At 38.9% G+C, this 56,212-nt stretch carries 44 protein-coding genes and 19 pseudogenes (1 of these 63 running past the window's edge); 33 read left to right on the top strand and 30 right to left on the bottom strand.

From position 1 onward, the window contains the following. The 6 genes from fabF to BTN49_RS07880 all read left to right on the top strand — a co-directional run. Positions 1-449, top strand: the 3' portion of a protein-coding gene (gene fabF, locus BTN49_RS07855; RefSeq protein ID WP_097356716.1) for a beta-ketoacyl-ACP synthase II. It extends 802 nt beyond the left edge of the window; 449 of the gene's 1,251 nt are visible here — the last part of the coding sequence; its start codon lies beyond the left edge, outside the window; the stop codon is at positions 447-449. Between the two features lie 63 nt (positions 450-512). After that, positions 513-1,322: an aminodeoxychorismate lyase gene (gene pabC, locus BTN49_RS07860; RefSeq protein ID WP_097356717.1), complete on the top strand. Its 810-nt coding sequence runs from the start codon at positions 513-515 to the stop codon at positions 1,320-1,322. Continuing rightward, positions 1,319-2,332: an endolytic transglycosylase MltG gene (gene mltG / locus BTN49_RS07865; protein ID WP_097356767.1), complete on the top strand. Its 1,014-nt coding sequence runs from the start codon at positions 1,319-1,321 to the stop codon at positions 2,330-2,332. The genes pabC and mltG overlap by 4 nt, the downstream gene beginning before the upstream one ends. Further along, positions 2,329-2,961: a dTMP kinase gene (gene tmk, locus BTN49_RS07870; protein ID WP_097356718.1), complete on the top strand. Its 633-nt coding sequence runs from the start codon at positions 2,329-2,331 to the stop codon at positions 2,959-2,961. The genes mltG and tmk overlap by 4 nt, the downstream gene beginning before the upstream one ends. After that, positions 2,915-3,913 carry a DNA polymerase III subunit delta' C-terminal domain-containing protein gene (locus BTN49_RS07875; protein ID WP_223824018.1) on the top strand — a complete coding sequence of 333 codons (999 nt, stop codon included), beginning with the start codon at positions 2,915-2,917 and terminating at the stop codon, positions 3,911-3,913. Before tmk ends, BTN49_RS07875 begins: the two co-directional genes overlap by 47 nt. A gap of 44 nt (positions 3,914-3,957) precedes the next feature. Further along, positions 3,958-4,734, top strand: a complete 777-nt coding sequence (locus BTN49_RS07880; RefSeq protein WP_097356720.1) for a TatD family hydrolase — start codon at positions 3,958-3,960, stop codon at positions 4,732-4,734. Between the two features lie 278 nt (positions 4,735-5,012). Here BTN49_RS07880 and BTN49_RS14085 read toward each other — a convergent pair whose 3' ends face one another. Both BTN49_RS14085 and BTN49_RS07885 read right to left on the bottom strand, forming a co-directional pair. Beyond that, positions 5,013-5,168, bottom strand: a complete 156-nt coding sequence (locus tag BTN49_RS14085) for a hypothetical protein (protein ID WP_158523693.1) — start codon at positions 5,166-5,168, stop codon at positions 5,013-5,015. A 355-nt stretch (positions 5,169-5,523) separates the two neighbouring features. Continuing rightward, complete coding sequence (locus BTN49_RS07885; protein WP_097356721.1) at positions 5,524-6,564, bottom strand: GMP reductase; 1,041 nt, start codon at positions 6,562-6,564, stop codon at positions 5,524-5,526. An 848-nt stretch (positions 6,565-7,412) separates the two neighbouring features. Between BTN49_RS07885 and BTN49_RS18000 the strand changes: the two are divergent. After that, a pseudogene (locus tag BTN49_RS18000) lies at positions 7,413-8,141 on the top strand (IS5 family transposase); the annotation flags it as partial. A gap of 275 nt (positions 8,142-8,416) precedes the next feature. Here BTN49_RS18000 and BTN49_RS20900 read toward each other — a convergent pair. Both BTN49_RS20900 and BTN49_RS13195 read right to left on the bottom strand, forming a co-directional pair. Then, on the bottom strand, positions 8,417-8,524 hold the full coding sequence (locus tag BTN49_RS20900; RefSeq protein ID WP_097356768.1) for a transposase: 108 nt from the start codon (positions 8,522-8,524) through the stop codon (positions 8,417-8,419). 66 nt (positions 8,525-8,590) lie between these two features. After that, positions 8,591-8,797 carry a hypothetical protein gene (locus tag BTN49_RS13195; RefSeq protein WP_146679290.1) on the bottom strand — a complete coding sequence of 69 codons (207 nt, stop codon included), beginning with the start codon at positions 8,795-8,797 and terminating at the stop codon, positions 8,591-8,593. A gap of 491 nt (positions 8,798-9,288) precedes the next feature. Between BTN49_RS13195 and gap the strand changes: the two genes are divergently transcribed. From gap to BTN49_RS07925, 5 genes and pseudogenes are all read left to right on the top strand, one after another. Further along, positions 9,289-10,284, top strand: a complete 996-nt coding sequence (gene gap / locus BTN49_RS07905; protein WP_097356724.1) for a type I glyceraldehyde-3-phosphate dehydrogenase — start codon at positions 9,289-9,291, stop codon at positions 10,282-10,284. Between the two features lie 182 nt (positions 10,285-10,466). Further along, a pseudogene (locus BTN49_RS22315) lies at positions 10,467-11,194 on the top strand (transposase). A 574-nt stretch (positions 11,195-11,768) separates the two neighbouring features. Continuing rightward, a complete protein-coding gene (locus BTN49_RS07915; protein WP_097356725.1) occupies positions 11,769-13,703 on the top strand; it encodes a PrkA family serine protein kinase in 1,935 nt (644 codons plus the stop codon). 39 nt (positions 13,704-13,742) lie between these two features. Continuing rightward, positions 13,743-15,005, top strand: a complete 1,263-nt coding sequence (locus BTN49_RS07920; protein ID WP_097356726.1) for a YeaH/YhbH family protein — start codon at positions 13,743-13,745, stop codon at positions 15,003-15,005. 66 nt (positions 15,006-15,071) lie between these two features. Continuing rightward, positions 15,072-16,586 (top strand): SpoVR family protein, encoded by a 1,515-nt coding sequence (locus tag BTN49_RS07925; protein WP_097356727.1) that lies wholly within the window; start codon positions 15,072-15,074, stop codon positions 16,584-16,586. A 74-nt stretch (positions 16,587-16,660) separates the two neighbouring features. Here BTN49_RS07925 and fadR read toward each other — a convergent pair whose 3' ends face one another. Next, positions 16,661-17,512, bottom strand: a complete 852-nt coding sequence (gene fadR, locus BTN49_RS07930; protein WP_097356728.1) for a fatty acid metabolism transcriptional regulator FadR — start codon at positions 17,510-17,512, stop codon at positions 16,661-16,663. 484 nt (positions 17,513-17,996) lie between these two features. On the opposite strand from fadR, the pseudogene BTN49_RS20910 reads away from it, so the two are divergent. After that, a pseudogene (locus BTN49_RS20910) lies at positions 17,997-18,158 on the top strand (IS1 family transposase); the annotation flags it as partial. Between the two features lie 86 nt (positions 18,159-18,244). Here the strand turns inward: BTN49_RS20910 and BTN49_RS22320 are convergent. Further along, positions 18,245-18,926, bottom strand: a pseudogene (locus BTN49_RS22320) (IS982 family transposase); the annotation flags it as partial. Positions 18,927-19,024: 98 nt separating this feature from the next. On the opposite strand from BTN49_RS22320, the pseudogene BTN49_RS07950 reads away from it, so the two are divergent. The 6 genes and pseudogenes from BTN49_RS07950 (at position 19,025) to BTN49_RS07970 (ending at position 25,604) form a co-directional block, all read left to right on the top strand. Next, positions 19,025-20,235 (top strand): annotated as a pseudogene (locus BTN49_RS07950) (IS256 family transposase). A 648-nt stretch (positions 20,236-20,883) separates the two neighbouring features. After that, positions 20,884-21,633, top strand: a complete 750-nt coding sequence (locus tag BTN49_RS07955; RefSeq protein ID WP_097356732.1) for a flagellar brake protein — start codon at positions 20,884-20,886, stop codon at positions 21,631-21,633. An 890-nt stretch (positions 21,634-22,523) separates the two neighbouring features. After that, positions 22,524-22,952 (top strand): transposase zinc-binding domain-containing protein, encoded by a 429-nt coding sequence (locus tag BTN49_RS07960; protein ID WP_223824021.1) that lies wholly within the window; start codon positions 22,524-22,526, stop codon positions 22,950-22,952. A gap of 389 nt (positions 22,953-23,341) precedes the next feature. Next, positions 23,342-23,572, top strand: coding sequence for a hypothetical protein (locus tag BTN49_RS13200; protein ID WP_146679291.1), 231 nt, complete (start codon positions 23,342-23,344; stop codon positions 23,570-23,572). Positions 23,573-23,943: 371 nt separating this feature from the next. Then, complete coding sequence (locus BTN49_RS07965) at positions 23,944-24,282, top strand: transposase (RefSeq protein ID WP_158523696.1); 339 nt, start codon at positions 23,944-23,946, stop codon at positions 24,280-24,282. Between the two features lie 776 nt (positions 24,283-25,058). Continuing rightward, the gene (locus BTN49_RS07970; protein WP_190319238.1) at positions 25,059-25,604 is read left to right on the top strand and encodes an outer membrane beta-barrel protein; all 546 of its coding nucleotides are present in this window, start codon (positions 25,059-25,061) and stop codon (positions 25,602-25,604) included. Between the two features lie 229 nt (positions 25,605-25,833). Here BTN49_RS07970 and ptsG read toward each other — a convergent pair whose 3' ends face one another. Then, positions 25,834-27,264 carry a PTS glucose transporter subunit IIBC gene (gene ptsG / locus BTN49_RS07975; protein WP_097356736.1) on the bottom strand — a complete coding sequence of 477 codons (1,431 nt, stop codon included), beginning with the start codon at positions 27,262-27,264 and terminating at the stop codon, positions 25,834-25,836. Between the two features lie 1,894 nt (positions 27,265-29,158). After that, positions 29,159-29,861, bottom strand: a pseudogene (locus BTN49_RS22325) (transposase); the annotation flags it as partial. Positions 29,862-30,360: 499 nt separating this feature from the next. On the opposite strand from BTN49_RS22325, the gene BTN49_RS20915 reads away from it, so the two are divergent. Then, complete coding sequence (locus tag BTN49_RS20915; RefSeq protein ID WP_097356738.1) at positions 30,361-30,570, top strand: IS1 family transposase; 210 nt, start codon at positions 30,361-30,363, stop codon at positions 30,568-30,570. Here BTN49_RS20915 and BTN49_RS07995 read toward each other — a convergent pair. The 4 genes from BTN49_RS07995 to cmoA form a co-directional block, all read right to left on the bottom strand. Next, entirely contained in the window at positions 30,480-31,778 is a 1,299-nt protein-coding gene (locus BTN49_RS07995) for an ISL3 family transposase (protein WP_097356739.1), read from the bottom strand. The two genes, BTN49_RS20915 and BTN49_RS07995, sit on opposite strands and share 91 nt — an antisense overlap. Before the next feature lie 33 nt (positions 31,779-31,811). After that, positions 31,812-32,234, bottom strand: a complete 423-nt coding sequence (locus BTN49_RS15885; protein ID WP_199399482.1) for a hypothetical protein — start codon at positions 32,232-32,234, stop codon at positions 31,812-31,814. Between the two features lie 594 nt (positions 32,235-32,828). Next, on the bottom strand, positions 32,829-33,800 hold the full coding sequence (gene cmoB / locus BTN49_RS08005) for a tRNA 5-methoxyuridine(34)/uridine 5-oxyacetic acid(34) synthase CmoB (RefSeq protein ID WP_097356740.1): 972 nt from the start codon (positions 33,798-33,800) through the stop codon (positions 32,829-32,831). A gap of 90 nt (positions 33,801-33,890) precedes the next feature. Further along, entirely contained in the window at positions 33,891-34,619 is a 729-nt protein-coding gene (gene cmoA, locus BTN49_RS08010; RefSeq protein WP_097356741.1) for a carboxy-S-adenosyl-L-methionine synthase CmoA, read from the bottom strand. Positions 34,620-35,426: 807 nt separating this feature from the next. Between cmoA and BTN49_RS22330 the strand changes: the two are divergent. Together BTN49_RS22330 and BTN49_RS08020 are read left to right on the top strand one after the other, a co-directional pair. Continuing rightward, positions 35,427-35,855: pseudogene (locus tag BTN49_RS22330) on the top strand (transposase); the annotation flags it as partial. Between the two features lie 640 nt (positions 35,856-36,495). Continuing rightward, positions 36,496-36,684, top strand: coding sequence for a transposase (locus tag BTN49_RS08020; RefSeq protein ID WP_097356743.1), 189 nt, complete (start codon positions 36,496-36,498; stop codon positions 36,682-36,684). A gap of 264 nt (positions 36,685-36,948) precedes the next feature. On the opposite strand, the gene BTN49_RS08025 is transcribed toward BTN49_RS08020, so the two are convergent. Together BTN49_RS08025 and BTN49_RS18035 are read right to left on the bottom strand one after the other, a co-directional pair. Next, complete coding sequence (locus BTN49_RS08025) at positions 36,949-37,365, bottom strand: CBS domain-containing protein (RefSeq protein ID WP_097356744.1); 417 nt, start codon at positions 37,363-37,365, stop codon at positions 36,949-36,951. Positions 37,366-37,534: 169 nt separating this feature from the next. Continuing rightward, a pseudogene (locus BTN49_RS18035) lies at positions 37,535-37,820 on the bottom strand (transposase); the annotation flags it as partial. A 15-nt stretch (positions 37,821-37,835) separates the two neighbouring features. Here BTN49_RS18035 and BTN49_RS22335 point away from each other — a divergent pair. From BTN49_RS22335 to BTN49_RS08050, 4 genes and pseudogenes are all read left to right on the top strand, one after another. Next, positions 37,836-38,107, top strand: a pseudogene (locus BTN49_RS22335) (transposase); the annotation flags it as partial. Between the two features lie 87 nt (positions 38,108-38,194). Further along, a complete protein-coding gene (locus BTN49_RS08045; RefSeq protein WP_097356747.1) occupies positions 38,195-38,662 on the top strand; it encodes a GNAT family N-acetyltransferase in 468 nt (155 codons plus the stop codon). A 256-nt stretch (positions 38,663-38,918) separates the two neighbouring features. Next, positions 38,919-39,545 (top strand): annotated as a pseudogene (locus BTN49_RS18045) (IS5 family transposase); the annotation flags it as partial. 441 nt (positions 39,546-39,986) lie between these two features. Further along, a complete protein-coding gene (locus tag BTN49_RS08050) occupies positions 39,987-41,186 on the top strand; it encodes a Bcr/CflA family multidrug efflux MFS transporter (protein WP_097356748.1) in 1,200 nt (399 codons plus the stop codon). A 234-nt stretch (positions 41,187-41,420) separates the two neighbouring features. Here BTN49_RS08050 and BTN49_RS08055 read toward each other — a convergent pair. Next, positions 41,421-42,283, bottom strand: a pseudogene (locus BTN49_RS08055) (IS5 family transposase). Between the two features lie 93 nt (positions 42,284-42,376). Between BTN49_RS08055 and BTN49_RS22340 the strand changes: the two are divergent. Together BTN49_RS22340 and BTN49_RS20930 are read left to right on the top strand one after the other, a co-directional pair. Then, positions 42,377-42,598 (top strand): annotated as a pseudogene (locus tag BTN49_RS22340) (IS982 family transposase); the annotation flags it as partial. A gap of 268 nt (positions 42,599-42,866) precedes the next feature. After that, positions 42,867-43,001, top strand: a pseudogene (locus BTN49_RS20930) (transposase); the annotation flags it as partial. Positions 43,002-43,027: 26 nt separating this feature from the next. Here BTN49_RS20930 and BTN49_RS08065 read toward each other — a convergent pair. The 3 genes and pseudogenes from BTN49_RS08065 to BTN49_RS18055 all read right to left on the bottom strand — a co-directional run bounded on the left by BTN49_RS08065 (position 43,028) and on the right by BTN49_RS18055 (position 44,579). Then, positions 43,028-43,702, bottom strand: coding sequence for a SanA/YdcF family protein (locus BTN49_RS08065; RefSeq protein ID WP_097356750.1), 675 nt, complete (start codon positions 43,700-43,702; stop codon positions 43,028-43,030). Between the two features lie 203 nt (positions 43,703-43,905). After that, positions 43,906-44,319 (bottom strand): annotated as a pseudogene (locus BTN49_RS22345) (transposase); the annotation flags it as partial. A 98-nt stretch (positions 44,320-44,417) separates the two neighbouring features. Continuing rightward, a complete protein-coding gene (locus BTN49_RS18055; RefSeq protein ID WP_223824390.1) occupies positions 44,418-44,579 on the bottom strand; it encodes a hypothetical protein in 162 nt (53 codons plus the stop codon). Here BTN49_RS18055 and BTN49_RS20945 point away from each other — a divergent pair. Continuing rightward, positions 44,544-44,771 carry an IS1-like element transposase gene (locus BTN49_RS20945; RefSeq protein WP_223823835.1) on the top strand — a complete coding sequence of 76 codons (228 nt, stop codon included), beginning with the start codon at positions 44,544-44,546 and terminating at the stop codon, positions 44,769-44,771. The genes BTN49_RS18055 and BTN49_RS20945 overlap by 36 nt on opposite strands. A gap of 169 nt (positions 44,772-44,940) precedes the next feature. Then, positions 44,941-45,060 (top strand): annotated as a pseudogene (locus BTN49_RS18060) (IS5/IS1182 family transposase); the annotation flags it as partial. 41 nt (positions 45,061-45,101) lie between these two features. Here the strand turns inward: BTN49_RS18060 and BTN49_RS08085 are convergent. The 3 genes and pseudogenes from BTN49_RS08085 to BTN49_RS19690 all read right to left on the bottom strand — a co-directional run. Then, on the bottom strand, positions 45,102-45,224 hold the full coding sequence (locus BTN49_RS08085) for a hypothetical protein (RefSeq protein WP_097356754.1): 123 nt from the start codon (positions 45,222-45,224) through the stop codon (positions 45,102-45,104). A gap of 153 nt (positions 45,225-45,377) precedes the next feature. Next, positions 45,378-46,028, bottom strand: a complete 651-nt coding sequence (locus BTN49_RS08090) for an MBL fold metallo-hydrolase (protein ID WP_097356755.1) — start codon at positions 46,026-46,028, stop codon at positions 45,378-45,380. A 429-nt stretch (positions 46,029-46,457) separates the two neighbouring features. Next, positions 46,458-47,028: pseudogene (locus BTN49_RS19690) on the bottom strand (transposase); the annotation flags it as partial. A gap of 327 nt (positions 47,029-47,355) precedes the next feature. On the opposite strand from BTN49_RS19690, the gene BTN49_RS08100 reads away from it, so the two are divergent. After that, positions 47,356-47,841, top strand: coding sequence for a MarR family winged helix-turn-helix transcriptional regulator (locus BTN49_RS08100; RefSeq protein ID WP_097356757.1), 486 nt, complete (start codon positions 47,356-47,358; stop codon positions 47,839-47,841). A gap of 136 nt (positions 47,842-47,977) precedes the next feature. Here the strand turns inward: BTN49_RS08100 and BTN49_RS22350 are convergent. Next, a pseudogene (locus tag BTN49_RS22350) lies at positions 47,978-48,799 on the bottom strand (IS982 family transposase). Positions 48,800-49,833: 1,034 nt separating this feature from the next. Here BTN49_RS22350 and BTN49_RS08110 point away from each other — a divergent pair. Continuing rightward, positions 49,834-50,589, top strand: coding sequence for a DNA repair protein (locus BTN49_RS08110; RefSeq protein WP_097356758.1), 756 nt, complete (start codon positions 49,834-49,836; stop codon positions 50,587-50,589). Between the two features lie 32 nt (positions 50,590-50,621). Here BTN49_RS08110 and BTN49_RS14105 read toward each other — a convergent pair whose 3' ends face one another. The 8 genes and pseudogenes from BTN49_RS14105 to tnpA form a co-directional block, all read right to left on the bottom strand. Next, the gene (locus tag BTN49_RS14105; protein ID WP_158523701.1) at positions 50,622-50,774 is read right to left on the bottom strand and encodes a hypothetical protein; all 153 of its coding nucleotides are present in this window, start codon (positions 50,772-50,774) and stop codon (positions 50,622-50,624) included. 65 nt (positions 50,775-50,839) lie between these two features. Next, positions 50,840-51,073, bottom strand: coding sequence for a hypothetical protein (locus BTN49_RS08115; protein ID WP_097356759.1), 234 nt, complete (start codon positions 51,071-51,073; stop codon positions 50,840-50,842). 69 nt (positions 51,074-51,142) lie between these two features. Then, positions 51,143-51,274: a transposase gene (locus BTN49_RS20960; protein WP_097356760.1), complete on the bottom strand. Its 132-nt coding sequence runs from the start codon at positions 51,272-51,274 to the stop codon at positions 51,143-51,145. A gap of 1,015 nt (positions 51,275-52,289) precedes the next feature. Further along, complete coding sequence (locus tag BTN49_RS08125; protein ID WP_158523702.1) at positions 52,290-52,943, bottom strand: helix-turn-helix domain-containing protein; 654 nt, start codon at positions 52,941-52,943, stop codon at positions 52,290-52,292. 455 nt (positions 52,944-53,398) lie between these two features. After that, the gene (queC, locus tag BTN49_RS08130; protein ID WP_097356762.1) at positions 53,399-54,085 is read right to left on the bottom strand and encodes a 7-cyano-7-deazaguanine synthase QueC; all 687 of its coding nucleotides are present in this window, start codon (positions 54,083-54,085) and stop codon (positions 53,399-53,401) included. A gap of 142 nt (positions 54,086-54,227) precedes the next feature. Continuing rightward, positions 54,228-54,323 (bottom strand): annotated as a pseudogene (locus BTN49_RS22355) (IS5/IS1182 family transposase); the annotation flags it as partial. Continuing rightward, positions 54,322-55,201 (bottom strand): annotated as a pseudogene (locus BTN49_RS22360) (IS982 family transposase). The pseudogenes BTN49_RS22360 and BTN49_RS22355, both read right to left, overlap by 2 nt. Positions 55,202-55,530: 329 nt before the next feature. Next, complete coding sequence (tnpA, locus tag BTN49_RS08140; RefSeq protein WP_097356763.1) at positions 55,531-55,890, bottom strand: IS200/IS605 family transposase; 360 nt, start codon at positions 55,888-55,890, stop codon at positions 55,531-55,533. 44 nt (positions 55,891-55,934) lie between these two features. Between tnpA and BTN49_RS08145 the strand changes: the two genes are divergently transcribed. After that, positions 55,935-56,212, top strand: a 278-nt coding sequence (locus tag BTN49_RS08145; protein ID WP_148664875.1) for a helix-turn-helix domain-containing protein, incomplete at its 3' end; no start/stop codon positions are given.

The raw sequence follows: 56,212 nt of genomic DNA on the forward strand, positions 1-56,212 counted from the left end.
ATCACATAACATCTCCAAGTGCAGATGGATCAGGTTGCGCATTGGCAATGAAAGCGGCCATTCGTGATGCTGGTATTTTTCCTGAAGATATCGGTTACATTAATGCACATGGCACTTCGACACCAGTGGGTGATTTGGCCGAAACTGCAGGTATCCGTTTGGCTTTTGGGTCTGCGGCTGATAAGGTTATGGTCTCTTCGACTAAGTCGATGACTGGCCATCTTCTTGGTGCAGCGGGTTCTTTTGAAGCCATCATCACAGTGTTGTCACTGGTTGATCAGGTTGTTCCTCCTACCATCAATTTAGACAATGTTGATGAGGGTTGTGATCTGGACTACGTTCCTCATGAAGCTCGCCAAGTAAAGATGGAATACGCGCTGTGTAATTCTTTCGGCTTCGGTGGTACTAATGGCTCATTGATTTTTAAAAAATCTAGACTTTATTGGTAAATAATGATGATTTGATAGTAATATATTTAACCGTTTACTTATCTGTACTTCAGGAGTGATGGAATGATTTTACTAAATGGACAGCCTTCTGAATGTATTCCTATCACAGACCGTGGATTGCAGTATGGGGATGGGTGCTTTACCTCTATGTTAGTAAAACATGGTGTAGTGTCAGCATGGATGCTGCATGACAAAAGATTGCAGACTAGTGTGAAATACTTAGGTATCATGCCGATCGATTGGAATGATGTGTGCCATTGGGTTCGTCAGGCTGCAAAAAGCCAGCAATACGCAAAAAAATCTATCGTTAAAGTCATTATCACACGTGGCACAGGTGGTCGAGGTTATAACCCTATTGGCTGCCATTCTCCTAATGTTTTGGTTTCTACACATACCTACCCCCTTATTTATGAGAAATGGTGTAAAGAGGGTATACAAGTAGTATTACTTGAGCAGCGTTTAGGTATTTCGCCGTTGGCGGGTTTTAAATGTTTAAATCGCCTCGAACAAGTCATGCTAAAACGAGAAGTGCAAGCACGTGGTGCGGATGATGGCGTCGTTTGCGATATGCACGACCATTTGGTTGAAACGTCAAACTCTAACTTATTTTGGCGCAAGGATAATACGCTTTTTACACCAAATTTACTGCTAGCTGGTGTGTGCGGTACCATGAGAGAGCAAGTGATAGCTGTGGTGGGTGAACTTGGGTTTGATCTACAAGAAGTGTCTATCGGCTCCGAAGTGCTTAGGGATGCGGATGAAGTATTTATCACAAATGCGATCATGGGTATAATACCTGTACGATGTATTGAAAATATACATTACAGTTCGTTTGATGCCTGTAAAAGAATCATACTGAGATTATGTGCGTGATTAAAAAAACTGCCATCGTCGCATTTTATTTGGTATTCGCAGTGGTTGGAAGTATGCGTTGGGTCTCTGGTAAAGTTGAAGAGTATGTGAATGCACCAATAAGGAATGATAGCAACGTATTGTTTACTGTTCCTGAAGGGGCAAATTATCATTCAGTAACGGGTTATCTTGTGTCGGAAGGAATGGTAGATTCGTCACAGTGGGGGCGATGGGCGACGAAAATATATCCGGAACTTACGTACATAAAAGCGGGCACCTATCAACTTGAGCCCAATATGCGAGTTGTCGACATCTTTTCGGTGTTTCGTGCTGGAAAAGAACACCAGTTTGCAATCACGTTTGTTGAAGGGAGTACATTTAAGGAATGGCTAGAGCTTTTGGCTAAAACTGATTCGATTCGCCATGAAATGACCTCTTTAAGTGAATCTGAAATTGCTATGAAACTAGGATTGCCGTCGGAAAAAGGAGAAGGCTTATTCCTTCCGGAAACATATTATTTTGTGATGGGAGATAGCGATACTTCAATTCTTATCCGTGCATTAAAACAGTTGAATGCAGAGTTAGAATCAGCGTGGAAAGATCGTGCAACAGGGTTACCAATCAAATCAACATATGAACTATTGACGTTAGCATCTATCATAGAAAAAGAGACATCAGTGGAGACTGAACGTGGTAAAGTGGCATCCGTATTTGTAAATCGCTTAAATAAGCGTATGCGACTTCAATCGGATCCTACTGTGATTTATGGGATGGGAGACAAGTACGATGGAAATCTTAGAAAGAAAGATTTGTGGGCACCAACACCATACAATACCTACGTGATTTTTGGTTTACCGCCTACACCAATTTCAATGCCAAGTAAAGCATCTATTATTGCCGCAGCTAATCCTGATAATACGCCTTATTTTTATTTTGTAGCTGATGGTCTAGGTAGACATAATTTCTCAACAACACTCACTGCACATAACCGTGCAGTCCGACAGTATCTGAAGACATTGAAAAATAAATGAACGGGAAATTTATTGTAGTTGAAGGCCTAGAGGGCGCAGGAAAAACAACGGCGATTAAGAAGGTGATTGATACGCTGAAGGAATATGGTGTTACCGATATCGAAACTACTCGGGAACCGGGTGGTACTCCACTGTCTGAACAAATACGGTCTTTGTTGAAAAAAGGTCATCCTGATGAATTGTTGACAAATATGGCAGAGTTACTACTGTTCTACGCAGCGCGTATTCAATTGGTTGATAATGTGATTAAACCTGCAATCAAACGTGGAATAACGGTGGTAGGTGATCGTCATGATATGTCTTCTCAAGCATACCAAGGTGGTGGTCGCGGTTTCGATCAAACGCTAATGATGGGCTTACGTGATACTGTGTTGGGAGATTTTCGCCCTGATTTTATCATTTATATGGATATTGATCCTGAATTGGGTTTATCGCGGGCGCGGGCGCGTGGCGAGCTAGACCGTATTGAGAAAATCACACCAGACTTTTTTCTTCGCACACGTAAGCGCTATTTAGAGCTGGCTGAATTGGATGATAACGTAGTTGTTATTGATGCGTCACAAACAATTGAAGATGTTGCAAATGACATTCAAACTTCCTTGTATATCTGGTTGGAAAATGCAAGCTAATGTATTTCCATGGCATGCTGAAACGTGGCAGCATTGGAAAACATTGCTTGGGCAGAAAAGTCTGCACCATGCCGTATTGTTAGCATCACCAAAAGGTAGCGGAAGATTAGCGCTTGCAGCCATGCTTGCAAAGACAATCTTGTGTAAAAACGGATCCCAAGAACCTTGTGGCGTCTGCCATAGTTGCGAACTTTTTGTTGCTGATACTCATCCTGACTTCCATTTGGTCAAGCCAGAGGCTGAAGGAAAACAGATTTGTGTTGATGCGTTGAGAGCTGTCAACCACTATGCATGGAAAACCTCCCAGCTAGGCGGACGGCGTGTTATTTTAATCCAAGACGCTGATCATCTGGGAGAAGCTGCTGCAAATACTATTTTGAAAACGTTAGAAGAACCCCCTTCAAGTTGTTACTTTATTTTGGTTGTGGCATCTATGAACACTATGTTGCCAACTGTGGTTAGCCGTTGTAATAAATCGAGACCTAAGCAACCCAAAGAAGACTTCGTTAAACGCTGGGTAGAAAGCGAATTATTTCAGTCAGTACCAATACAAGTTATTCGCATTAATCGTGGTGCGCCGTTAGCAGCAAAAGCCTTTATAGAAAACGGCAATGTGACTATCCATGAGGCATTGATGGATGCGTTTGCAGGTTATCTTGAAAATAAGCAAGGTATGTTTATCTTGACTGAAAAACTTATCAAAACAAGTGGAAATGGTTTGCAGTGGTTAAGTTTTCTACTTCTCGATGTGATGAAATTACAGCAAGCAACCAACGAAGGCTTGGTTCACTGTGAATCATTATCGTTAGTTGAGAAAGTTAGTTACACTATCTCTTCATCCCTTGTTATTCGTCAGTTAATGGCACTGAACAAGATGAAAGCGCATTTAACTAGAAATTTGGGGCTTAATAATGAACTGATGATCAGCAACTGGTTGAGTGACTTCCAGTGATAGCATACCATACACATCTTTAAAGATGTATCGGAGTTAACAACGTGTTAGTCGATTCGCATTGCCATCTCGATAAATTGGATTACGATAATCTGCATTTAGGTCTTGCAGAAGTGATTATGAACAGCAAAAAATGTGGTGTGGATTACTTGTTATCAGTAGGACTGACCCTGCACAGTTTTCCAGCCATGATAAATTTGATTCGTCCATATAAAAATGTGTTTGCTTCGTGTGGTGTACATCCTCTGAATATAGAAGAAGGTTTTGATTTCAAGAAACTAAGAGAATTTTCATCGGATGAGCGTGTGGTGGCAATTGGCGAAACTGGTCTGGATTACCATTACCAACAAATACATGCTAAAAAGCAACAAGAGATATTTCGTCAACATGTTCGTCTTGCGGTTGAAGTGAATAAGCCGTTGATCATCCACACCCGAATGGCACGTAAAGATACGTTGTGTATTCTTAGTGAAGAAAATGCAGAAAAAGTAGGTGGTGTATTACATTGCTTCACTGAAAATTACGAAATGGCAAAAGCTGCGATCGAGTTGGGTTTTTATATCTCGATCTCTGGGATCGTAACATTTAATAAAGCCTCAGAGTTAAAGGAGGTTGTTCGGCGCCTTCCACTTGAGAGATTGTTGGTCGAAACGGATTCACCGTATCTTGCTCCGATCCCATACAGAGGGAAACAAAACCAACCCTCCTATGTTCGTGTGGTGGCTGATTACGTAGGGTTGCTTAAAGGTGTATCAGGGAATGAAGTGGCTAGGGTGACCTCAATAAACTTCTTTAATCTTTTCTCAACAGCTTCTCGTTGAGAGACTACCATCAATGATGAATTGAGTAGAAGTGCTGTTTAGAGAGGGGCTTAATCTTATAAGACTGTAGTTTATAGCCTTTTGCACATGTCGTACCTGAATTCAGATCTGAAGTACGATACTTTCTAATCAAGCATACTAATGCTATTTTTTTAAAAAGAACTGCAGGCTACTTAAACCCTAAATATTTCTTAGGCCAGTGATTGATCCTTTCTTGAGTGAAGGTAATTTCTTCATCTGTGACTATTCTTAAGTTTGTCCTTTTTTGATATACCATCTCAGCAGTCCATCAGTATTTTATTTGCCCCTAGTTCCCATGAAGAGCAGGGGGAAAAGTGAAGTTCAACATCCAAATCTTTTTCTGTATTTTTATACTGAGCGCATTTTCGACCATTATCCGCTATAATCACACGGCCATACTCTTTGTATGGCATCAGTAAATCAATTGTCGCTAAGGTTATAATTAACTACTAATTTCGATACCACTTTTCAATTTAACATTCTGTGCATAAGAAATGAACTAAATGCCAAACTCGTAATCTGATCGTTTCAAACAAATTATCAGTCGCAAAAGGACGTTAGCATGAATAATTCAGACGCTGGCTTCACATATATCGACGATGATCAGATCATTTTATCAATTTTATTTTCGTGATGTTAAGACGTGTTACACGAAATTTGTCTACCGTCACCTAACAGATAAATTCTCTGATAAGCACAGCTCTCGCCATATATACTGATTTAAAGATTTCTTCCGCACTTCTAATCTTTTATTATAATAAATGGTTATTACTTACTATAAAGGTTATTTTCTTGCTCTTGTACTCGAATGAATGTGGTTCGTTTTGTTAGTTCTTTTAGCTTTGCTGCACCAACATAAGTGCAAGTCGAACGCACACCACCAAGAATACCAGACATTGTATTGTGTACAGAGCCCCGGAATGGAAGTAGTACGGTTTTTCCTTCAGCTGCTCGATATTTGGCAATGCCACCCGAGTGTTTCTCCATTGCAGATTTTGAGGACATACCATAAAATTTCATGAATGTTTTGCCATCTTTCTCAACTAGTTCACCACCACTTTCCTCGTGACCTGCTAACATACCACCCAGCATCACGAAATCTGCACCGCCACCGAATGCCTTAGCAACGTCGCCCGCACATGAACAACCACCATCACCGATAATTCGACCACTTAGACCGTGAGCTGCATCAGCACACTCAATGATTGCTGACAATTGTGGATAGCCTACACCTGTTTTAACACGTGTAGTACATACAGAACCTGGGCCAATGCCAACTTTCACGATATCTGCACCAGCAAGGATAAGTTCTTCAACCATGTCACCCGTAACAACGTTACCTGCGATGATCACTTTATCTGAAAACGCTTCACGTACTTTACCAACATATTTAACTAGATGTTCTGAATAACCATTAGCAATATCCACACAAATGAAAATCAGTTCATCCGACAATGCCATCACCCTCTGTGTTTTCTTAAAATCAGCTTCAGATGTGCCAGTTGATACCATCACGTTATTTAGGGTTTTTGCCTCTGATTTAGCAACAAATGTGATCCAATCATCCACAGTGTTATGTTTGTGGATTGCCGTCATACAATCATGCTCAGCCAGTGCTTTAGCCATATTAAAAGAGCCGACAGAATCCATATTTGCAGCTATCACTGGTACACCAGACCATTGACGCTTGCTGTGTTTGAATATAAAAGTACGGGTTAAGTCGACTTGGGATCGGCTTTTTAGATTAGAACGTTTCGGGCGAAACAATACATCTTTATAACCCAGTTTCAAGTCTTGCTCGATACGCATTTGTATTTCCTTATCAAATCAGACATGCTATTTTGGATGTTGATCATGGTATCTTTTGCTATTGGCGAATAACACACAAAGTGCGTCATGTTGCCAACAGAAAACTGGAGTGTAATTTGGTATATACTCCGATTATATCAAAATAACTTGAAGATGCTAGGTTGCAAAAGTTATCAGTTTATCCAATTCGACGTAAATCCTCAGTATGGATTAATTAGTTTGTTTCACGGGATGTTAACGATTAAAGGAGCGTACCGCTGTCCTCCCCTAGGACGAGTTTGCCGACGTTATTCTCAGTGTTATACCTCTTCGATATAACTCACTACCCCTACATAATGGATGCTTTTATCATTACCCTCAGTAAAGCTCGCTGAGACCTGCATCTTCAAGTTATTTTGCTATATTTAGCATTATAGCCACATTAATTTTATTAACAAGACTGATAAAATGGAATTTGTCCTGTTACCTTTTGCTTATACATACCCCTATCAACCTGATATTCCTTACTATTATGTTTCACACTCCGATTATACATTGGTTAAAGTTCCTACCTATACAATTTTATATATACCAAAATAACTTGGAGATTATGATTGAATAGGTCTTCAATACGTTCAGTTCGGTGCAATTCATCATAGGAATAATCAGTTTATTTTACGGAGTTTTAACGACTAAATTGATGTACTAATTACCTTCTCGTAGGGCAAGTTTTATGACGCCACACTAGGTGTTATCCCTATTTAAAGGGATTTTTTTCCAAATATCTGAACTAATCGTAATTCCTATGATCAAATGATCATAAAGTTAAGCGGGAGGTGATGATGTAAAATAGAAAAACCAAGCACAAGATCAGCAACTGGAAACAATATTAAGTAAGCATTCGTAAACCGTGGCTCAGTGACTTTTTGGATAGACGTCCTTGCTATTAAGGCATGGGATTTTCTAAGACATTACGGTCATAATGAACGTGAGTTTATATTTTCAGATGCTGCGATTGAAACGGCAGTGATGGTGAAAGGTACTTTCAAGATCCCACCTCGTGGATTAAAAGGCTTTCTAAATTCTGGTTTTACGTTGCTGAATGTTCCGCTGAAATCCCCTATAATACACTTACACTTGCATTAGTCATGCGGTCGAAGACCGTAGAGGTTAAGTACCGTTTACCGAGGCGAGGAGCAGTCATCCACGTCGTTATTGATACCATAGGCCTAAAGGTATACGGCGAAGATAAATGGAAAACGCGTAAACACGGTAAGGAGAATTAGCGTATCTGGCGCAAACTTCATATTGCCGTTGATATGTCTACTCATGAGGTTCTTGCTGCAGAAGTTAGCCTAGTGTCTGTAGGGGATAATGAGGTTTTATCTACATTGATTAATCCATTACGACGAAAGATACAGCAAGTGAATGCTGATGAAGCCTATAACACAAGAGTCTGTTACCATGTACTGAAGAACAAAGGAATAACGCCTAGTATCCCACCTCGAAGCAATGCGGGGTACTAGGAGGAAGGGTATCCTATAAATGAAGCTATAAAGGCGTTGAAAGATAACAAACTGGCGGAGTGGAAAAAAGATTGGGATTAGTGCGTTATAGACCTGATCTAATCAACCTAAGATCTGTATAAGCGCTTTCTTATCAAGCCAAATCATCTTTATGCTCGATTTGGGATATGTTTTTTAGTTAGTCAAAAACGGTTCCAATAATAAATTGTTTCTAGAGCATCAGGAGATTCCAAAGTTTCATCATTTTGGGTTTCAAATTATTTTTCATACCCGTTATAAGGTGTCACTCGATTGTCTGCGAGTTTCCGCTCCAATGGACCGGAGATATAACCTTTATCTCCGTAAAACTACCCCACCATTCCTTTTTCTTGCTTCGTGGTACCTTTAAAAACTTGATATTTGAGAATGCGTAGGTTATGACAAACCTGTATTTTTGACGAAGCAACGAAGGCAATCCATGATGGTTATTGAGGTAAAAGCAAAGTGGAACCAGAACACCTTGCGCATTGGCGTGTAGCTGATTAATTCAGAAAATTCGTTGGTGAGGCAGAGGAAACAAAGTGGATGTAATAGGTTTTAAGGTCTTGATACCCTGATTGATGGAAAGTTATCATTATCGTTATCACTTCGCTTACGGAGAGGTGCGAAAGTTTATGTCTTTGTTTGATACCGAGAAAATTAGGTGTTTTGCCATGCCGGGAGGTAAATCTGGCAGAAGCCGTCGACATCGACGAAAATAGCGTCTAAGTTATGCATGCCCAAGTCCTTATGAAGACGATAGTTTTTTCAAACGATCAGATCGAGACTTGGGCATTTAGTTCATTTCTTATGTGCAGCTCAAATTATGATATAACTCCTGTGCATATCTCCTAACGGAGAGCGAAATCTACTTATTGAATACATGACCGTTTTTGTAGTGAAAGCTTCATCTCATACGAAGATAATTTTATAAGCTTAAGATTAATACGCATTGATTACATTGTCTGTGAATGCGTTACGAATTACCCTCCAAGCTGGCATTTTCTATTTGCATAAGTATCGCCATCGCCCAAAAATTCTCCATACTTTTTGTTTGCTAACAAGCGTACTTTACAAATAATCCATACTAATTTTTGACATCAAGCAATTTAGACAAGTTTTTTACTTGCATGGTTGGAACTGATTCTGTAATTTCACCACCAATGTCCTTTCTCTAGATATTAAGTTGTGGAGCAACATAATGACTATCAAAGTAGGTATTAACGGTTTTGGCCGTATTGGCCGTTTCGTTTTCCGTGCATCTATTAAACGTAGCGACATTGAAGTCGTAGCAATCAATGACCTGATCGACGTTGATTACATGGCATACATGCTGACTTACGATTCAACTCACGGACGTTTCAATGGTAAAATTGAGGTTATAGACGGGAACCTAGTGGTAAACGGTAAGATCGTACGCGTAACTGCTGAACGGAACCCTACTGACCTAAAGTGGGAGGAAATTGGCATTGATGTTGTTGCTGAGGCAACTGGCTTATTCCTAACTGATGCAGCCGCACGTCAACACATAACTGCCGGTGCAAAAAAAGTTGTTCTTACTGGTCCATCTAAAGACGCAACTCCAATGTTCGTTATGGGTGTCAATCACAACACTTATAATGGTCAAGATATCGTTTCTAACGCTTCTTGTACTACCAATTGCTTAGCGCCAATCGCTAAAGTACTAAACGACAACTTCGGTATCGAATCTGGCCTGATGACCACTGTTCACGCAACTACCGCTACCCAAAAAACTGTTGACGGTCTTTCTGTAAAGGACTGGCGTGGTGGTCGGGGTGCTTCTCAAAATATCATCCCTTCATCAACGGGTGCTGCTAAGGCTGTTGGCATGGTTCTTCCAGAACTAAACGGAAAACTAACTGGTATGGCGTTCCGCATACCAACTGCAAACGTTTCCGTTGTTGACCTGACTGTTAACCTTAAAAAGGCTGCAACCTACACAGCAATCTGTGCAGCAATGAAAGCTGCTTCAGAAGGTGAAATGGCCGGCGTTCTTGGTTATACTGAAGACGAAGTTGTTTCTCAAGACTTCATCGGTGAAGTTCTAACTTCAGTATTCGATGCAAAAGCCGGTGTTGCTCTAACAGATAAATTTGTTAAAGTTATATCTTGGTACGATAATGAAATAGGTTACTCAAATAAAACTTTGGATTTGATTGCACATATTTCTAAGTAAGACCGTTCTAGATTTTCCTTAAAGGCAATGAATAACAAAAGGCGAATGATTAGTCATTCACGTTCTATTAAGAATAGAACATAGATCTTAAGTTAACCTGAGCTGCGCATAAGAAATGAACTAAATGCCCAAGTCTCGATCTGATCGTTTGAAAAAACTATCGTCTTCATAAGGACTTGGGCATGCATAGCTTAGACGCTATTTTCATCGATGTCGACGGCTTCTGCCAGATTTACCTCCCGGCATGGCAAAACACCTAATTTTCTCGGTATCAAACAAAGACATAAACTTTCGCACCTCTCCGTGAGCGAAGTGATAATGATAACTTTCCATCAATCAGGGTATCAAGACCTTAAAACCTATTACATCCACTTTGTTTCCTCTGCCTCACCAACGAATTTTCTGAATTAATCAGCTACACGCCAATGCGCAAGGTGTTCTGGTTCCACTTTGCTTTCACCTCACTAACCATCATGGATTGCCTTCGTTGCTTCGTCAAAAATACAGGTTTGTCACAACCTACGCATTCTCAAATATCAAGTTTTTAAAGGTACCACGAAGCAAGAAAAAGGAACGATGGGGTAGTTTTACGGAGATAAAGGTTATATCTCCGGTCCATTGGAGCGGAAACTCTCAGACAAGCGAGTGACACCTTATAACGGGTATGAAAAATAATTTGAAACCCAAAGTGATGAAACTTTGGAATCTCCTGATGCTCTAGAAACAATTTATTATTGAAACCATTTTTGACTAACTAAAAAACATATCCCAAATCGAGCATTCTCGGCACCGTAGTTGTATTAGATTTATGGTTAACTTACTGGAAGGGTTTATAGCGTATTCATTTCAACTAAAGAAACAGAGCATCAAAAGAGCTCGACTTGATAAGCAAGCGCTTATGCAGATCTGAGGTTAATTTATTCTTCTCATTATAATTCTTTGTGGCGTATCCTTATACGCCATACATCCATGATAACCCTTCACCGCCCTCTTCCTAGTGTTATATATGCGCACAATATGAGAGACTCTCGGATGGTGCATGGTAACATATCACCTTCAGCATGCCTGATGAGTTCAGGGAAATATTTCGTAATAACAGCTGGCTGCTATGCCAGTTATTTAACTTTTATGGGCATTTCTTGTTCAGTTATGCCGATAAAAAACATATCTATATCTGTATCTTCTGCGCATTGAAAATCTACAGGAAAAGCTTAACCTCCACCTTCCCTTGTTTGTTATTTTAGGGGATAAGAAAACAGACAAAGGGAAGCTAATCTTTTTCAAAGTAAAAACCTCTCTTATACAGTTTTGAGGTTACATTATGAATACAAATTCTTATCACAAAAGGAAAATTATCGAAGATAACAAATAATTCAACCACGCAAATTGATCAGTTTCTACTAGTCTTAAATGAGTACGGATATGAAAGCGACTGCGCAAAAATCCTTACTCATTGTTAACAGTACGATTGAGGGGGAAGGAGCATGAGTATTTTCGACCACTATCGTCAACGCTACGAAGAGGCCAAAAACGAAGAGCTGAGCCTGCAAGAGTTCCTAGGTCTGTGCTGGGAAGATCGTAGCACATACTCCAATGCGGCGGAACGTTTGTTAATGGCTATTGGTCAACCAGAAATGATTGACACTGCACTAGATCCAAATTTAAGCCGTCTTTTCTCGAACCGGGTGATCTCTCGATATAAAACCTTCGAAGATTTTTATGGAATGGAAGAAGCCATAGAACAAATAGTTGCTTATCTCAAACATGCCGCTCAAGGGTTAGAAGAACGCAAACAAATTCTCTATTTGCTCGGCCCTGTTGGTGGTGGTAAATCATCACTGGCTGAGAAATTAAAAAATTTAATACAAAAGATGCCCATATACATCCTTACGGCAAATGGCAAACGTAGCCCAGTCAACGACCATCCCTTCTGTTTGTTCAATGCAAGTGCGGACGGAGTACTCCTTGAAAGTGAATATGGCATCCCCCAACGATATCTACGTAGCATCATGTCACCTTGGGCAGCCAAACGTATGCACGAATTTGGTGGTGACATCAGTAAGTTCAAAGTGGTGAAAATATACCCATCCATCCTTGATCAAATAGCAATAGCTAAAACCGAACCAGGTGATGAAAACAACCAAGATATTTCTTCATTAGTCGGAAAAGTTGACATTCGACAGCTTGAGCATTTTGCACAAGATGACCCAGATGCCTACAGTTATTCCGGTGCACTGTGTAAAGCTAACCAAGGTTTGATGGAATTTGTAGAAATGTTTAAAGCACCGATCAAAGTCCTTCACCCTCTACTAACCGCGACTCAAGAAGGAAATTATAACGGAACAGAAGGCCTTTCTGCACTTCCATTTGAAGGAATGATCCTAGCTCATTCAAATGAATCTGAATGGTTAACCTTCCGTAATAACAAAAATAACGAAGCATTCCTTGACCGCGTATACATAGTAAAAGTTCCTTACTGTCTGCGTGTTTCGGAAGAAATTAAGATTTATGAAAAACTGCTGCAAAACAGCGAGCTATCTGCTGCACCATGTTCACCTAGTACACTTGAGATCCTTGCACGATTTAGTGTACTTTCACGCCTGAAAGAGCCGGAGAATTCCAGCATTTTCTCAAAAATGCGTGTATACGACGGTGAAACCTTGAAAGACACGGATCCAAAAGCCAAGTCATATCAGGAGTATAGAGACTATGCAGGTGTCGATGAAGGTATGAACGGTTTATCTACGCGTTTTGCGTTCAAGATACTTTCACGAGTCTTCAACTTTGATTATTCTGAAGTGGCTGCCAATCCGGTTCATCTGTTTTATGTACTTGAACAACAAATCGAAAGGGAACAATTCCCTCAGGAATATACTGAAAGACATATTGAGAACCTCAAAGGATATCTTATCCCAAAATATGTCGAGTTTATTGGTAAAGAGATACAAACGGCCTATCTCGAATCATACTCCGAGTACGGACAAAATATCTTTGATAGATATGTCACTTATGCTGACTTCTGGATTCAAGATCAAGAATATCGCGATCCAGACACAGGTCAACTGTTCGACCGCTCTGCACTGAACAATGAACTTGAGAAAATTGAAAAGCCTGCAGGGATTAGTAATCCTAAAGATTTCCGTAATGAAATTGTTAATTTCGTACTTCGAACTCGTGCCAACAACGAAGGTAGAAATCCTAGTTGGACCAGCTATGAAAAACTACGTACAGTTATTGAAAAGAAAATGTTCTCAAATACTGAAGAATTGCTACCTGTGATTTCCTTCAACGCTAAAACGTCAAACGAAGAGCAAAAAAAACATGATGATTTCGTTGCTCGCATGATGGAGAAAGGTTATACCCATAAACAAGTACGTCTCCTGTCTGAATGGTACTTGCGTGTACGCAAGTCCTCATAATCAAGTAAGTTCAGAAAAGTAACCTACACACGGGGGCTTATGGCGCATTTTATAGATCGACGGCTCAACGGAAGAAACAAAAGTACCGTGAATCGTCAACGCTTTTTGAGACGTCACAAGCGACAAATCAAAGACTCTATTACGGACGCCATAAATAAGCGTTCAATCACTGATGTGGATAGTGGAGAAAGTATCATTATCCCTTCCAACGACATCCTAGAACCTACATTCCAACAAGGAAAAGGTGGACAAAGAGATGCTGTCCTCCCTGGAAATGACCAGTTTATTCCTGGTGACCGTATTGAACGATCGCGTTACAGTGATGGGCTGAGTGACGATCAAGCAAGTCCTGATAACGACAGACAGGACGATTTCATTTTCCAAATTTCCAAAGAGGAATACCTTGACTTACTATTTGAAGACTTGGAATTGCCAAATCTGCAAAAGAAACAGATCACCAAGTTAGTAAAATATAAAACATACCGTTCTGGTTTTAAAGCGACCGGTGTTCCCGCAAATATAGCAATTGTTCGTTCATTGCAAAACTCCTTAACACGACGCACTGCAATGTTGGCTGGTAAACGAAGAAAAATTCGCGAACTTGAAGCTGAACTAGAAGTACTAAAGAACAAAAAACCAGAACAACCTCTAGAAGAAATACGTGTTAGAGAAGAGATATATTTACTCAATGAAAAAATAGCAGCTGTTCCGTTTATTGACACCTTTGACTTGAGGTTTAAAAACTACGAAAAACGCCCACAACCTAGTAGTCAAGCAGTCATGTTTTGTCTGATGGATGTATCCGGTTCTATGGATCAAGCGACTAAAGACATCGCTAAGCGTTTCTACATCTTACTGTATCTGTTCTTAATGCGTAGCTATAAGAATGTGGATGTCGTCTTTATCCGCCACCACACACAGGCTAAGGAAGTCGACGAGCATGAATTTTTCTACTCTCTGGAAACGGGGGGAACGATTGTCTCAAGTGCCCTGAGATTAATGGATGAAATTACGAAAGCACGTTATCCCGAGAATGAGTGGAATATATATGCAGCACAGGCTTCAGACGGTGATAACTGGGCAGACGATTCACCAAGCTGTCGTGAGATTCTTGAATGTCGGTTACTCCCTGCTACACAATATTATTTTTACATAGAAATTACCCGTCGTGCCCATCAAACACTTTGGCGAGAATACGAGTATGTCAATGACAACCATGAAAACTTTACTATGCAAAACATTGGGGCTCCTGACGACATCTTTCCTGTTTTTCGAGAATTATTTAAAAAACAGATCCGATAACAGATTTGTTTTCATGTTTACACTTGCATTGAGCACTGAATTCAAAAGTCACCAAGGATAACCACCATGACTGTAGCAGAAAAAAAGAGAAGAAATATACTCAGTGATGGACCAGACTGGACATTTGATCTTCTTAATAGATACCACACTGAAATTAAGCGTATTGCCACTCATTACAAGTTAGACTCATATACCAATCAGATTGAAATCATAACTGCAGAACAAATGATGGATGCGTACTCCAGTGTGGGTATGCCTATCAATTACAACCACTGGTCTTTTGGTAAAAAATTTATTGAAACAGAACAAAACTACAAGCATGGTCACATGGGGCTAGCATATGAAATTGTCATCAACTCAAACCCATGCATTTCCTATTTAATGGAAGAAAATACCATCACCATGCAAGCCCTCGTTATGGCACATGCGTGTTACGGTCATAACTCTTTCTTTAAAGGTAACTATTTATTTCAAACATGGACAGAAGCGGATTCCATCATTGATTACCTGCTCTTTGCTAGAAATTACATTAGCAGATGTGAAGAGAAATATGGCGTAGATGAAGTGGAAAAACTACTTGACTCCTGTCACGCGCTGATGAATTATGGGGTAGATCGTTATAAGCGCCCGCAAAAGATCTCTATGTCTGAAGAAAAAGCTCGTCAAAAAGCCCGAGAAGATTATCTTCAAACACAAGTGAATGCACTATGGCGTACTATTCCAATCAACGAGAAAAAACGTAAAATCGAGGTTGACCGTTTTCCCTCAGAGCCGCAAGAGAATATTTTATACTTCTTTGAAAAACACTCCCCCCTCCTCGAACCTTGGCAGCGCGAAACTATTCGTATAGTACGAAAAGTAAGCCAATACTTTTACCCGCAAAAGCAAACACAGGTAATAAATGAAGGCTGGGCAACCTTCTGGCACTATACTATTTTAAATCATTTATATGATGATGGAATTGTGACAGATCGATTCATCATGGAGTTTCTTCACTGCCATACCGATGTTGTGGCACAACCTCCATATAACAACAAATATTACAATGGTATCAACCCCTATGCTCTTGGTTTCACCGTTTTCATGGATATTCGCCGTATCTGTGAAAATCCAACAAAAGAAGACAAGCATTGGTTCCCTGATATTGCTAACTCCGACTGGCTGGAAACCATCCATTTTGCAATGAAAAACTTTAAAGATGAAAGTTTCATCAGCCAGTTCTTATCACCGAAAGTCATCAGAGACATGAGATTGTTCACGATCCATGATGATGATAGACAAAACTTTATTGAGGTAACAAGAATTCACAATGAGGAAGGCTATCAGCAACTTCGTGAAAAATTATCAGCGCAATACAACCTCAGCAATCTTGAACCTAATATTCAGGTGTGGGATGTAGATTTTTGTGGGAACCGATCACTAACGCTTCGTTATGTCCCTCATAATAGAGTTCCACTTGGTAAATCCTACCAAGAAGTTCTTAAGCATGTTCACCGTTTATGGGGATTTGATGTGGTTCTAGAAGAGGCAATGACCGATGGTAAAAGTAAGATTATCGCTACGTGTCCAAAACGACTATAGTTTGTCTCTGATTATATCATAGGGAGTATGACTCCATTACCTTCCTCTCATCATTCATATTCCAAATACTACCTTTACGATTCTTCTTGCTCCATTAGCTTAGCTATAATATCTCTATTTCCGAACCACAATGCTCCACTTTCACGACCGTATTGTTTAATACGGTCAGCGACGTCTCCATGACGATTAGTAAGGGTTAATGCCAACAGTTCATGGTAAAATTGTAGTGCTAATCTACACGCGTACTGATCCATAAAGTAATAACCACCCACGCGTGAGTAGATCTTACGCATGCCATTCATAGTTAAAATATACACTTTGTTATTAGAACGTTGAGCCATCCCTTGGAACAGCATATAATCGAAATGGTTGAATGCACGTCCCCTGCATACAGCTTCACAAAGCTCTATGTCTTCCTTGCCAAAGGCATCAAATATTTTTTTTACGTCCTGCTGAATCGCAGTTCTTTCTTCAACCGTATCCGCAAACTCGCTGAAGCTATTACTCTTTAGTAAATTTTCACAGCGACTAATGACTTTTTCAATCAATACAGCACAAGACGGGGCGTCATTCTTAATAGCATAGCGCATATATATACCACTGGTATCAGTACGTGCTGCGAGTAGGTTTTCAAGCATACCGTGAACATCCTCCCCTTCGAGAGTGACAAGGGTATCAAGAATGCCCAAGCCAGACGTACTCATGTAGTCATTCACACGGGTAGGTTTTCCATGCTGAATTGTTAACCAACCGTCACGTGCTAAACGTTGAAGAACTTCTCTCAGAGTTGTTCTGGTTACTCCTATGAGTTCTGATAATTCACGCTCAGCTGGCAAAATTGACCCTTGAGGGAAATGTTCATTCCAAATACTTTCAACAATATACTTCTCGGCAAACGATGCCGGGCTATCTGCCTTAATAACCATTAATGCTCTGTCCAAGTTACGTTTAATATTGATTGATTACTCATCATACCACCTACTCATAGTAAGCAATAAACCTTCTGGTAATATCGTTCCACATCAATTAACTCACTAACATCACAGCCGTGTTACCACCGATATAAAAATGACCCACTAACATCGACTTAGGATTAATCCACCTAGGAAGAAATGTTCATTCGTTTAACAGATAAATAACTGACTATTATTAATTATAAGAAACGAAGAGAGATTCAAGTCTTACTTTATAAGGGATATAGTATTCGGTGTATTAATAAAAAACTTGTTCCATATAAGGCATATTCCTGAATCTAGATCTGAAGCGAGGTGTAAGTGTGCTTATTTGAGAAGTAGATAAGAAATGCTCTTTTGTGGTAACAGAAATAGCCATCGTTGGCTTTGATATGCTTTAAAACATCGCTTAAAGAAATCGTCACTCCCGAATTCTGGTGTCGTAGAAGAGAAATGTTCAATTATTTTCAATCTGTTATCTGTATTTAACGTTGCATCTTGGTGCACAGACGGTTTTAATGTGTACGATATCCTTCCCGAGGATAAACAGGTTGTTGGTAAGTTCTATAAGCAACGCTTTGCGCTGGGAAATGCGCTCCTCCGTAGGATCTTGAAATGATTCAATTTGAAAACGATGGGATACTTAAAATAAATCAAAATACACGACAAAGTCATCGGAAAATTCATTGAACGTGAGTATGGATTTTAAATCCTAATCAACTTTTTGAATACATGATAAAGCTTCTTTGGTTGGAACGTATAAGTAATAAATTCAGCAATAAGGTTTGACCATAAAGCGCACACTACTTCGGTGCCTAAAATGGTTTATTTGGGATATGTTTTTTAGTTGATCAAAAATGGTTTTAATAGTAGATCGTTTCTGGATCATCCGGCGGTCCCAAAGTTTCATCACTTGGGGGTTCAAATTATTTTTCACACCCGTTATTAGTGTCACTCCCTTGTCTGCAAGTTCCCGCTCCAATGGGACCAGAGATATAATATTTGTCTCCGTATAAACACCCCAAAAGCTCGTTAGCCATTTCCGACACAGGCTTTTGATTAGCCACGTTAGCCGTAGTCACTTTGACTGATATAACGCGACCTTGGTCATTGATAATAAGGTATAATTTGAAGCCGTAAAACCCCCTCATCGTTTCTTTTCCTCCCTTCGCGATACTTTAAAAACCTGATATCTGAGAATTCGTAGGTTGTCACAAACCTGTAGATTAGATGAATTAACGAAGGAAATCCCTGTCGGCCTTGCCTGATGGTGCATGAGGTAGAGGCAAACAAAGTGGATGTAATAAGTTTTGAAGTCTCAATATCTAGATTGATGGAAAGCTATCACTATCATCATCACTTCGCTAACTGAGAGGTGAGAAGGTTTTTAATTAATGAAGTCATGACTATTATTGAATTTTCTTATCAATCTAGATTGGTCGTGGAGCTATAGTAATTACTAATGTATGGGTAGGAATACACAGCATGGACGATAATCATAACGTTACCGATCTTCATAAACTAGAAAATCCGCTTAATGAACTGTTAAAACAAGGCGCACAGTAGTTGTTGGTTCAAGCTATAGAAGCTGAGGTTCAATCCTTGCTCGATAATTTTATATCACTCCAAGTTAACGGAAAGCAGGGAGTGGTTCGCAATGGTCATTAGCCTAACTGGCACCTACAAACTGGACTCGGCGACATTATCGTCAAAGTCCAAAAGGTTCGAGATAGAACAGGGAGTGGGATCAAGTTTTACAGCACACTAGTTTTGCCCTATCTCAAGCGAACCAAAAACATATAAGAGCTTATCCCTTAACTCTATCTGCTAGGGATCTCCACGGGAGATATGCAGCTAATCTTAAAATCGTTCTTAGGTAAGCAAGCCAAGGGGTTGTCAACAAACAGTGTTTCTCGACTCAAGCAGCAGTGGGAAGTAGAATACGACCAGTGGCGTAAGTGTGACCTAAGTAAACGGCAGTATCTCTATATTTGAACCGATGGTATTTGCTGCAAAATTCGGATAGACAACAAGCTTTGCCTGCTTGTTGTCATCGGCGTAGATGATGCAGGTCGCAAGGAAGTGCTAGGCGTTGTCTATGGGTACAGGGAGTAAAAGGCGAGTTGGTTTTAAGTTCTGTCACAGCTAACCTACCAAGGTATCAGTGTCGATCCTAAACTTGCTATTGGTGAAGGTAGTTTAGGTTTTGGGAATGCAGTGACAAAGCATTGATCAACGACGCATCATCAGCGTTGCTGGGTACACAAAGCGGCCAATGTATTAAATAAAGTCCCAAAATCTATTTAACCAAAAATAAAAGAATTGCTTCACGATATCTGGATGGCGGAGAAACAACAAAATGCACATAAAACCTTCAGACAATTCCAAATGCGATAAGGTGCTAAATATTTCAAAGCAGCGGAGTACCTGCCCAAAGATAAAGTGGAATGCTGGCATTTTACGATTTTCCCGCCGATATTTGAACACATATTCGAATGACAAACCCCATTGAATCAATTTCTGCAACGGTGAGGCCAAGAACGAACAAAACCAAGAATTGTGGAAGCCAAGAAACGACATGGGCAATGGCCTGCAAACTTATGCGAATCGATGAGGTTAACTGGCGTAGGCTACGAGGGTTTAAATTACTCGTGGATATCATCAAAGGTATAAAAATCCAGAGATGGCATTTGTGAAATAAACGTCAATCATCAGGATACTACTATGGAAGCTGTACACCAGATTTGACCAGAACTCCTAAAAAAATAGGAGGAAAGGCATCCTAGAAATAAAGCTGTAAAGGCGTTGAGAGAGGACAAACTGGCAGAGTGAAAGGAGGACAGGAGTTATCACAAACTCTCATTAGCAGAAACCACAATGCTTAGCTATCAACTTACTCTTAGTAATTACAATACTCAAGTTAGTGAAGCGCTGGAAAATATGAAAGCTCTTCTGTGCCCATAAGGGTTTGTATATTACGAAAGAACGGCAAAATTAGATGTTGATTATAATACGCTTACTTGTTGGTAATACCTTAATATATATAAGTATAATCTTGTGATTGTCGCATGACTGTTCTTAACAAATCATCTCTCACTGTATGTCACTTAACATAGACAATAATGATAAACCTCAACTACAAGTTACTATATTATAAATATACGACCTACCGACATTTATTGTTTATACTTAAAGTTATTGGGTTTGTAGCAGGTGACAAGTGAACAATTATCTTAAATGAACTATATGATTTTGAAGGGTTGATAACTCGATGATGGAAGCACTATCAACAACACTACCACTCTTATTTAGAGTGGTAGTGTGATTTCTATGAGGTGTTTTAGATGAATACAAATGCAATAACTGCAAAGAAGTCACTGGTTAGAGTTAAAGAAAAGATAGTGATGGGTCTGAAGGTGATGGACTTTATCCAACATGGTACTGAGTCATCACTTGAGATTGTTACGCCCTTGGGACAACGACTTAACTTCAAATCAAACTTCATCGGTTTTGACGAGCATCAGCATATTTTCTTTACGATGCCGTTGCTCTCAAGAGCGGAATACGTAGAATTTTTCATGGAAGGTTTTAACGTCAATATAGAAGGCATTTCTGAGCAGGGTGAGGGAGCGTTAGTACGCTTTCGTACCCGTATCGAACATATTATTTATAAACCTATTAACTTGTTAGTCTTTACAGTTCCACAGCAGGCAAAGTTGGTGTTGCTGAGAAATGAAACACGCTACGAATTACAGCTACAAGGAAATATTCAACTCTCTAATCGAAAGTTACGCGTAGTTTTAACGAATGTTTCATCTGGTGGTTGCGGATATAGCTACGAGGCCATTTCACCAGATTTTGATATTGACCAAAGAATTGTTTTAGAAGTAATCAACAGTACAAATAAAAATGCTTATGCGCTGAGTGGTATAGTGAGAAATGGGAAGAAGAAACTAGGTAAGCAGACATATGGCATAGTATATGATGATCCTGGACAAGTAAACTGTCGGCGGTTGTTGTCAGCACTGATGTATGACGGTACTAAATATGTGTTTATCAACCCTAAACAAAACCATGCTCTTGCCGGTTTATGATTTCATTTATTCAATTGACTGAGAGGACGCTCATGTATTCAGTAAGTTAAATACATGACCTAGGGATGAAATAAAGAGTGTTGTAAGAAATTTTATTTCAAAGAAGATTTATGATGATAGAGATGCTTAACTATCATACAACTAGAATAATAAACAACTTCATAAACTTTCAGGTTGGCAGTGTAGATGCAAAAGAGAGTAAAATTATTACTAACCTTTCGACCTCTACAGAGGATCGTTCAACAACATCCCTTAATAACTATTATTTTCTTAATTAACCTGAACTGCGCATAAGAAATGAAATAAATGCCAGAGTCACGATCTGACTCGTTTGCATAAAATTATCAGTCGCAAAGGGACGTTAGCATGAATAATTCAGCCGCTTTTTTCATCGATATCAATGATTTACGGCAAGTTTTTCTTCCTCAATGGGGAGAAATACCGGATTTCAGGTTTAAAAACAAGAAATAAACCTTCTCGCCTTTCAATCAGTGAAGTCACAATGATTATTGTATCTTTTAATCAATCTTGATTTCTTAATTTTAAAACATATTACACGCAACTTGTCTGCCATCTCCTAATAGGCAAATTCCATGAATTGGTTAATTACACACTAATGCTTAAGTGGATGCAACTTGCTCTGGTTTCCTTTTATTTTTATTTCACCTAGGAATTTCCTCCTAAAAACCATATATGGTAGGGTTGAATGCATGTCCATTTCTGTGATGCATTTATACGATTGAACAGATAAAAGGCATGAATGAATCTCAAAGGTATCAAATCGAAGCTGCTTTGATTTAAACGTGTTTTCACTACGAATTGAGCCATATTCGTATCTAGTTATTCCAGTTATGATACTGGATTATTATCATTCATAACTCGCTAAAATACTGAAGTGTGTAAGTTCAAAAAATGTCTTTGCCACTTACCAATACTTGGGTTGCTGTCAAGGGCAACATAAAGTTCACTTTAGTTGTAAAGGGAAAACTTGTCCGCAATGTGGAAAACGTTCTGCACAGGAGATTATAGTCAAAATAGGCGTCCGCCTATTTCCTAGAGTGAGCTATCGGCAAGTTATCTTAACATTGCCTGAGCAACTTCGGATTCCTTTCCATAATCACTCCAATCAGAAGCGTTTGTATTTTAGGTTTTTAGTCTTGGCAGAAGCCTGTTTATTAGAATTGATTCAGGCACACTTTAAGACCGATGCGTGTAAAATCGCCGTCATTGTTTTCATCCACACCCATAGTTATAATGGCAACTACAATCTGCATTTACCAGTGATACTGGCTGAAGGTGCATTCTTTCCTTCAAATTAGGATTAAAAAGGGTTTCAGCATTTATCGTTATCTCAGCTACCATTACTTTGATTAAACCACTTACTGAAGTTAATGGAGATTGAGTTTCCAGCGCGTCAATATGTGATTGAAACCTTATGGGCTAATTATCCTGATGATTTCTATGCTATCCTGGCAATGGTCATAAAAATAAAGTCACAAAAAAAAGCTACCGAGGGTTAATACGATACCTAACCAACTATTTATCATTCCGACCGATAAGCTTATCTAGGATAGTTTGGTATGACGGTCATCAAGTCAGGTATTACTATTAATCACATACAACGAAGTTATAAACGTATAAGACAGTGGATGCTTAGGTATTTGTTAGCAGGCTGGTTCAGCACATATTTCCTAAATAATTTCAACGAGTGAGATATTATGGCCTTCAAGCGACGACGCGCTTTAAGAAGTGGTATGAAGTGATAGCGATGGCAGCAGGAGACTTGGTGGATGCAATTATGAGCTACACCAAACGTATCAGCTATGTAGAGCTTTTCGAAGAGGTAGCAGATCGTAATCCCTTAAAATATGTGTTTTGTGGGAGAGGGATGGAGTTGGTTCAGCTTTCCCACCCAAAGCATGGTGTATTCTTCGATTGATTTGCTTCCGATAGTGGTTAATTGATGTGGTTTTTATTCTCGTTATCGCTCTGAATTTTGCAGAATCTTACTGTTTTAGGATTCTGGAAAAATACTATTGGCGAGGATTCAGTTTTTAATATCAATTGAACCAGATAAGATGATGTTTGCGCGCGATATAATATGACGCACATCGGCATTGATACCACGGGTGTTGGCTTAGGTGTTTGGGATTGGGTATATGCGAACCACTCCCTGCTTTCCGTTAGTTTGGAGTGATGTAAAATTATCGAGCAAGGATTGAACCTCGGCTTCTATAGCTTGACCCAACAACTGCTGTTCGCCTTGTTCTCTGAGTCACCGCCAAGATAAACCCACGGATATCGCATGCGTTGATTCTACCAAGCTACAGGCTTGTCACAATTTACGTATTCCATGGCAGCGCAGGTTTGAGGAGAGGCTTAAATGAGGTAAAAGTAATAACAACCAATGTTGATAATAAAAAATCAGTACTTGATATGATCGATAATTTCTGTGAATCACACTATGGAGATAAGGAGTATATATCTGGCTTCCTTGAAAAAACACTCACCGAGAAAGGGATTAATCTCATCACGAATAAACGAAAGAACATGGAACCAAAGGTGATGAAGCTTTGGAATCGTATTATGTTGAGAAAACAATTTATCATCGAGACAGTCTTTATCCGACTAAAACCATATCCCAAATAGAGTATTTTCGGCACCGAAGTTGGGTGCGCTTTATGGTCAACCTTATTTACTGGAGTTATTGCTTATACCTTTCCCACCAACAAGGCCTAGCCTTAAAATTACTCGGTTCTCAAAAGCAGCGCTTATACAGAACTGAGGTTAATTATAGAGGAGGCCAACGGTGGAAATTACTTTTTTAATTATACCTTAGATGGGGGAATGCCTCCCAAGATACTTATCAATATAATAAATATATGACTTGGTACAAAATGTAGGGATGTATTAGATCTTTGGTTGATAACACCTATGGTAGAACAGGAACTTGGAGAACCAGAATCTCAATGAAGGTTCGTAGTGAAAATACGCTTGAAGCGAAGCAGCTTCGATTTAATACCTTTAAAATTCATTCGTGCTTTTTATCTGTTCAATCTTGCTAAATATATCACAGATAGGAACATGCCTTAAATCCTACCACATATAGTTTTTAGGAGGAAATTCCTAGGTACAATGAGAAGAAGATCCCACGGCCTGACAGTTTCCTCCGGAAGGATGACTCTGTTTATACAGCATGCATTATCAACGCAATTAGCGGAGACATGCTTAGTTTTTATGATTACTAACCTTTTGCTAAAAAAGAAGATAAGCTACGTTGTAATATTCAATTCTCATCCACGTTTGATCTATATCTTTCCTGTTTTCACTAGAAATTTCCTTCATTTAAGTGCTATGTGGTTGTTTAGTAAAAGCGATATCTATTAGACTATACTACAAATTTACAATTGACTATGAGATCTTCCATGCGCACAATTAAGATTGTTGTTTCTTTTCTCGCCACCCTTATTTCTGCCACCAGTATTGCAAATGAAAACAGCATGAGTAACTTCAGTTATGATTACTTCGAAGCTCGCGTTGGCATTAGCCCTGTCACCTACGGTGCAGGTTTCAGTACTTCTATTCACCCTAATGCTCATATACGGTTTGAAGCAGATACAAAATTTGAAACCGATTGGGATATGACTGGTGCAATTGGTTTCCACGCCCCCGTGAATAACTGGGCGGATGTTTATGGTGAACTTGGATTACGTAGCACTAAAGCATACAACCGTTCTCATGATAACAGTAAGCTAGGTGTTGAAGTCAACATCGGTATTCGTCAATGGTTAGGCCCACAATTGGAAATGGGTGGCGAAATTGGCCATCTTTCAATGAATGACGACGAAGATATATTTGGATCATTATTTGTTCGCTTCCACGCGACTGAACTCTTTGCCATTGGCTCACAGTTACGTTTCAATGAAGCGTACGATGAGCAGCTAATTCTAACCACACGTTTCAAATTCTAACTTCTCGTATAAAGAGAAGCGGCTTCTAATTTAGAAGCCGTTTTTGTTGTCTTTTTTCCTAGAAATTGAACAAGTATCTTACTGATTTCAGGTCATAGGTCATATATTCAATAAGTAGATTTTATACAAAATACCTATTTTTAATGGTGATTAAGCACTGTTAACATGCTGATGAACCATTCAATTCATTGAATACACAACTTATAACGAAAAGAGTTAACTATGGTTATTAGTTATTATAAATCCATTCATCCATGTCTGATTTCAAGTTATCTGACTGGGTACCAAAGATAGCTTGAATACAACTACCCACAACAACAACACCTGCCGCACCAAGTTTCTTCAATTGAGCTTGATTAACTTTATCTATGGTTTCTACTGAAACACGCAGACGCGTAATACAAGCATCTAGACTTGTGATATTTTCTTTACCTCCGAATGCCATAACCAGCTCTTTTGCTACTTCTGAGTTACCTCCTGTAACAACAAGCGCTTCTTCATCGTCTTCACGGCCAGGAGTTTTCAGATCAAGCTTCACAATAGCAACACGAAATACAACATAGTAAAACACTGCATACGCCATACCCAATAATAGGAAAAGCCAGATTTTTTGTGAATTCGCGGACAGCAGAATGAAGTCAATCAAACCATGAGAAAACGACGTACCGTGAATCATACCCAGCGAATTAATCAGAACATATGAGGTACCTGCCAAGATCGCGTGGATTAAATAAAGCACTGGAGCAACGAACAAGAATGCAAATTCAATTGGTTCGGTAATCCCTGTCAAGAATGAGGTCAATGCCGCAGACAACATGATACCTCCTACCTTAGCACGATTTTGAGGTTTCGCCGTGTGCCAAATTGCAATCGCTGCAGCAGGAAGACCGAACATTTTAAATATGAATCCACCAGCTAACTGACCAAAACCATTGCCAGCAATACGAGATACTTCATCAGCTACCATGTAGCAGGTCAGGATACCTGTACGTGCTACACCTTCTGATGTCACACATTGACCAGCTTCATAGAAAAATGGAGCGTTCCAAATATGGTGCAAACCAAATGGTATAAGTGAACGTTCAACAATACCGTAAATACCAAATGCCAATTCTGGATTTTGAACAGCAGCCCAATTAGAAAAAGTGGCAATAAACTTACCAATCGGAGGCCAAATAATAGACAAACCAATCGCAAGAGCAATACTTAGAAAACCGGTGATAATTGGTACTGAACGCTTACCCGCGAAAAAACCAAGGTAATTCGGCAACCGAATACGGTAGAAACGGTTAAATACCCAAGCAGCTACACTACCTGCAAAAATACCACCTAACACACCTGTTTCGATAGATTTGACGTTGAATACATCAGCCATAACACCCAGTGTATTAAGCATAATGTAGTAGCCAATAACAGCAGCTAGACCAGCCACACCATCGTTACGGGTAAAACCAAGAGCAATACCAATAGCAAACAGTAAGCCCATATGACCAAATACAGCGTCACCTGCACTCATCATAGTGGTTGAAACAACATTTGGTAACCACGAAAACTTTGCCGCACCGATACCCAAAAAAATACCAGCAATAGGCATGACTGATACGGGTAGCATTAAGGCTTTACCAATTTTCTGCATACTTACAAACAGGTTTTTAAACATAATGACGCTCCTGAAAATATTTTGAGATGTCCACCGAGCCCCAAATAAACTCGGAATCTTGACAACCCATTAAACCATCTTTTCCGGTGTATGATATAGGATTACCGTTTTGGAGAAACTACTATAATACAGCTAGTTTTTTCAAAAAAATTAATTCCACTTTTATTCCACCAAAACATATTGCTCCTACATTAATGTACCATTACGAATCAAAAATCAGTTTGGTGTTAATTGGCATAAACAGTGTTATTTCATATGACAAAATAAAATACTCCATAATTCACTTTTGAATCTCATTAAGTTACTTGACTATGCAATAATAAAGGTGCTTTTATATCCATTAAACCTTGGAAATCAATTTCAGATCATGTATTCAATAAGTAGTATTTAGTATAGAATACCTAAATTTTCATGGCGATGAAGTACCGTTAGGAAACTGGCTATCCATAATGGTAAATACCAATGCTACCACGAGGGCGCTAATGCTGACGAAGCATACAACTTATTGTATACATGACCCAAAAACGATACTAGATAATTGGACGGCCATTTTACTAAAGTTACAGAACACTTTCAGTACTTGAATCAAACTATCAGCTATACTTTCCGCATATTCTTGGCATTTAGCATTCGCATTAATCAGGTTAATTCTTGAATTTAAGTCTGGCGTACGCTGCTTTCCAAGCAAGCTGTTAATGCTATTTCTTTGGAAATAACGACAGACTGCCCAAAACAAAAAATTTCTTAGATCACTTTTCTTAAGTCTGTTCCTTTTTTGACGTACCGCCTCAAAAACCCATTAGCATTTTTATGCTTTCCTTGTTCCCATGAAGAGAAAAGGGTGGGTAACGTAAATTTTAATATCCTTAAGCTTTATGCTATCTTTTCACGATGAGTAGTCTCTCGACCATTATCTGCTGTAATCATGTGGACATGCTTCTTGTGTGACATCAGAACATCCATGTTGCTGTGGTGATATCAGATACCGATTTAGATGTCCATTTTTTAATTAAATAAAATGGCTTTTATATTCTTGTCTGGTGACGATAGCACAAGTACAATTTTTGCCTAAACCGTATTCAATTCTCAATTAATAAATCGTTCTAAACTGTCTATAAAAGACGCTTCAATCATCAATAGAAGACCGTATTTTTATTGGTGAGACCTTCGATATCGTTGATGTCCTGGTATTTTATTACCTCCGATAGAGTGATACATCCATTCATGGCTAATGGCTACTTCTTCATCAGTTAGTAAGTGCAATCTCTGCTCGGGACTCCAATCGTTTACGAACAATGGATGAACGAACGGTATTTGATATTTGATTGTTCGCGTGTAATTACACGCCGGTAGATTTTGATAAATTTTTAGTCGATATCCACTTGTTACTGCTGTATATTTTCAGTAGACGGTAAATTGAGGATACGATGGCACTTGATTATATTTGCGATATCGGAGATTGGACTTTCCCGTTCAAAAATGCTATAATTTGGCATCTTTTTTTTGATTAATGACTGCTACACTAGACCATAAGTCTCATAAGTTATTATCTGAACTTAAGATTTTACCAAAAAAACTTTTTGTTTTTTACTTACTGAAATGGAAAACAACTTCTTCTACCATCACTTCTAAACCTACCTCCTATCATGGTCATATTAGAGAAGGTTCGCTATGAGTAGAAAAATTTCCATTAATGTACAAGGCTGTACATATTTCCATTTATAAATACACTCATCAAGAGCATCGCGAAACAGTTTATTATTAACATCTCCGAATCTAATCAATCCGTTGTAACCATTAAAGACATGTACCTTTCAGCTTTTTTAATCATTACTCTAACTTACAACTCTTGTAACCTTAGATCTTCATAAGCGATTGCTTATTAAACCTAAAACCCCGCCAGCAAGTTGACCATACATCTGATACAACTACGGTGCCGAGAATGCTTGATTTGGGATATGTTTTTTAGTTGATCAAAAACGGTTTCGATAATAAATTGTTTCCGGATTATCAGGCGGTCCTAAAGTTTCATCACTTTTGGTTTTATATTCTTTTTCATACCCGTTATAAGTGTCACTCCCTTATCTGCTAGTTCCCACTCCAGTGGATCAGAGATATAACCTTCATCTCCGTATAAACAGCCCCAAAGATCATCAGCCATTTTCGACACAGGCCTTCTATCAATCACGTTAACCGTCGTCACTTTGACTGAGATAATGCCACCTTGGTCATTGATAATAATACGTAGGTTGTGACAAACCTGTAGCTTGGACAAATCAACGAAGACAATTCCTAGCGGTGAGTGAGGTAAGAGCAAACCGGAACACCTTACATGAGCTTGAGTATCCTCATGTAGCTAACTAATTTAGGAAATTCGTTGGTGAGGTAGCGACGAACAAAGTGGATGTAATAGGTATCAAAATTTTGATACCCAGATTGATGGAAAGCTATCACTATCGTCATCACTTTGCTAACTGAGAGGCGAAAAGGCTTGTTTCTTTGTTTGACACCGGAATGAATTCGGTATTTTTCCATGCAGGGAGGAAAATCTGGCAGAAGTAGTCGACATCGACGAAAACAGCGTCTAAGTTATTCATGTACAAATCCTTGTGCAGTCAATGGTTTATTTCCAACGATCAGATCGCGACTTAGGCATTTAGTTCATTTCTTATGCGCAACTCAAGTTAGTGAATCGCTGGCAAATATGAAAGCGATCAACAAAGTTCTAAGACTCGCTATGCTTGTTCGATAGCAGACAAATTAAGACTGTCATAAATATTTTAAATAGTGCATTATGGCCGCATTTGATCAATAATACCCTCTTGATGTACAAAAAGTAATGCTTATCTGTGAAGTAGATAAGAAATGCTATTTTTTAGTAACAAAGATAACTAGTGTCGGTCCTAGTCTGCTTAGAAGCTTCTAATTGAAGACAATAATTTTTTATGCATTCCGTTGTATTAGAAGAAGAAATTAAATGTATTTTTCAAGTTATTATCCATATTTAATGTTGCATTTTGGTGTACGGTCGGTTGCAATCTGAACGCTATTCTTCCCGAGAAAAAACAGAGTTTTGACAAGACCTATACGTAACGCATTGAGCGGAAAAAGTTGATTCTTTGTACATGCTTGAAACGACTTAATCTGAAAATAATTGGATACTTAAGGTCGACGGATATGTACTATAAAGTGATTGGTACATTCATTGAACGTTATTATCTTGGGTATGCGGATTTAGTGAGTGAAATGGGACTTTTAAAATCCCTTTCAAATTCTTTGATCAAAGTTGATATGCTCGAACCATAGTTCGTTACTATTTGAGGTTCCGCAGCCATATCAAACACGCTAAGGGCATCATCAGGAATTGGATCTCGTTGATATAGTGGACGTTTCACTTTTTGGAATACTTCAGTAAATAGCATTTTAGCCCTAAGAGCTTCAAAGCTATAACCTTGACCAGTACGGTTCATAACTCGAATGAGGTTGTTGAGACTTTCCGTATAAGCATTCGTTATTGGATGATCAAAGTACGCAAAAACTTCATTGTGCCAGTTACCCATAGCCTTGATTAGCGGATCAAAATACCGCGTCATTTCAGGTGAAACCAGTCGTAGCCAAGCGTAGTAAGCTTGCTGAGTTTCATCACGCGTCTGACTGTTCCAAATGACAAAGAAAGACTCTTTAAGTTCGTAAGCTTCTCCCATTTCAGGATAGTTAAGTATCCAGCCAGAATAACGTAAGTATTCCGCATCTGAGAGTTCGTGCTTTCGCTTTAGCAGTACAAACCTATCCTTTAGTAGTCCACGGCGCTGTTGTGGCGTAAGTTGGCTACGTATTGCTTTTCTTGCACGCTCTAACGACTCGTTAGCCATTTTGACTACGTGGAACTTATCTATGACGATAGTGGCATTCGGTATCATGGTTTCTACCCTCTCTCTGTCTTCGCGTTTTGTAAAGTAGCGAAGTAGAGTTGATTTATTACGGTTGTTGAGCATATCAATGACTGTTTGATGCTCAATATTGGTTAACACGCATCGAGGTTTCTTGATGATATGAATTTCATCAATTCCTAACCATTTTGGCATTTCGAATTTCAGTTGTTCTTCTTCACGCTCGCAGTAATCTTGAAATATGTTACGGATTATTTTTTCATCCACACCTATATCATCTGCAATACTTAAAAATGTACGTTTCTGGCTCTCTCGCTCGATGTATTCAATAAACCGTTTAGTCATCCTACGTTTTTCATCTTTGCGCGATACAAGCTCGTAGAACGTCTTATTACAACTTTGGCACTTAAAACGTTTACGATTTAGGTGGATGCCGACACGCTTGCCGTGCATGGGTATATCCATGAGAATTTCGGTTCTTTTCCCAAAACCAACGAGATCAGATGTGTAGCAGTGGATGCAAAATGAAGGCGGGTATTTTAGTTCAGCGTAAACCTGATAATCATACTTAGATTCATGAACCTGACTAACATTGTAGTCAGGCCAATTTAAAATATTTGTCATAGTCAAAAAGAAAGGAGCCGAAGCCCCTTGCTGTCACTCCACTTCTACTACATCATCAATACTAGCCTCAGCGTACAACTCTTTGGATAGCCAGCGGTGGCCAAAAAACTCTTTAACCTCTTCCAGCGTTTCACAGACCTTGCCGCTAAAACGGTCACGCTCATCTTGCCTTCTAGTGCGACCAACTTGATGACAGATGAATTTTCCGCCTTTGGTCTTGTAAAGAGATAACTCTGTCCAACGACCAGTTTGACCGTTATAACTACTGCCAATAGCTTGATTATCAGAACTAGCCGCATTTACTACCAGTTGACCAGTAAAGCGAACGTTTGGCGCGTTATCAATATCAAGTGTAAATGTTTCCATGTCAGAGTCCTCGTCTACGTCAATTATTTGCTCTATCTCAAGTACGCTGTAATTAATGCTGCTAAAATCAGAATCCAGATAGTCAGCCAATTCGTGTGCATTCAGCTCGTCACCATCTTCATCAACAACCGTAACGCTTTCTACAGATCAAACAGCATCCTGTTCCTCGGTTCCTGTAGACAGAGAGTCGGAGTCGCATTCGTCGTAGTTAAAGCCTTCGGTGTAAGTAATTTTGATACCATCTAAGGTTGAGGTTTTAGAAGCCAAACCAAAAACGTGAGGAATATCGTTCAGATCAAAAGATTCGTTTTCTTCGTTCCACTCTTCAACCTAACGATCAAGCCGCTCTAAAACTTCGCAATCTTGTTCTCGATGCCAGTCGTTGCGAGCTACCAGAGTTTCAAATTCAGCAATAGAGATAGTTTTCATGGTTAAATCCATGTCTTCTCAGAGTCGCCGCTGAGTTCGGCTATGGATGTCTCCACGTTCTTAATACAAGTGTATTTGGTTTATTATGTCAATCATTAAATCCGATTTTAACAAATTAATACATCCTGTGAAAATCAATCACTAAATCCGCATACCCATTATCTTTAAATCATAATCAACTTATTGAATACATGAGCGATTATGAGTCTTAGTTTCACATGTATACAGTACACGAAAAAAGTCCTACCTCATAGGTTAGTCAGGATTCTTAGCGATGAGAATGGCGCGGGTTGGCGCTGGATAACCTTCAACCGTTTTAGTTAGATCATGTGGGTGCAAGTAGTCTGGAAGTGAGTTATGAGTCATCCAATCAGTTGTGTGTTGCTCCTCGATTGTCGTTCTGCATTCATTAACGATGCGAACATCCACAAAACCAACGTGTTCTAACCATACTTTCAGCGCTTTTACTGACGGGAAGAAGTATACATTTCGCATTTGTGCATAACGGCCAATCGGTACGAATACATCGTTCCTATCTCCATCAATGACAAGGGTTTCCAGTACTAATTCACCATTTCTCACTAACTGGTTTTTCAATTGGATTAAATGATCCAGTGGTGAACGGCGGTGATATAGCACACCCATGCTAAATACAGTATCAAAGGCTCTAAGTTTAGGTATCCGTTCAATGCCCAACGGCAGTAGGTGTACACGTTTAGCATTGCCCATCAAGCGACGGATTGCTTCAAATTGGACCAAGGACAGTTCGGAAGGGTCGATACCGACAGCCAGTTCCGAACCTTCGCCCAGCATTCGCCACATATGATAGCCATTCCCGCAGCCCACATCTAAAACATAACGGTCTTTCAGTGATGAGATATGTGGTAACACACGATCCCATTTCCAATCTGAACGCCACTCTGTATCGATGGCGATGCAGTACACTCGGTATGGACCTTTACGCCATGGGTGGAAAGAACGTAGTAAATTTTCCAGTTTTATACGCTGATCTTGTGACAGTTCTTCATCAGTACCCACGGTTACGCTGTTTAGGAGTTCAACGATTGAAGGCGCGTTAGTTGGGATTTTTCTCAGTACTCGTATCCATTTTTCCATGTCACCGTGCCAGTGACATTGCCATTCAGTCATCTGCTCGGGGAGGACATTAAGCCAATTATGTAGCCGGTTCTTGGAAATTATTCGGTAGAAGTCGGAAAAATCAAACATGGATGACAAGTCTGTCTGTTTAAGTTTATATTGAACTCTATTAGTGGTTTGTGAAAGGGAATCATATGGGTATCCTACCTCTAACAGAAGTTATTTTATCGCAAATATGGAGCCAAAATTAAAACATTGGAACCACACGGAAACACTACTAAAACCAATTCTGTTCAGGCGTTGTATATGGTAATCAATGGTGTCTAGCTTCATGACGTTTTCCAGCGCGCTATGCTTTTGCCTTATTTCTAAATCGCTGTAGCCGTTAGCACGTTTAAAGTCGAAATGCAGGTCGTTTAGCAATTGATGCGTAATTTTATCAGAAAAGTTATATTTTTCAGACAAGATTAAGATGGCGCCCATTTTTAGTCCAGAGTAGATACCTTCAAGCAGTGATTGACGGTCATCAGGGTTTAAAAACTGGAGTGTAAAATTCAATACAACCACGGACGCATTTTTGATGTCTATGTTGCGAATATCGTTTTCGATTACGTAAACCTTGATGTCGTCATGATATGCACTAATGAGCAATCTGCAACGTTCAACCATTGCTGGCGAGTTATCAACGGCAATAATTCTACAGTTTGATACTTTGAGCTGTTGACGAATGGACAGGGTTATGGCACCTAAAGAACAGCCTAAATCATAGATATTAGAGCCCTCGGATGCATATCTCTCAGCTAGCATACCTATAGCAGAAATTATATACCTGTAATTCGGAACTGAACGTTGAATCATATCAGGAAAAACTTCAGCGACGTTTTCGTCGAACGTGAAGTTGTCTAGATCTTCAATTGGCGCAGCATAAATATTATCGCGATTAGCCATTTAAACAGGCCTTAAGAAGGCGTTTACCAACATGGCTTACTAAGCACTGACATACAGTGCAAAAACAATAGCGACACCATAACTCTCTATCAGCACAAAAGTGAAGCACACTAACTATAGGAAGAGACATTTTACAGTACTTATCTCTGATTTATTAGGTGTTGAGGTCATCGTGCTTAAAGTTTTCCCTGCCATCATAAAACACAAATTCTTACACCTGCCACAAGAAGCAGGAACTTTTTATGGGTATCAACCCTGTTTGATTAAACAGTAGGCAGCTTTTTTATCAATTAACGAATGTCGAAGCTCATGCTAAATCACTTGTACAGTCTATTTTGTCAGGCTCATATTGTCAATAAGTTGATCTTCGCGGAAGCGACTATTATTACAAGAGGTGTTGTGTCCCCAAATATCTAAATTAATAAACCTGAGATTCACTATGCATTGAAGCATCTCAATATCACCTTTAAAAAACTCTGTTTCACCCTAAGGGTTATAAACAAAAATGCCAAGACTTCATCGAAGAAATAGAGAAACATCAAGAAGAAGGTAGATCCATCATCTACTTTAGATGAAAGTGGATTTGCCCAGAGTATGCCTCGAACGCATGATTACTCTTAAAAAGGAAGTCGATGCTATGCGTTCATGATAAGCACTAGAAAGGAAAAATTAACGGCATTGGTGCTATTATCAATCATACTTTTCTAACGGTCAGTTTAACCTGAACTGCGCATAAGAAATGAACTAAATGCCTAAGTCGCGATCTGATCGTTTGAAATAAACTATTGACTGAACAAGAACTTGAGCATGAATAACTTAAACGCTGTTTTCGTTGATGTCGATGATTTTTACCAGACTTTCCTTCCTGCATGGAAAAAACACCTCATTTCTTCCGGTATCAAACAAAGAAACAAGCCTTTTCGCCTCTCACGTTAGCGAAGTGATGACGATAGTGATGGCTTTCCATTAATCTGGGTATCGAGATTTAAAAACCTATTACATCCACTTTGTTTGTCGCTACCTCACCAACGAATTTCCTAAATTAGTTAGCTACACGAGGATGCTCAAGCTCATGCAAGGTGTTCTGGTTTCGGTTTGCTCTTACCTCACTCATGCCAGGAATTGCCTTCGTTGATTTGTCCAAGCTACAGGTTTGTCAGAACCTACGCATTATCATACATCAGGTTTTTAAAGGTACCTCGAAGAGAGGGAAAGGAATGATGGGGTGGTTTTTCAACCAAGTTCCAAAATCTGTTTAGCCAAAAATGAAATAAAAGCTTCACGATATCTGGATGACGTAAACATAACAAGAGGCACAGAAAGCCTTTGGACAGTTCAAAATGCGAAACGAGATATGGTGCTAAATATCCTAAAGCAGTGGACTGGATACTGATTCGAACGACAAACCCCATTAAATCAATGTTTGCAACGGTGAGGCTAACAGGCGTAGCCTGTTAGGCGGTAACTCTCGACTATCATCAAAGGCGTAAAATTCAGAGATGACCTTCGTAAAACAAACGTCAATCAGCATAACACTGCTGTGGAGATTATACACCAGATTTTACCGTAGCTCAATCTAGCATTTTCGACACCGTAATTGTATCAGCTTTATGGTTAACTTACTGGCGGGGCTCATCGCGTATTGATTTTAACCAAAGAAGCCGAGCTTCAAGATGACTCATCTTGATAAGCAAACACTTATAAAGATATGAGGTTAATCATAATTTCTACGATAAGAACATCATGGAGTTAAACGGGAGGTGATGATGGAAAAGATCAAGCACAAGATTATCAGCTGAAGGTAATATAATCAAGCATTGGTAAACCGTGCTTCAGTCACTTTTTGGATAGAGGTTGCTGCCCTTAAGGGATAGCATTGTCTAAGGCATCACGTACATCGTGGCCGTTTGTTTATATTTTGGATACCCAGATTGAAACGGCACTGATGATGAAAGGTATTTTTAAGCTGCCACTTCGTGCGTTAGAAGGTTTTTTTAGTTCGGTTTTCACGGTGATAAATATCCCGCTAAAATCTTTTACATACACTTGCATGAATCAATGGTAAAAAAGTGAGGATGACAAGAGAGCACCCAGATCGGCATGACTAAGAAGAGGCTGTAGGCTCCCTTTTACGGTCATATCTCCAATAAGTTATAAAGCGCGTCAGTATGACTATCAATGTAGTAGTATTAGTGTCTGCTATTTATAGATAGCATGCTTTCTAACAATGCTTAATCATCATGCAAAAATTAAGCATTCTTTGCGAAAATATACCTATTGAAAACATAATTACTTTTCCAATGTGAAATATTTATAACTTTGTTATTTATTAGACGGGGTGGTGAAAACAATCATCAATTTGAGTGGCAATGGCTTTTAAAATGTCTCGGCGAGAAACAACACCGAGCAAACGACCATTCTTACATACAGGATAAACTTTAGGTTTACCTGGTAACATATCTTCTGCTAGTTTAAGAATGCTTTCATCAGGAGACACGACTACCACCTCTCTGTGCATACAGTCCCCAACTGTGTTGTTACCTTGACAATAATATCCCATTTTCAATAGCTGATGGATGATATCTTGTTCAGACAAAAAGCCCATTACATGGTTATTGTCATCAACAACTGGACCACCCGTCTGATGTGCATTCAGCATTTTTTTTAATGCAATAGGCAAAGACATGAGAGCTTTGAAGGTCACAGGTCGTTTATTCATATAATCTTTTACTTTTATCGATTCCATGTATATTCCTTTTACGGAATGATAAGTTAGAAACAGGGATTAAATCTCTGCGTTACTATTTAGTGTTAACCAACTTCTAACAATTACTAGTATTCAGTAAATTATTTTCATATCCTCTTACTAAATAACCTCAGATCTGTATAAGCATGGCTTTTCCAAGTTGAGTAATTTAAAGGCTAACTTCTCTTAGATTAAACGTATAAGCAATTAGTCCAGAAATCAGTTTGACACATAAATATCATCCCACTGTGGTGCCGAGAATGCTCGATTTGAGATATGTTTTTTAGTTGGTCAAAACCGGTTTCAATAATAAACCGTTTCCGAAGCATCAGGCTGTCTTAAAGTTTCATCACTTTTGGTTTCATATTCTTTTTCATACCAGTTATCAGTGTTACTCCCTTCTCTGCGAGTTCCTGATCCAATGGATCAGAGATATAACTTTTATCTCCGTATAAACACTCCCAAAGTTCAGCAAAGTGATGACAATAGTGATAGCTTTCCATCAATCAGGATATCTAGACTTTAAAACCTATTACATCCACTTTGTTTGTCGCTACCTCATCAACGAATTTCCTGAATTAATTAGTTATACGAGGATGCTCAAGCTCATGCAAGGTGTTCTAGTCTCTGTTTTCTCTTATCTCACTCACCGCCAGGAATTGCCTTCGTTGATTCGTCCAAGCTACAGGTTTGTCACAACCTGCGTATTCACAGACATCAGGTTTTTACAGGTACCGCGAAGTGAGGAAAAGGAACGATGGTCTAATTTTAAATTGCCATTTACGCTTATAATCATCTACCGTTTAATTTATTGATCAGGTAAGAATTGATGAACGTATCACTACTATCACCCTCCATCTACTCAATGCCACGCCTCTTCGAGCTGTCAAAAGAACTTCATGATCATGAAATTCTTACTTTCGATATCGCACACGTCACAGCTGCCTTTAACTTTTTACTTGCACACCCCAATTCCGGTGACGTGTTGCTTATCGCCTTGGAAAACGAGGGAGTTAATGAGACAATCGGCTTCATCGTGGTTTGCTACAGCTTCAGCATTGAATTAGGTGGAAAAATTGCAGTAATTGATCAAATTTTCCTTTCACAAGATTCCCGTCGTCAAGGTATAGGCTCTTATGTCATACCTAAATTGGAAGCACACGTACTAAAACGTCATTGCCATGCTATTATTTTAGAAGTGAACATTGGTAACAGCGGGGCAAGAAAGTTCTACGAACAATTCGACTACATACCAAGAAGGCAACACTGCATTATGTCGAAGTTACTTAAGCCTTAAATCATTCGCAAATAAACCGCAAGGTAAATGGTTTTGCTCTAAAGAGGCCTGAACTCAAGTCTGAAGTTTGGCATTTTCCAATTTAAAGAGACTAATTCCATTTTTTGAGAAAATTCAGGCTGCTTAAACCCTAACCATTTCTTAGACCGATGGCGTTATTTCTTAAATATCTGAACTAATCACAATTCCTACGATTAGATCATCATGGAGTTAAGTAACCTCAGATCTGCATAAGCAAGCGCTTATGCAGATCTGAAGTTGCATTAGTAAGCGTTTGGAGACCGTAAAAGTTAAATACCGTTTATCGAGTCGAGAAGTTGTCGCTCACATCGTTATTGATGACACAAACCTAAAGGTATATGGAAAAGGCGAATGGAAACCGCGTAAACGCGGTAAGGAAAATAGGCATATCTAGCGCAAATTTCATCTCGAGGTTGATTTGTCTACTCATGAGGTTATCGCTGCAGAAGTTAACCTAGTGTTAGTGGGTGACAATGAGGTTTTACCTATATTGCTTAACACATTACGACGAAATAACAGCAAGTCAGTACTGATGGAGCCTATGACACAAAAGCATGTCTCCCCATTATGAAAAATAAAGGAATAATACCTAGTATTCCACCTAGAATCAACACGGGTTGGCGGGAAAAGGACATCCTAGAAATGAAGCTGTAAAAGCGTTAGAAAAAGATACATTTGTGGAGTAGAAAAGGACAGAGGTTATCATAAATTCTCGTTAGCAGAGACAGCAATATTTCGCTATGAACAGTTGTTTAGCCCTGAACTCACTCTTCGTGATTACAATGCTAAAGTTGGTGAAGCACTGGCAAATATGGAAGCGATAAACAAAGTTATAAGACTCGGTATGCCTGTTCACCAGTAGACAAATTAAGACCATAAAGAAGATTTGGATCAGTGCGTTATAGGCCTGATTTAATCAACAACACCGTTCAGTATTAAAAATACCATGATTGTAAACAGTTCTTATCACCCTAATTCGGGTGAGGATTATTGCACGAAAACCTACTGATTGAATATATAATCAAAATCTGCCGAAATGATATTCATACTTTTCGTGAGTAATTTAGCTAAGAATATGTTTGCACTACGTTAAGCTAGAGAAATATAGAAAAAGAAGGAGCATAAAGGGATGTAGACCATTTATTTAAATAAGAAAGTCATCATTTCCTTTGGCGGAGTAATCAAAATGTTATTATGTAACGTAAGTGATGGAATGCCTGATCCTGACTGTAGGTGTTTTAGGTCTTTTTTTACCTATTTACTTCTTTATTTTTTCCTTTTACCTATCCTTCTCAAGGCGTACATGACTACGAATGTAATTAACAGTTCATCTCAGCAATTGACATTTCTCTCAATTCTTGTTCTCGGTGCTATTGCGGCACTAACACCACTAGCTATCGATATGTACCTTCCAGCAATGCCAGAAATTGCACGAGATTTGATGGCGTCACCTGGGCAGGTTCAACGTACGCTGACGGCGTATACTGCTGGCTTTGCGATCGGTCAACTTATCCATGGACCTATTTCTGATAGTTATGGTCGTCGACCGGTCCTAATTGTAGGTGTGTTTATGTTCCTTATTGGTACGATTGTTAGTGCCAATGCAATTGACATTAGCACTTTGACATATGTGCGTTCAGCACAAGGGTTTTGTGGTGCAGCATCTGCAGTTGTTATTCAAGCACTAGTACGTGATATGTTTGACCGAGAAGATTTTGCACGCACCATATCGTTTATTACTTTGGTGATGACGGTTGCGCCGCTTATTGCACCACTGATGGGAGGATATTTATCCCTATGGTTTGGTTGGCGCTCCATTTTCTGGGTACTAGCAATATTTGCCGTTTTGGTCATTGTGTTGATCGTGATCTTCATCCCCGAGACCTTGTCTGTGGAACACCGTCCGCCACTTCGCATTGGTTCAACATTGCGTAATTACCTGAAAATATTACGTTCTCGCTCAGCGGTTAGTTACATTATGGCATCGAGTTTTTCCTTTGCAGGAATGTTTTCTTTCCTTACCGCAGGTTCATTTGTCTATATAGATTATTATGGTGTTAGCGTACAAAACTTTGGTTATTTCTTCAGCTTAAATGTGGTATGTTTAATTATTATGACCGCGTTAAACGGGAAATTCGTACGCAAAGTCGGCAGTGACAACATGCTTAAATTCGGCTTAATTCTCCAATTGATTGCAGGTGTGGTGTTGATCATTTGTCAATTCATGGAGTGGGGACTATGGGGAACGGTCATTCCCATCATGTTATTTATGGGAACCATTTCAATTGTGGCCAGTAATTCGATGGCTTGTGTGTTGAACGCTTACCCTGAGTTTGCAGGTACTGCATCGTCGCTTGCAGGCACAATGAGGTTCGGTACTGGTACGATAGTTGGCACTATTGTTACGTCCATTTCAGTGGAATCTGTGTGGCCTATGACTGGATCTATAGCGATCTGTGCGATTCTCTCCGCCATCTTTTATTGGGTAATGTCTAGAAAATAAAGACATAAATTACGTAGAAGATATTAAATTTATAGTGAAAATAGAGGTTATCTGAGCTGGGAAAATGAAAAACACCAAAAGTATATAGAACTATTCCAGTTAGCCCTGAATATCTTTTATTACACTGAGTGACTTATGTGGTTTAAGAAATAGCGTGTTAGTAATATTATCTCTGCTGAGATAAAACAATGGATTCATCAGGTATTCTAGGGGTTATTTTTGATTAAATTAGGCCTATAATGCACTGATCCAAATCTTCTTTATCGCTTCTATATTTGCCAGTGCTTCACCAACTTTAGCATTGTAATCACGAAGAGTGAGTTCAGGGCTCAACAACTGTTCATAGCGAAATATTGCTGTCTCTGCTAACGAGAATTTATGATAACCTCTGTCCTTTTCTACTCCACCAATGTATCTTTTTCTAACGCTTTTACTACTTCATTTCTCGGATATTCTTCTTCCCAGTACCCCGCGTTACTTCTAGGTAGAATACGGGGCATTATTCTTTTATTTTTTAGTATGGGGAGACATGCTTTTGTGTCATAGGCTCCATCAGCACTAACTTGCTGTATCTTTCATCGTGATGAGTGAAGAAATGTAGGTAAAACTTCATTGTCACCCACTGACACTAGGTTAACTTCTGCAGCAATAACCTCATGAGTAAACACATCAATCGCGAGATGAAGTTTGCGCCAGAGACACCTATGTTCCTTACCATGTTTACGCCTTTTCCATGTACCTTTAGGTTTGTGTCATCAATAACGACGTGAGCGACAACTTCTCGACTCAATAAACGGTACTTAACTTTTACGGTCTTCGTACGCATGACTAATGCAAGTGTATGTAGGGGATTTCAGCGGGATATTCATCAACGTAAAAACCGCATTGAGAAAGCTTTCTAACGCACAAAGTAGGAGCTTGAAAATACCTTTCACCATCAGTGATTTTTCAATCGAGGTATCCGAAAATATCCACCCATGGCCACGATGATCATTATGCTTTAGACAAGGCAATGCCTTAATAGTAGCGTCGTTTATCCAAAAGGTGACTAAATTACGGTTTACTAATGCTTAATTATATTATTTCCAGTTGCTGATCTTGTGCTTAACTTTTCCATCATAACTGCCTCCTTAATTCCATGATGATCTGATCATTTGAAATAAGCTATTGACTGCAAAAGGACTTTGTTCATGAATAACTTAGACGCTATTTTCGTCGATGTCGACGACTTCTGCCAGACTTTCCTTCCTGCATGGGAAGAATACCTAATTTCTTCCGGTGTCAAATAAAGAAACAAGCCTTCTCTCCTCTCAGTTAGCAAAGTGATGACGATATTGATAGCTTTCCATCAATAGGGGTATCGAGACTTAAAAACCTATTACATCCACTTTGTTTACCGCTACCTTAGCAACTAATTTCCTGAATTAGTCAGCTACATGCGAATGCTCAAGCTCATGCAACGTATTCTAAAATAAGAGATTATATAATAAAAAGAAAGTTAGTTAGTCAGTACATATGATACATGTAGACAGAGTTGCTATTCTTTTACACTTACACGTCGTGTTTGTGACCCAATACAGACGTAGAGTTCTAGGTGATTTACACTTGCTCAGTCTTGGAGTAACATTCAAAGAACTTTGATTGGGGTTTAATGCCAAGCTTAGTTAATTTAACGGGGATAGTGATCACGTTCACTTGTTAGTTTCAACATCACCAAACACTCTCAATATTGTGAAACTTGTTAACTCACTTCAAGCCGTTAGTTCCAGAAGACTTCGACGGGAGTTTAATGACATTGCGGGTGTGTTTAGCTAGAATGTTCTTTATCAAGAGGGCTGGACTTATTTCTTGAATCTAGAATTGGTTTGAATAACATTGATACAAATGCTCTCTTTTGGACCAAGAAATCTAGGTTGTACGTTTAATATATAAATATCTAAAATTGCCTTCACTCTGGCGACTGTTTCACGAACGCGAATTTTTAATCCTGCTAATCCCTTAGGGCTTGGAGCTGCTAAGCAAATAGCATCAATATCATAATGTTCTGTAATGAATAGAGCACGTTCACAGTGGAAGGCCTGTGTGACTAGTGTAAATGCATTAGCATCAAATATTTTTTTCGCCCTAATTACGGAATCAAGTGTACGAAAACCTGCGTAATCAAGATAAATTCTGCTATTGGGTATACCAGCACGTAACATGTCACGTTTCATCGTCCAAGGTTCATTGTAAGAGAGATGTTCGTTATCACCACTTAGCAAAAGAACATTAACTTTGTTATTTTGGTATAACTCCTTTGCGGCTTCTATACGATACGTATAATAAGGATTGAGGTTTTTTCCGATGTACTTGCTTGTTCCAAGAACGAGCGCAATATTCCGTGATGGTATTTTTTGTATGGAATCGAAGATCCTTCCCCTAGCTTGTATAGACACCCAGATGTCGGCTGCCGCTACGAAAATGAGCAATATTATTAAAGTAACGATAATAAATAGAAATAATTTATGGAGATACATAACATACTGAATGGAGTAAAATAGCGTTAAGATAATAGATTATACTAAAGCGTTGAGAATCACAAAAAGAACCTATACACCTATGCAACGTCGTTTAGTTAATAGGGGACTTGACTTTAAATCATAATCGTGACCCGCATGGTTTAGTGTAGAAGATGAAGAAGACTACTAGAAATGGTATTTTTGTCTCCCCTAGGTTAACCTCAGATCTGCATAAGCACTTGCTTATCAAACCAAGTTATCTTGATACTCGGCTTCTTTGGTTGAAATGAATACGCAATGAGCCCCGCTAGCAAGTTGACCATAAAGATGATACAATAACGGTGCAGAGAATGTTCTATTTGGGATCTTTCTTATTTGGTCAAAATCGGTTTCGATAATAAATCGTTTCCGGAGTATCAAGAGGTTCCAAAGTTTCATCACTTTGGGTTTCATGTTTTTTTACACCTGTTATCAGTGTCACTCCCTTGTTTGCAAGTTCCCGCTCCAATGGATCAGAGATATAACCTTTAATCTCCGTATAAACACCCCCAAAGCTCGTTAACCATTTCCGATATAGGCTTTCTATCATCCACGTTAACCGTCGTCACTTTGATCGAGATAATTCCACCTTGGTCAAGGTTAGGTTAACTTTTGGTAACTCATAGTAGCACTGCTTATGTGTTTTTCTAGAAGTAATCTGTACCACTAATATTAGGCATGTTGTTGAACAGTATCAACCCATGTATTCAATAGATTTTTCTTCGTATAAAAACCATTCTTTTACAGGGTAATCATTATAGCTACCATTGACGTTAAATGTCGCTTTTACCCGCAAACAAAAACGGTTAAAAAGCATGATATCAACCTTGGTGTCCACCAAGGTTATCGTTACCAAGCATGTTACCAAACTTTCCAGCTTGGATATACATGCAGGGCTTATCAGGCGGAGAGAAAAGCGCAAATTATTGAACTGGCTATGAATAATTCTGGTATTCGTGACTCTTCTCGAGTGCTACACATCAATATTAATTTGGTTATCATAGTTTTAAAAAACTTACACACGCTGTTTAACTACATTCCCTCTTGATGTACTCGAAGTTGTGCTCATTTACTTTGATGTTATTTCCCAACTATCTGAACTAATCGCAATTCCTATACTCAGATCATCATGAAGTTTAAAGGGAGGTGATGATGGGAAAGGACAAGCATAAGATCAGCAGCTGGAAACAATATAATCAAGTATTGGTAAACTGGGGCTCAGCCCTAAACTCACTCTTCGTGATTACAATTCTCAAGTTGGTGAAACGCTGTAAAATGTGAAAGCAATGAACAAAGTAATAATACTTGGTATATCTGTTCGCCAACAGACAAATTAAAACTATAAAAAAGATTTTTATCAGTGCATTATGGTGCTGACTTAATCAACAACGTACATACACCTGTATGTACGTGATTTCAGCGGGACATTCATCAACGTAAAAACCGCATTGAGAAAGCGTTTTAATTTATGAAGTGGGAGTTTAAAAATACCTTTTACCATCAGTTCCGTTTCAATCTCGGTATCCTAAAATACAAACCCAAGCTGCTGATCTTATGCTTGTCCTTTCCCATCATCACCTCCCTTTAAACTTCATGATGATCTGAGTGTAGAAATTGCGATTGGTTCAGATATTCTCGAAACGTATACGATTTACTAAATAGGTAGAGTATCTGCTACGTGCGGATTATACTTTCTTTCGTGACCAAAGGTGGAATTAGACCCATGACCAGGCACGAATGTTATATCATTCCCCAGTAGGAAAAGTTTGTCTTTAATTGAGCTAATCAACGTTGAGTGATTGCCTCTCGGGAAATCAGTGCGACCAATACTACCATTGAACAAAACATCACCTACCCATGCTAAACGATCTTCATCATTAAAAAACACCACGTGTCCAGGAGTGTGACCTGGAGTATGAATTACTAAAAGCCTACTTTCGCCAATCATAATTTCATCTCCATCCTCTAACCACTGATCAGGATCAAAGGCTTCGGCACCGGCAAAACCAAACATATCACTTTGCGCAGGTAATGCCTGAAGCCAAAATATGTCTTGTTTTTCTGGGCCAATAATAGGAACTGATAATGCTTCCTTTACTTCCACAGCCCCACCAACATGATCTAAGTGCCCGTGTGTTAATAAAATTTTGGTAATGTTAATGCCTAGTGATTCCACTTTAGTAAGCAATTTTTGAGCCTCGCCACCAGGATCAACTAATGCAGCTTCTTTGGTTTTTTCACACCAAATAATAGAACAATTCTGTTGGAATGCAGTAACAGGGACAATTTTAAATTTCAATGCCATAAGACAATCCGTGTAAATACAAAAAGAACGCAAAGCATATCATGTAAACATCAATTCTTTAATACTATCCCAGACGACCCCAATTAGGGGTCGTCAGCTTAGTCTTATTGGTATGTCATCAGAACCTTAGTTTTTATTTGTAAGGCGTTTGTGATGTTATACAGTTCTTTGCTAGAATTGTTACACATAAACGCAAAAACTCTGTTTGAACATTTTTTTGTTATCAAAAACCCTTGCTAAACATTGAAAGTATTCATTTATTCAATAAGTTGATTTCCGTCTAGAAAATGGATTTTGTCGGAATTACAATTCCTGTTAGGAAACATGATATATGCAGTAATAGACAACTGGTTTACAAGTTAGACTAAACGAACAATTTAACTTATTGAATAAATGACCTGAGAAAGAATATGAAACCAAATTTGATGAAACTTTTGGTTTCATATTCTTTCTTACACCCTTTATCAGTGTCATTCCCTTGTCTGCAAGTTCCCGCTCCAATGAGCCAGAGATATAACCTTTATCTCCGTATCAACACCCCAAAAGCTCGTCAGCCCTTTCCGATACAGGTTTTCTATCATCCACATTATCCGTCGTCACTTTAACTTAGATAATGCCACCTTGGTCATAGATAATCAGGTGTAATTTAAAACCGTAAAACCACCCCATCATTCCTTTTCCTCGCTTCGAGGTACCTCTGAAAAACCTGATATCTGAGAATGAGTAGGTTGTGACAAACCTGTAGCTTGGACGAATCAACGAAGGCAAGTCCTGTCGGTGGGTGAGGTAGTGGCAAACAAAGTCGATGTAATAGAGTGTAAAGTCACGATACCCTAATTGATGGAAAGTTATCACTATCGTCATCACTTCGCTAACTTAAAAAATGAGAAGGCTTGTTTCTTTGTTTAACACCGGAAGAAATTAGGTGTTTTTCCCATGCAGGGAGGAAAGGCTAGCAGAAGCCGTCGACATCGACGAAAATAATATCTAAGTTATTCATGCTCAAGTCCTTATGCAGTCAATAGTTTTTTCTAAACTATCAGATCGTGACTTTGGCATTTAGTTCATTTCTTATGCGCAGCTAAGGTTAACTCAATATAAGTTTATTGTATTATATTTCCTTGAAATATGACCACCTCCCCCCTCTAATCGAAATTAGAATGTAATATTATAAGGTTTTAATCATATTATAGTCGCATACTAGTTGCCTTTTGTGTAAGGTTTAGAGAGGTTCGTAGGAATATATTTCTATTACAGTATATGTTTATTTCACAAATGATGCTGCATTTTTAAATGGTTTGTTGGGGTTTTCTAAGGAGACGCTTCGATGGAGAAGCATGAGGAAGTACTAGTAGCGCTTCGGCAAATCATCCGAGCAATTGATCTGCATTCCAGAAAGTTAAAAAAGGAAGCTGGTTTAACTGGCCCACAATTAGTTTTGATGAGAGCAATTGTCGATTTAGATGAGGTGACCATACGTCAACTGTCAAACCATACCAATATGAGTCAAGCAACAGCAACGACGATTCTTGACCGCCTCGCTAACCGCAATCTGATTGTGCGAGTACGAAACAATATGGATAAGCGGAAAGTGCATGCCCATCTGACTCCTGAAGGTCTTCGAACACTCCAGCAAGCCCCAAAACCACTACAACAGAACTTTATCTCTCGTTTTCATGCATTAGAAGAGTGGGAGCAATCTCTGCTCATTTCTTCTGTTCAACGCATTTCTTCAATGATGAATAATAATAGTATTAACACTACACCTCTTTTGGCAGTCACCTCTATTACAACATCTCATAACTCCATATAAAAAGAGGATCTCTCCCGATATTTTTCAAATCGTCACTTAGAATGATGACTTTCTTACTCGAAGTATGTATTTAACTTCAGATCTGCATAAGGCATTATTTATCAAGCCGAGTCATCTGGATACTCGGCTTCTTTGGTTAAAATAAATATGCGATGAGCCCCGCCAACAAGTTGCCCATAAATCTGATACAACTACGGTGCCGAGAATACTCGATTTGGGATATATTTTTTAGTTGGTCAAAAACAGTTTCAATAATAAATCATTTCCGGAGTATCAGGCGGTTCCAAAGCTTCATCACTTTTGGTTCATATTTTTTACACCTATTATCAGTGTCACCCTCTTGTCTTCGAGTTCCCACTCCACTAGATCAGTGATATAACCTTTGTCTCCGTATAAACACCTCCAAAGATCGTCAGCCATTTCCTACACAGGTCTTCTATCATCCACGTTAGCCGTTGTCACTCTGACTAATATAATGCTACCTTGGATCATTGATACTAAGGTGTAATTTGAAACCATATAACCACGCCATCGTTCCTTTTTCTCGCTTCGCGGTACCTTTAAAAACCTAATGTCTAAAAATGCGTAGATTGTGACAAACCTGTAGCTTAGACGAATAAACAAAGACAATCCCTGTCGGCTTTTCCTGACGGTGAGTGAGGTAAGAGCAAAGCGGGCACCAGAATATCTTGAATGAGCTCGAACATTCGCGTGTAGTTGACTAATTCAGCAAATTTATTGGTGAGTCCGAGGCAGATAAAGTGGATGTAATAGGTTTTGAAGTCTCGATACCCCGATTGATGAAAAGCTATCACTATAGTCATCACTTCGCTTACGGAGAGGCGAAAAGGCTTATTTCTTTATTTGATACCGGAATAAATTAGGTATTTTTCCATGCAGGAAGGAAAGTTTAGCAGAAGTCGTCGACATCGACGGAAATAGCATCTAAGTTATTCATATATAAGTCCTTATGCAGGCGATATTTTTTAAAAGATCAGATCGCTACTTGGGTATTTAGTTTATTACTTATGCGCAACTCAGGTTAATATAAAAGAGGAAACTAACTACCGAAAGTGCTACGCTCTTCTATCCAAATAAACAAACTGGACTACCATACTAAAAGTACATTCTCCTCATCCTCTTTTAGCCTGTAGATATGCATGGCTCATAAACAGTTAAATGACAATAATTGATTTCATATTAATCAACGATTGGCTGATGGTGATTTCTTTAGTTAGATTACCTGAACACTTGTAGGTGGTGTTGTTGACATTGAATAATGCTATGATATTACTGATGAAAATACGGAGTTAAGTCATTCCAAAATTGATACTGTCGTTGGGACTTGGCACAAGTATTTTTTATTTTACGTAGGGATTTTTTTCCAGAAAATATATGTGGTGGGGCTTAAGGCATGTCCTTTACCGTGATTAATAAAGATAATAAGTTCTGCTGCATCAGAAAGATACCCAATAAGTAGGTGTGGGTACTGTAGTGGAAACGTTTATTTAAATTGTGAATTCTACCTCTTATGACTTCAAAACCCTCGCGTTAGACAACAGTACAAACTTCGCCAATCATGAGGAGGTCGATGAAAGCACAGATATTAATTTTTATTTTAGCCAGACCTTATAGGTCGAGTGATTAGGGGCTGAATGAGCATACCAATGATCTGATAAGGAGATTCTTACCAGAAGGAACTGACTTTAACGAGGTTAGTAATGAGGAAGTGACCAAGATAAAACATATCCTCAACACACGTGGTAGAGCTACTCTCTGGTATCGTTCACTTAACAAGATCTTTTGAGAGTATTTAATGGCAGATTAAGATCTAACACCTGCGCATCTCACCTAACGGAGAGCGGAGATGATGAAAGATAGACATTCATGTAGTTTCCTTAGATCGAAAATAGTATTAACAAACTATGCCCATAGTAGCAGATCGTGTATGTTAGGAAGTCTTAGTTTAACAAGGAATATAGACGCCCACTTATGAATATCGCCTTAATTGGTGCCTTGTGCATCATCCTACTTAGTCTGATTGTTGGTTATAATATCATGGCTCAGCAACGACAGCGTATAGAGTCATCAAAACGCCAAGAAACTGCTAAATATATTGCAGTTATTGACGCAACAGAAGAGCTTATCGGTAACGCACATTCCCTACCATACAGTAGCACTTTGTTGGTATCCCTGAATCAAAAGATCCTTGATTCTTTAAAGAAAATACATGATATTGACAAGTCTGATCGGTCACTTTCACAACGAATTTCGGATGTGCAAGAGCAAGTAAATCAAATAAAGCAGGCCTATAAAAATAAAGAATCTACTTCCTTCCGCGTACCTGACAGTGACCGTGAGGCCATTTCAATGCTGAAGCTGGTCAAGCGTTTACGTGCTGTTATAAAAGCTGAACATACAAAAGGTCGCATGCAAACACAAGCGTTCGTTACCGAAAACTCACGTTTAGAACAAATGCAGGTAAAAATTAACATTGAAAACGTATTAAAGCGCGTTAATGATGCAAAAATAAAAGGCCAAATTGGTACCGCTCAACAACTACTAAAAAAAGCATTGGACGTGGTGAGTAATAAAAGTGATAGTTACTGCGTATTGGCAAAAGATTCATTGTCCACCATGTTGGATGAAATCAACCTAACCCTAAGAAAAGGTAATGATATAGCCAAATCAAAAAGGAATGAAAGCGACGAACTAGATGAACTGTTTGCCCCTAAAAAGAAATGGTGATAGACCCTAGACAATAATTAGGGAAAATGTAACTAGGTTTCCATTTCTCCCACTAACTGTCCTTCTACCGACAAAATTTTTACTTTCATGGTTCTTTCTCTTAAAAAATATTTTGGTATTGAATAACAAATTTTTGTAAAAGAATACCAATCACACATTCTTAACGTCATAGCCTTTAGTACCATCAGTCTTTTTTATCTTCCTCTATACTCAAAGAATTTTAAAATGCTCGATTTAACAGGTAATCAACTTAAGATCTGTATAGGGTGGCTTTTTCAAGCCGAGTAATTTTACGATTAAGCTTTTCTGGTTGGAACGTATAAGTAATGAATCCAGTAGTCAGGTTGACCATAAATCTTCCAGCATTTCGTGCCGAGGATGCTCTATTTTGGATATGTTGTTTAATTAAACAAATATTGTCCCGATCATAAATTGTTTTTTCAACATTAAGACGATTCCAAAGCTTCATCACTTCTGGTTTCATGTTCTTCCGTGTATTAATACTGAGAGTGACCCCTTTCCCAGCGAATGCTTTTTCGAGGGAGCAAGATAACTACCCCTTATCTATATAGAGAGACCCCCAGAGATTATTGATCATATCTTGCACGAGTTTTTTGTCATCAACATTGACTATTGTTACTTTTACCGAAATGATACCACCTTGGTCGTTGATGATAAGGTACATTTGAAAGTCATGGAGCTATCCCATCGTCCCCTTCCCTTGTTTTACCACTTCCTCAAATCCGCGTTGCCGTGGAATACGTTCATTATGACAGAACTGTGGTTAGGTTAAACCAACGAACACGATGCCAGTAAGTTTAATTTGGTGGTGAGTCAGATAATAACCAAGGGAAACCATAGCGTTTTATGTCACCTTAAGCATACGCGTATAACTAACCAGATCAGGAAATTTACCTGTTAGGGGATAGCGGACAAATAGCGTGTAATCCTTTTAACGATCACGACAATGAGCTATGGTCAACTGAATCAGGAAATGAGTTTACATGATACTCATAAGCTCTTCCTTTTACACCTATTGATTTTCTTTTCATCTAATTTTATATTCTTGCTCTATGGTTAATTCCTCTAGTTGTTCTAGGTAACCCCTCTAATTCTACCAATTCATTAGTTTGATACTACTCTTTCATATTTCCTTTCAACCTCATAAACAATATAACGGAAGTTAACACACCCATGAATACTATAAAATACAATGAGTTATAATCTACAACGTATGTGCCTTGCCTTTTATAAAGAAATGATGGATGTAAATCAAATCAATGGATTTTGCTTTAAAGAGATCGTGTGTTAAATAAGTTGATTTCCATATAGAAAATAAATTCTTTCATAGATTACGAATCCTTGTTAAAACACATGATATCTGCAACAGTCGATAACTCACTTTCCTGTCATACTAACGAACCATTAAGCTTATTAAATATATAACCTTTGAAACCCCTACGTAGTATACACAAAACCCTTAATTCGCATATGCACCAAAAGTGGATAGCTGGTCTATGGATAGCACTTAATCACAGAGAAGGTCGAGAAAGTATCGGGAAGTTATCCACAAGCAGCCTTATTTTACCTCTGTTGTTAACCATTACGTAACATTACAGATAAATAATAGACACATTATTTATATGCACAAAAAAGCCCCTACAACGAATACTAAAGGGGCTTGGTGTGTTTTGTGGAACTTACAATGATACCCCTCCTGATGGGTTGGTATTATTGAATCCATAGCGTTTAAGAATGGTATTGATATACATTAACTGTGCACTTGCTGATATATCAATAAGGTCATCCCGCTTTTCTACTCGCTTACGAATGATATTAACCGCCTCGGAGCAACTAGTGATACCTTGGATCGTTTTTTTAATTGAAGTGCCAGAGATACCCATCCAGACGGCTTTTAATTGTCTTTTTTCATACTCTATTACGCACGTTAACAACGCGATGGAGTAGTGATGTTCCATCTTTTTTTGTTGCTGCTTCACGCGCTTTCTGAATGCATCAATAAGTTTATTACTTGCCATTTCACATGCAAGCAACGTAAAAGCATCATTAACATAATAAATATTATTGAAGAGAATACCGTTCTGGTCACATACCATACCAGATTTAGGATCGCAAGGGTCATTATCACCAGTGAATGCGGGTCTAATAATTCCTGTTTGGATCATTAGAGATAAATGCCTAAGTATAGTTGATTGACTGAGTTTTAATTGATCGCAAATTTTATTTTGTGTTTCACATTTACTACAAAAGCTGCGGGTTTCAAGGTTGATATTAACAATAATGAATTTTTCTATTTCATCAAAGTTTTTGCATTGATTGCGCTTTTTAAACACATCAATACTCATCTCGTTAAAATGCACTAAGAAACCAGGATTTGAGCGTGCTCCGTATTTATCAAAAACATTAAAAACGCAAATAACCCAACGAGTAGGCTGTATTTTATGCCTTTATCAACCTTGGTTTTGATAATATTTAAATCCTTAGCTAAGGATTAGCTAAGCGCATCTATAGTCGTATTAAAAATAATAATCCTTCAAAGTAAACCAGCTTGCACCACCGGCTATTTTTAATAAGTTTATCGGGTCTTTTTCGGTCGATAAGTACAATGTTGGTGAAGAGATAACAGTGCTTTAATATATCATTGTTAATGCTTTCACAGGCTTTAAATTGCCAATGAATATCTACCATCAAGTCATGGCTAACCACTCCACTTAGAAGTAGCCGTTTAGCTCGGTACATGCTTTTAAATAACCTTACATAAGAATGTAACTTTCAAGGGAAGACAGCTTTACTTACTTTTGTTGTTAAGCTCGGTCATCACCACATCTTTGTCTTGTAAGTATTTATTTAAACCTTTTTGTCTCAAGTCACATGCAGGGCAGTTAGCGCAACCTTTGCCAATGATATCATTGTAGCAAGTCAGGGTGTTATCACGAACATATTCTAATTTATTGAATTTGTCAGCCAGTGCCCATGTCTCCGCTTTATTTAACCACATTAGTGGTGTACAGATCTCCAATGGATGATCCATGCCAAGTACCAATGCTCTGTTCATCGCGTTGATGAAATCATTACGGCAGTCAGGATAACCGGAAAAATCGGTTTCACACACGCCCGTAATAACGGTGTTTGCTTCCAGTTGATACGCGTAAATACTAGCCAGCGTAAAAAATAAAATATTACGTCCAGGCACGAAGGAGTTTGGCAGTTCGTTTTTTTTGAGTTTATGCGATACCGGAATGTTTTTGCGCGTCAGTGAACTGGTCGCAAGTTCATTAAGCAAACCGACATCCATCACTTTATGCGAGGTTGCACCTAGTTGTTTGGCAATATCGCGGGCGACATCAACCTCATGTAGGTGACGTTGGTTATAATCAAACGTGATACAATGCACTTCATCGAATGATGATAATGCTTGAATTAAGCATGTGGTCGAGTCCTGACCACCGCTAAACACGACAATGGCTTTTCCCATGAATTTATTCCTATACTGCTGTGCCTGATAGGTGAAATGGTAGCTTAATTTTAAGTGTAGCTACAGCGTAACCTATAGTTCAACAGGGCGTTATTGATTAAAACAGGCCTATAACACACTGATCTAAACATTTCTTACAGTCTTAATCTGTTTGCTGGCGGGCAGGCATACCGAGTCTTATAACTTTGTTCATCGCTTTCACATTTGCCCGCGCTTCACTAACTTGAGCATTGTAATTAACCTAAGATCTGCATAATCGATTGCTTATCAAGCCGAGTCATTTTGATACTCGGCTTCTTTGGTTGAAATAAATAAGCGATAAGCCACGGCATCAAGTTAACCATAAAGCTGATACAACTACAGTGCCGAAAATGCTAGAGTTGGGAGCTGTTTTTTAGTTGGTCAAAACCGGTTTCAATAATAAATCATTTCCGGAGTATCAGCCGGTTTTAAAGTTTCATTGCTTTGAGTTTCATTTTTTTACACCCGTTATCAGTGTCACTCCCTTGTTTGCAAGTTCCCGCTCAAATTGACTAGAGATATACCCTTTGTCTCCTTATAAACATCCCCAAAGCTCGTCAACCATTTCTAATATAGGCTTTCTATTATCCACGTTAACCTTCGTCACTTTGACTGAGATAATGCCACCTTAGTCATTGATATTAAGGTGTAATTTGAAACCATATAACCACCCCATCGTTCATTTTTCTCGCTTCGCGGTACCTTTAAAAACCTGATGTCTAAAAATGCGTAGATTGTGACAAACCTGTAGCTTAGACGAATAAACAAAAACCATCCCTGTCGGTCTCACCTGACGGTGAGTGAGGTAAGAGCAAGGTGGAACTAGGACACATTGCATGAGCTTGAGCATCCTAGTATAGCTAACGAATTCAGGATATTCGTTGGTGAGGTAGCGACAAACAAAGTGGATGTAATAGGTTTTGAAGTCTAGATACTCCAATTGATGGAAAGCTATCACTATCGTCATCACTTCGCTAATTTAAGAGGAGAAAAGGCTTGTTTCTTTGTTTGATACCGGAAGAAATTAGACGTCTTTGCCCATGCAAGAAGGAACGTCTGGCAGAAGTCAACGAAAATTGCGTCTACGTTATTTATATCCAAGTCCTTGTGCAGTCAATAGTTTATTTCAAACGATCAAATTGCGACTTTGGCATTTAGTTCATTTCTTATGCGCAGCTCAGATTATTTAGTAGCTACAAATAATACAGGTGAATGATTGGTAGGTTGTATTGATGAATGTGATGTGGGTAAACTAACTCGTTTTTTACAGTGGTATTGACGTAACCGAATGTGTCGATATCGCACGAGAGGAAATCACATTGGTTACATTTGGTATGACCAGTGTTATGCACTGTGCCGCTATGTTGTGGATAAACTATAGAATAAGCCTACTGGTGTTGAACATTTAGCTTGCGCAATCCCGTTCATTCATGGGCGGGTCTAGCAAGTAGTAACCTGGATTTTCTCTTATTGGCTGCTAGTGATGCCCTTAAAGATCGTTCGTTGGGTGGGGCATTTTGACTTTCTATATATTTTTTAACAACATCTAAGCTGGCACCACCACAAGACACGACACAATAACTAGGAGACCAAAAATGATTACCCCAGTGCATGGTCTTAACGCAATCCCAAAATTCTCGACGAATCATATAAGAAGATTTCCCTTTTAACTTCCCGACCAAGCTAGCTACTGCAATTGTGGGGCGTACAGCAACTATCATGTGAACGTGATTATCCTCTCCGCCAAACTCAATGAGTTCACATTTGATTGATTCATGAAGGATATTCTAATAAAACACTTTTCATCAATCACTTAGGCGCAACTTAGTTGTTAACAGGTATTAAGCTACGCGCTAACCCAACATCTAATCAAAAGCTGATATTAAGTCAGTGGATGGGCTGTGCCAGATTAATTTGGAATGCCAAGGTTGACGAGGAAAAGTATTACCGTACCTTTGCGCGCAAGTATCATCCAATAGGTACTTATGCACCTATTGATCAGAAAGCGGCTCAGTTTAAATCCAAAGAGCTAACGCCTTGGCTATACCAATGCCCCAGTCAGATCATCCGAAATAGTGCCACCAATTGGTACAATACTTATCAAAA

The sequence above is a fragment of the Candidatus Enterovibrio escicola genome (assembly GCF_002464935.1).
Classification (GTDB): domain Bacteria; phylum Pseudomonadota; class Gammaproteobacteria; order Enterobacterales; family Vibrionaceae; genus Enterovibrio; species Enterovibrio escicola.

Coding starts and splice junctions, on each gene's coding strand:
- BTN49_RS07995 (WP_097356739.1), bottom strand. CDS start 31,778: ATGACAAATATTTTAAATTGGCCTGACTACAATGTTAGTCAGGTTCAT.
- BTN49_RS08025 (WP_097356744.1), bottom strand. CDS start 37,365: ATGGAATCGATAAAAGTAAAAGATTATATGAATAAACGACCTGTGACC.
- ptsG (WP_097356736.1), bottom strand. CDS start 27,264: ATGTTTAAAAACCTGTTTGTAAGTATGCAGAAAATTGGTAAAGCCTTA.
- cmoB (WP_097356740.1), bottom strand. CDS start 33,800: ATGTTTGATTTTTCCGACTTCTACCGAATAATTTCCAAGAACCGGCTA.
- BTN49_RS08050 (WP_097356748.1), top strand. CDS start 39,987: ATGACTACGAATGTAATTAACAGTTCATCTCAGCAATTGACATTTCTC.
- BTN49_RS08045 (WP_097356747.1), top strand. CDS start 38,195: ATGAACGTATCACTACTATCACCCTCCATCTACTCAATGCCACGCCTC.
- fadR (WP_097356728.1), bottom strand. CDS start 17,512: ATGGTTATTAAGGCAGATAGCCCGGCATCGTTTGCCGAGAAGTATATT.
- BTN49_RS07970 (WP_190319238.1), top strand. CDS start 25,059: ATGCGCACAATTAAGATTGTTGTTTCTTTTCTCGCCACCCTTATTTCT.
- BTN49_RS08085 (WP_097356754.1), bottom strand. CDS start 45,224: ATGGTAAAAGGTATTTTTAAACTCCCACTTCATAAATTAAAACGCTTT.
- BTN49_RS07875 (WP_223824018.1), top strand. CDS start 2,915: ATGACATTCAAACTTCCTTGTATATCTGGTTGGAAAATGCAAGCTAAT.
- cmoA (WP_097356741.1), bottom strand. CDS start 34,619: ATGGCTAATCGCGATAATATTTATGCTGCGCCAATTGAAGATCTAGAC.
- BTN49_RS14085 (WP_158523693.1), bottom strand. CDS start 5,168: ATGCCATACAAAGAGTATGGCCGTGTGATTATAGCGGATAATGGTCGA.
- BTN49_RS08065 (WP_097356750.1), bottom strand. CDS start 43,702: ATGTATCTCCATAAATTATTTCTATTTATTATCGTTACTTTAATAATA.
- gap (WP_097356724.1), top strand. CDS start 9,289: ATGACTATCAAAGTAGGTATTAACGGTTTTGGCCGTATTGGCCGTTTC.
- BTN49_RS07955 (WP_097356732.1), top strand. CDS start 20,884: ATGAATACAAATGCAATAACTGCAAAGAAGTCACTGGTTAGAGTTAAA.
- BTN49_RS13195 (WP_146679290.1), bottom strand. CDS start 8,797: ATGTCGACGGCTTCTGCCAGATTTACCTCCCGGCATGGCAAAACACCT.
- BTN49_RS08110 (WP_097356758.1), top strand. CDS start 49,834: ATGAATATCGCCTTAATTGGTGCCTTGTGCATCATCCTACTTAGTCTG.
- BTN49_RS07885 (WP_097356721.1), bottom strand. CDS start 6,564: ATGCGTATCGAGCAAGACTTGAAACTGGGTTATAAAGATGTATTGTTT.
- BTN49_RS07915 (WP_097356725.1), top strand. CDS start 11,769: ATGAGTATTTTCGACCACTATCGTCAACGCTACGAAGAGGCCAAAAAC.
- BTN49_RS20960 (WP_097356760.1), bottom strand. CDS start 51,274: ATGTACCTTATCATCAACGACCAAGGTGGTATCATTTCGGTAAAAGTA.
- BTN49_RS08100 (WP_097356757.1), top strand. CDS start 47,356: ATGGAGAAGCATGAGGAAGTACTAGTAGCGCTTCGGCAAATCATCCGA.
- BTN49_RS14105 (WP_158523701.1), bottom strand. CDS start 50,774: ATGGTACTAAAGGCTATGACGTTAAGAATGTGTGATTGGTATTCTTTT.
- BTN49_RS07920 (WP_097356726.1), top strand. CDS start 13,743: ATGGCGCATTTTATAGATCGACGGCTCAACGGAAGAAACAAAAGTACC.
- pabC (WP_097356717.1), top strand. CDS start 513: ATGATTTTACTAAATGGACAGCCTTCTGAATGTATTCCTATCACAGAC.
- BTN49_RS07925 (WP_097356727.1), top strand. CDS start 15,072: ATGACTGTAGCAGAAAAAAAGAGAAGAAATATACTCAGTGATGGACCA.
- tmk (WP_097356718.1), top strand. CDS start 2,329: ATGAACGGGAAATTTATTGTAGTTGAAGGCCTAGAGGGCGCAGGAAAA.
- queC (WP_097356762.1), bottom strand. CDS start 54,085: ATGGGAAAAGCCATTGTCGTGTTTAGCGGTGGTCAGGACTCGACCACA.
- BTN49_RS08115 (WP_097356759.1), bottom strand. CDS start 51,073: ATGAAACCAGAAGTGATGAAGCTTTGGAATCGTCTTAATGTTGAAAAA.
- BTN49_RS08090 (WP_097356755.1), bottom strand. CDS start 46,028: ATGGCATTGAAATTTAAAATTGTCCCTGTTACTGCATTCCAACAGAAT.